49 protein-coding genes (2 of these 49 running past the window's edge) are annotated in these 56,630 nt (G+C 70.8%); 25 read left to right on the top strand and 24 right to left on the bottom strand.

From position 1 onward, the window contains the following. The 3 genes from AB0I03_RS23005 to AB0I03_RS22995 form a co-directional block, all read left to right on the top strand. Positions 1-1,865, top strand: the 3' portion of a protein-coding gene (locus tag AB0I03_RS23005) for an endo-1,4-beta-xylanase (RefSeq protein WP_360416098.1). 487 nt of this gene lie to the left of the window's left edge; only the last 1,865 of its 2,352 coding nucleotides appear in the window; the start codon falls outside the window, past its left edge; the stop codon is at positions 1,863-1,865. Between the two features lie 89 nt (positions 1,866-1,954). After that, complete coding sequence (locus AB0I03_RS23000; RefSeq protein ID WP_360416096.1) at positions 1,955-2,227, top strand: DUF2277 domain-containing protein; 273 nt, start codon at positions 1,955-1,957, stop codon at positions 2,225-2,227. Positions 2,228-2,400: 173 nt separating this feature from the next. Further along, a complete protein-coding gene (locus AB0I03_RS22995) occupies positions 2,401-3,123 on the top strand; it encodes an SDR family NAD(P)-dependent oxidoreductase (protein WP_360416150.1) in 723 nt (240 codons plus the stop codon). Between the two features lie 52 nt (positions 3,124-3,175). On the opposite strand, the gene mfd is transcribed toward AB0I03_RS22995, so the two are convergent. Together mfd and AB0I03_RS22985 are read right to left on the bottom strand one after the other, a co-directional pair. Beyond that, complete coding sequence (gene mfd, locus AB0I03_RS22990; RefSeq protein ID WP_360416094.1) at positions 3,176-6,772, bottom strand: transcription-repair coupling factor; 3,597 nt, start codon at positions 6,770-6,772, stop codon at positions 3,176-3,178. 158 nt (positions 6,773-6,930) lie between these two features. Beyond that, positions 6,931-7,764: a metal-dependent hydrolase gene (locus AB0I03_RS22985; RefSeq protein ID WP_360416092.1), complete on the bottom strand. Its 834-nt coding sequence runs from the start codon at positions 7,762-7,764 to the stop codon at positions 6,931-6,933. A 177-nt stretch (positions 7,765-7,941) separates the two neighbouring features. Between AB0I03_RS22985 and AB0I03_RS22980 the strand changes: the two genes are divergently transcribed. Beyond that, positions 7,942-8,814 carry an arylamine N-acetyltransferase gene (locus AB0I03_RS22980; RefSeq protein ID WP_360416090.1) on the top strand — a complete coding sequence of 291 codons (873 nt, stop codon included), beginning with the start codon at positions 7,942-7,944 and terminating at the stop codon, positions 8,812-8,814. 3 nt (positions 8,815-8,817) lie between these two features. Beyond that, complete coding sequence (locus AB0I03_RS22975) at positions 8,818-9,336, top strand: hypothetical protein (protein WP_360416088.1); 519 nt, start codon at positions 8,818-8,820, stop codon at positions 9,334-9,336. Positions 9,337-9,402: 66 nt separating this feature from the next. On the opposite strand, the gene AB0I03_RS22970 is transcribed toward AB0I03_RS22975, so the two are convergent. The 4 genes from AB0I03_RS22970 to ppc form a co-directional block, all read right to left on the bottom strand. Continuing rightward, on the bottom strand, positions 9,403-10,224 hold the full coding sequence (locus tag AB0I03_RS22970; protein ID WP_360416086.1) for a TrmH family RNA methyltransferase: 822 nt from the start codon (positions 10,222-10,224) through the stop codon (positions 9,403-9,405). A gap of 76 nt (positions 10,225-10,300) precedes the next feature. Beyond that, positions 10,301-10,753: a MarR family transcriptional regulator gene (locus tag AB0I03_RS22965; protein ID WP_360416084.1), complete on the bottom strand. Its 453-nt coding sequence runs from the start codon at positions 10,751-10,753 to the stop codon at positions 10,301-10,303. Beyond that, the gene (locus tag AB0I03_RS22960; RefSeq protein ID WP_360416082.1) at positions 10,750-11,367 is read right to left on the bottom strand and encodes a type 1 glutamine amidotransferase family protein; all 618 of its coding nucleotides are present in this window, start codon (positions 11,365-11,367) and stop codon (positions 10,750-10,752) included. The genes AB0I03_RS22965 and AB0I03_RS22960 overlap by 4 nt, the downstream gene beginning before the upstream one ends. Positions 11,368-11,487: 120 nt before the next feature. Further along, the gene (gene ppc, locus AB0I03_RS22955; RefSeq protein WP_360416080.1) at positions 11,488-14,244 is read right to left on the bottom strand and encodes a phosphoenolpyruvate carboxylase; all 2,757 of its coding nucleotides are present in this window, start codon (positions 14,242-14,244) and stop codon (positions 11,488-11,490) included. 369 nt (positions 14,245-14,613) lie between these two features. On the opposite strand from ppc, the gene cysC reads away from it, so the two are divergent. Next, entirely contained in the window at positions 14,614-16,158 is a 1,545-nt protein-coding gene (gene cysC / locus AB0I03_RS22950) for an adenylyl-sulfate kinase (protein ID WP_360416078.1), read from the top strand. A gap of 61 nt (positions 16,159-16,219) precedes the next feature. On the opposite strand, the gene AB0I03_RS22945 is transcribed toward cysC, so the two are convergent. Continuing rightward, positions 16,220-16,840: a vitamin K epoxide reductase family protein gene (locus AB0I03_RS22945; protein WP_360416076.1), complete on the bottom strand. Its 621-nt coding sequence runs from the start codon at positions 16,838-16,840 to the stop codon at positions 16,220-16,222. A 119-nt stretch (positions 16,841-16,959) separates the two neighbouring features. Next, on the bottom strand, positions 16,960-17,859 hold the full coding sequence (locus AB0I03_RS22940) for an SDR family NAD(P)-dependent oxidoreductase (RefSeq protein WP_360416074.1): 900 nt from the start codon (positions 17,857-17,859) through the stop codon (positions 16,960-16,962). Between the two features lie 409 nt (positions 17,860-18,268). Here AB0I03_RS22940 and amrA point away from each other — a divergent pair, with 409 nt between their 5' ends. Further along, positions 18,269-18,898, top strand: coding sequence for an AmmeMemoRadiSam system protein A (amrA, locus tag AB0I03_RS22935; RefSeq protein ID WP_360416072.1), 630 nt, complete (start codon positions 18,269-18,271; stop codon positions 18,896-18,898). A gap of 4 nt (positions 18,899-18,902) precedes the next feature. Here amrA and AB0I03_RS22930 read toward each other — a convergent pair whose 3' ends face one another. Next, the gene (locus AB0I03_RS22930; RefSeq protein WP_360416070.1) at positions 18,903-19,742 is read right to left on the bottom strand and encodes a PhzF family phenazine biosynthesis protein; all 840 of its coding nucleotides are present in this window, start codon (positions 19,740-19,742) and stop codon (positions 18,903-18,905) included. Positions 19,743-19,842: 100 nt separating this feature from the next. On the opposite strand from AB0I03_RS22930, the gene AB0I03_RS22925 reads away from it, so the two are divergent. Then, positions 19,843-20,979, top strand: coding sequence for an Mrp/NBP35 family ATP-binding protein (locus AB0I03_RS22925; protein ID WP_360416068.1), 1,137 nt, complete (start codon positions 19,843-19,845; stop codon positions 20,977-20,979). A gap of 65 nt (positions 20,980-21,044) precedes the next feature. Here the strand turns inward: AB0I03_RS22925 and AB0I03_RS22920 are convergent, their stop codons facing one another. Both AB0I03_RS22920 and AB0I03_RS22915 read right to left on the bottom strand, forming a co-directional pair. Then, on the bottom strand, positions 21,045-21,413 hold the full coding sequence (locus AB0I03_RS22920) for a YbjQ family protein (RefSeq protein WP_360416066.1): 369 nt from the start codon (positions 21,411-21,413) through the stop codon (positions 21,045-21,047). A 353-nt stretch (positions 21,414-21,766) separates the two neighbouring features. Then, positions 21,767-22,696, bottom strand: coding sequence for a DapH/DapD/GlmU-related protein (locus AB0I03_RS22915; RefSeq protein WP_360416064.1), 930 nt, complete (start codon positions 22,694-22,696; stop codon positions 21,767-21,769). A 39-nt stretch (positions 22,697-22,735) separates the two neighbouring features. Here AB0I03_RS22915 and dapE point away from each other — a divergent pair, with 39 nt between their 5' ends. Continuing rightward, positions 22,736-23,806 carry a succinyl-diaminopimelate desuccinylase gene (gene dapE / locus AB0I03_RS22910; protein ID WP_360416062.1) on the top strand — a complete coding sequence of 357 codons (1,071 nt, stop codon included), beginning with the start codon at positions 22,736-22,738 and terminating at the stop codon, positions 23,804-23,806. Further along, a complete protein-coding gene (locus tag AB0I03_RS22905; protein ID WP_360416060.1) occupies positions 23,803-24,492 on the top strand; it encodes a TIGR00730 family Rossman fold protein in 690 nt (229 codons plus the stop codon). Before dapE ends, AB0I03_RS22905 begins: the two co-directional genes overlap by 4 nt. 201 nt (positions 24,493-24,693) lie before the next feature. On the opposite strand, the gene folP is transcribed toward AB0I03_RS22905, so the two are convergent. Continuing rightward, positions 24,694-25,557: a dihydropteroate synthase gene (gene folP, locus AB0I03_RS22900; RefSeq protein ID WP_360416058.1), complete on the bottom strand. Its 864-nt coding sequence runs from the start codon at positions 25,555-25,557 to the stop codon at positions 24,694-24,696. Positions 25,558-25,607: 50 nt separating this feature from the next. Here folP and AB0I03_RS22895 point away from each other — a divergent pair, with 50 nt between their 5' ends. The 9 genes from AB0I03_RS22895 (at position 25,608) to AB0I03_RS22855 (ending at position 34,640) form a co-directional block, all read left to right on the top strand. Continuing rightward, on the top strand, positions 25,608-26,867 hold the full coding sequence (locus AB0I03_RS22895; RefSeq protein WP_360416056.1) for a M18 family aminopeptidase: 1,260 nt from the start codon (positions 25,608-25,610) through the stop codon (positions 26,865-26,867). A gap of 415 nt (positions 26,868-27,282) precedes the next feature. Beyond that, complete coding sequence (locus tag AB0I03_RS22890; RefSeq protein WP_360416054.1) at positions 27,283-29,835, top strand: FtsK/SpoIIIE domain-containing protein; 2,553 nt, start codon at positions 27,283-27,285, stop codon at positions 29,833-29,835. After that, positions 29,832-30,500: a hypothetical protein gene (locus tag AB0I03_RS22885; protein WP_360416052.1), complete on the top strand. Its 669-nt coding sequence runs from the start codon at positions 29,832-29,834 to the stop codon at positions 30,498-30,500. Before AB0I03_RS22890 ends, AB0I03_RS22885 begins: the two co-directional genes overlap by 4 nt. A gap of 18 nt (positions 30,501-30,518) precedes the next feature. After that, positions 30,519-31,010, top strand: coding sequence for a DivIVA domain-containing protein (locus AB0I03_RS22880; protein ID WP_360416050.1), 492 nt, complete (start codon positions 30,519-30,521; stop codon positions 31,008-31,010). Positions 31,011-31,022: 12 nt separating this feature from the next. After that, positions 31,023-31,517 (top strand): hypothetical protein, encoded by a 495-nt coding sequence (locus AB0I03_RS22875; protein ID WP_360416048.1) that lies wholly within the window; start codon positions 31,023-31,025, stop codon positions 31,515-31,517. A gap of 184 nt (positions 31,518-31,701) precedes the next feature. Next, the gene (locus AB0I03_RS22870; RefSeq protein ID WP_091030400.1) at positions 31,702-31,869 is read left to right on the top strand and encodes a DUF3117 domain-containing protein; all 168 of its coding nucleotides are present in this window, start codon (positions 31,702-31,704) and stop codon (positions 31,867-31,869) included. 192 nt (positions 31,870-32,061) lie between these two features. Beyond that, a complete protein-coding gene (locus tag AB0I03_RS22865; protein ID WP_360416046.1) occupies positions 32,062-33,609 on the top strand; it encodes a trypsin-like peptidase domain-containing protein in 1,548 nt (515 codons plus the stop codon). A 66-nt stretch (positions 33,610-33,675) separates the two neighbouring features. Then, positions 33,676-34,164: a preprotein translocase subunit TatB gene (locus AB0I03_RS22860; protein ID WP_360416044.1), complete on the top strand. Its 489-nt coding sequence runs from the start codon at positions 33,676-33,678 to the stop codon at positions 34,162-34,164. Between the two features lie 119 nt (positions 34,165-34,283). Continuing rightward, a complete protein-coding gene (locus AB0I03_RS22855) occupies positions 34,284-34,640 on the top strand; it encodes a VOC family protein (RefSeq protein WP_360416042.1) in 357 nt (118 codons plus the stop codon). 57 nt (positions 34,641-34,697) lie between these two features. On the opposite strand, the gene AB0I03_RS22850 is transcribed toward AB0I03_RS22855, so the two are convergent. From AB0I03_RS22850 to AB0I03_RS22835, 4 genes are all read right to left on the bottom strand, one after another. After that, positions 34,698-35,222, bottom strand: coding sequence for a DUF4190 domain-containing protein (locus AB0I03_RS22850; protein WP_360416040.1), 525 nt, complete (start codon positions 35,220-35,222; stop codon positions 34,698-34,700). A 116-nt stretch (positions 35,223-35,338) separates the two neighbouring features. Continuing rightward, the gene (locus tag AB0I03_RS22845) at positions 35,339-36,451 is read right to left on the bottom strand and encodes an amidohydrolase family protein (protein WP_360416038.1); all 1,113 of its coding nucleotides are present in this window, start codon (positions 36,449-36,451) and stop codon (positions 35,339-35,341) included. 85 nt (positions 36,452-36,536) lie between these two features. Further along, positions 36,537-38,078 carry a signal recognition particle protein gene (gene ffh, locus AB0I03_RS22840; RefSeq protein ID WP_360416036.1) on the bottom strand — a complete coding sequence of 514 codons (1,542 nt, stop codon included), beginning with the start codon at positions 38,076-38,078 and terminating at the stop codon, positions 36,537-36,539. A 191-nt stretch (positions 38,079-38,269) separates the two neighbouring features. Next, positions 38,270-39,568, bottom strand: a complete 1,299-nt coding sequence (locus tag AB0I03_RS22835; protein ID WP_360416034.1) for an ammonium transporter — start codon at positions 39,566-39,568, stop codon at positions 38,270-38,272. Positions 39,569-40,124: 556 nt separating this feature from the next. Between AB0I03_RS22835 and AB0I03_RS22830 the strand changes: the two genes are divergently transcribed. Continuing rightward, positions 40,125-41,135 (top strand): LacI family DNA-binding transcriptional regulator, encoded by a 1,011-nt coding sequence (locus tag AB0I03_RS22830; RefSeq protein ID WP_360416032.1) that lies wholly within the window; start codon positions 40,125-40,127, stop codon positions 41,133-41,135. Between the two features lie 16 nt (positions 41,136-41,151). Then, a complete protein-coding gene (locus AB0I03_RS22825) occupies positions 41,152-43,509 on the top strand; it encodes a cellulosome protein (protein ID WP_360416030.1) in 2,358 nt (785 codons plus the stop codon). Positions 43,510-43,571: 62 nt separating this feature from the next. Here the strand turns inward: AB0I03_RS22825 and AB0I03_RS22820 are convergent, their stop codons facing one another. Continuing rightward, a complete protein-coding gene (locus AB0I03_RS22820) occupies positions 43,572-44,417 on the bottom strand; it encodes an aldo/keto reductase (RefSeq protein WP_360416028.1) in 846 nt (281 codons plus the stop codon). Between the two features lie 174 nt (positions 44,418-44,591). On the opposite strand from AB0I03_RS22820, the gene mscL reads away from it, so the two are divergent. The 3 genes from mscL to AB0I03_RS22805 all read left to right on the top strand — a co-directional run bounded on the left by mscL (position 44,592) and on the right by AB0I03_RS22805 (position 46,859). Further along, positions 44,592-44,984, top strand: coding sequence for a large conductance mechanosensitive channel protein MscL (gene mscL / locus AB0I03_RS22815; RefSeq protein WP_360416026.1), 393 nt, complete (start codon positions 44,592-44,594; stop codon positions 44,982-44,984). A gap of 163 nt (positions 44,985-45,147) precedes the next feature. Continuing rightward, on the top strand, positions 45,148-45,969 hold the full coding sequence (locus tag AB0I03_RS22810) for a VOC family protein (protein WP_360416024.1): 822 nt from the start codon (positions 45,148-45,150) through the stop codon (positions 45,967-45,969). An 86-nt stretch (positions 45,970-46,055) separates the two neighbouring features. Continuing rightward, positions 46,056-46,859 (top strand): VOC family protein, encoded by an 804-nt coding sequence (locus AB0I03_RS22805; RefSeq protein WP_360416022.1) that lies wholly within the window; start codon positions 46,056-46,058, stop codon positions 46,857-46,859. 87 nt (positions 46,860-46,946) lie between these two features. Here the strand turns inward: AB0I03_RS22805 and AB0I03_RS22800 are convergent, their stop codons facing one another. Together AB0I03_RS22800 and AB0I03_RS22795 are read right to left on the bottom strand one after the other, a co-directional pair. Continuing rightward, positions 46,947-48,662: an ABC transporter permease subunit gene (locus AB0I03_RS22800; protein WP_360416020.1), complete on the bottom strand. Its 1,716-nt coding sequence runs from the start codon at positions 48,660-48,662 to the stop codon at positions 46,947-46,949. A 3-nt stretch (positions 48,663-48,665) separates the two neighbouring features. After that, positions 48,666-50,168, bottom strand: a complete 1,503-nt coding sequence (locus AB0I03_RS22795) for an ABC transporter substrate-binding protein (protein ID WP_360416018.1) — start codon at positions 50,166-50,168, stop codon at positions 48,666-48,668. Between the two features lie 65 nt (positions 50,169-50,233). Here AB0I03_RS22795 and AB0I03_RS22790 point away from each other — a divergent pair, with 65 nt between their 5' ends. Next, positions 50,234-50,824, top strand: coding sequence for a GNAT family N-acetyltransferase (locus tag AB0I03_RS22790; protein ID WP_360416016.1), 591 nt, complete (start codon positions 50,234-50,236; stop codon positions 50,822-50,824). A gap of 145 nt (positions 50,825-50,969) precedes the next feature. Here AB0I03_RS22790 and AB0I03_RS22785 read toward each other — a convergent pair whose 3' ends face one another. The 5 genes from AB0I03_RS22785 to AB0I03_RS22765 form a co-directional block, all read right to left on the bottom strand. Beyond that, a complete protein-coding gene (locus AB0I03_RS22785; protein ID WP_360416014.1) occupies positions 50,970-51,710 on the bottom strand; it encodes a Clp protease N-terminal domain-containing protein in 741 nt (246 codons plus the stop codon). A gap of 198 nt (positions 51,711-51,908) precedes the next feature. Continuing rightward, positions 51,909-52,259: a glyoxalase superfamily protein gene (locus tag AB0I03_RS22780; RefSeq protein WP_360416012.1), complete on the bottom strand. Its 351-nt coding sequence runs from the start codon at positions 52,257-52,259 to the stop codon at positions 51,909-51,911. A gap of 225 nt (positions 52,260-52,484) precedes the next feature. Further along, positions 52,485-53,519: a glycerophosphodiester phosphodiesterase family protein gene (locus AB0I03_RS22775; protein WP_360416010.1), complete on the bottom strand. Its 1,035-nt coding sequence runs from the start codon at positions 53,517-53,519 to the stop codon at positions 52,485-52,487. A gap of 766 nt (positions 53,520-54,285) precedes the next feature. Further along, a complete protein-coding gene (locus tag AB0I03_RS22770) occupies positions 54,286-56,082 on the bottom strand; it encodes an ABC transporter ATP-binding protein (protein ID WP_360416008.1) in 1,797 nt (598 codons plus the stop codon). 159 nt (positions 56,083-56,241) lie between these two features. Beyond that, positions 56,242-56,630 carry the final stretch of a potassium transporter TrkA gene (locus AB0I03_RS22765; protein WP_360416006.1) on the bottom strand. It continues 1,480 nt past the right edge of the window, so 389 of the gene's 1,869 nt are visible here — the last part of the coding sequence; the start codon falls outside the window, past its right edge — the gene reads right to left on this strand; its stop codon occupies positions 56,242-56,244.

The following is a 56,630-nucleotide window of genomic DNA, read 5'->3' as shown; positions in this document are numbered from 1 at the left end:
CCCCGACCCCCGACGCCTCCTACGCCATCGACAACGTGCAGATCACCGAGCTCAGCCCGCCCGGCGTCGACCCGAGCATCCCGTCCCTCAAGGACGTCCTCGCCGACGACTTCCCGTTCGGCGCGGCCGTCGACCCCCGCGACCTCTCCGGCCCCAACAGCGAACTGCTGAACAAGCACTTCAACCAGATCACCGCCGAGAACCACATGAAGGTCGAGGCGATCCAGCCGACCGAGGGCACGTTCACCTTCGACGCCGCGGACGAACTCGTCGCGCACGCCGAAGCGAACGGCATGGCGGTCTACGGGCACACGTTCCTGTGGCACAGCCAGACCCCAGACTGGTGGTTCACCTACCCCGCCGGGCACCCGAGCGCCGGTGAACCCCTCGGCAGCAGCGCCGAAGACCAGCAGATCATGCTCGACCGCCTCGAAGCGCACATCGGCGCCATTGCCGAGCACTACGGCGACCGCGTCTTCGCCTGGGACGTCGTCAACGAGGTCATCAGCGACAACGCCGCCGAGGTCTACCGCAACAGCCGCTGGTTCCAGATCTTCGAAGGCCCCGAGTACATCTCGCACGCGTTCCGCATCGCCCGCGAGCAGCTCGACGCCGTCGGCGCCACCGAGGTGAAGCTCTTCATCAACGACTACGGCACCGACAACCCCGCCAAGCGCGACAACCTCTACAACCTCGTCGCCGACATGCTCGCCGACGGCGTCCCCGTCGACGGCGTGGGCCACCAGACCCACATCAGCCTCAACACCCCGCTCGAGAACATCGAGTCGAGCATCGACAAGTTCGCCGGGCTCGGCGTCCTCCAGGCCGTGACCGAGCTCGACGTCGCCATCGGCGCGCCCGTCGAGGGCGTCGAGTTCCCCGAGTACGAGGCCCGCATCGTGCAGCAGGGCCACTACTACCGCGACCTGTTCGCGATGCTCCGCGAGAAGGACCTCGTCTCCGTGACCGCCTGGGGCCTGCACGACGGCCGCTCCTGGCTGCGCGGCTTCAACGGCACCCGCCCGCTCGAATCCCCGCTGCCCTTCGACGACGACCTCCAGGCCAAGTGGGCCTACTGGGGCATCGTCGACCCCAGCCGCCTCCCCGAGATCCCCGAGGAGCCGGACCCCGAGTACGCCCGCGTCCAGGTGCCGCGCGCCAAGGACGCACCCGTGATCGACGGCGAGAAGGACAAGACCTGGAAGAAGGCGGCCACCGTCGCCACCGAGGTCAGGGTCGAAGGCAGCGAGGACGGCGCGAAGGCCGACGTCTCGCTGATGTGGGACGAGGACGCGATCTACGCCCTGTTCGAGGTCACCGACCCGAGCCTCGACGAGAGCAGCGCCAACCCCTGGGAGGAGGACTCCGTCGAGGTGTTCCTCAACCCCGGCAACACCAAGGAGGGCGGCTACGGCGAGGCAGACGGCCAGTACCGCGTGAGCTTCACCAACGTCGTCACCTTGGGCGGCAACGGACCCGAAGCCGGCGCGATCACCAGTGCCGCGGTGACCACGAGCACCGGCTACCGGGTCGAGATCGCGATCGCGCTGGCCGACGGCCAGGGCGAGGTCGGCGCCGAGCACGGCCTGGACCTCCAGGTCAACGACGCCACCGACGGCGTCCGCACCGCCGCGCACACCTGGTACGACCCGACCGGCCAGTCCTGGAGCACCAACAAGAACTGGGGCATCGCCGAACTGGTCGAGAAGGTCAAGAACGACAACGGCAACGGAGGCGGTGGCGGCGGGAAGCTGCCGGTCACCGGCACCGGCCTCACGGTCGGCGTCGTCTCGGCCGCGGCCCTCGCGATCGGCGGCGCCATGCTGATCATGCGACGCCGCCGCGCCGCCAACTGGGGCGAGTAACGGCATAGGCGCATGAGAGGGCGGGACCGTGGGGTCCCGCCCTCGTTCGTCTCCAGCGCGATGTCGTACCAGCGTGCCACCATTGGGACATGTGCCGCAGTGTGAAGACCCTGTTCAACCTCGACCCGCCCGCCACGGAGGAGGAGGTCGCCGCCGCCGCGCTCCAGTACGTGCGCAAGATCAGCGGCTCGACCCATCCATCGCAGGCCAACCAGGAGGCGTTCGACGCCGCGGTGGCCGCGATCGCCGCAGCGACTCAGGAGCTGCTCGGCAACCTGGTCACGGCCGCGCCGCCGAAAGACCGGGAGGTCGAGGCGGCGAAGGCGAAGGCCCGCGCCGCCAAGCGCTTCGGCACCGAGTAAACGGCTGCGGCGCTGACGCGGGGCGAGCCGTTCGGCGGTGGCGCTGAAGCGTTGCCCCGCCCCGCCCCGGCAGCACCCGAGCGCCGCAGCGGCGGTCCTAGGACCCGTCCGAGGATTCCCCTGCGAACGCATCGGTGAGAAGCTGAGACTTGCACACGCAAGGAGGGGCGCTCATGCGGTTCGAGGGGTATCGGGTGGTCGTGACCGGGACCGGTCGCGGCTTCGGCAGGAGCCTGGCGGTCGCGCTGGGCCGGGAAGGCGCGGAGCTGTACCTCTGCGCGCGCGACTTCAACGCGGCCGAAACGGTCGCGGAGGAAGTGCGGCACACAGGCGGCCGAGCGCACGCGTTCGAGTGCGACCTCGCCGACCCGGAATCGGTGCGGGACTTCGCCGAGACCCTCGGGGAGGTGACCGACGCTGTCGACGTGCTCGTCAACAACGGCGCGCCCTACCTGGACGCGGGCGGATTCCTGGAAGCCGACGACGAGCAGATCGCCGCGACCATCGCGGCCGGCGCCACGGGGACCGTGCTCGCCACGAAGGCGATCCTGCCGCTGCTGCAGCGCAGCCCGCGGCCGGACATCGTGACCATGGTGTCCGGGTGCGGCGAGTACGGCAACCACAGGTCCGAAGCGCACGAAGCGTTCTACGCCGCGAAGTCCGCGCAGGCCGGGTTCACCGAAGTGCTCTCGAAACGCCTGCGGCCCCAAGGGGTCCGCGTCATCTCGCTGTATCCACCGGACTTCGACAACCCCGACCCGCTCGGCCCCGAATGGGACGCCGAGCGCGCGGACGGGGACGCGCTGTCGGCGCGCTCGGTCGTCGACTGCGTCAAGTTCGCCATCGGGCAGCCGCGCGACTGCTACATAAAGTCGTTCTACTTCGAGCAGGCTTAACTCGCCGACCGGATCCAACAGGATCTGCCCCTGGACCGCGCGACCCCAGCGCCTAAGCGACCTCAGGAATGATGTCGTTGACCAGGTCGGCGCACCACTGGAGGAGCGCCAGGCCCTCGAGCGGTTTGCCGCCGATCTTCGACGTGGTCGGGCGCGGGACGCTGATCAGGCCCGCCTGGGCCTTGTAGTGCGCGTCCGGGTAGTGCCGGCCGAGGCGCAGTTGCTTCGAGTCCGGCAGCTCGACCGAGGAGAACCGGAGGTTCTTGCCCTGCAAGGCGACGTCCTGGAGGCCGTGGGCGCGGGCGAGGAGCCGGAAGCGCGCCAGGTGGAACAGCGTCTGCACCTGGTCGGGCGCGGGACCGTACCGGTCCTCCATCTCCTCGCGCACCTCGTCGAGCTCGGCCTCGCTGTGGACCTCGGAGATCTTGCGGTACATCTCCAGGCGCAGCCGCTCGACCTCCACGTAGTCGAACGGGATGTTCGCGTCCAGCGGCAGCTCCACCTTCACCGGCGCGGGTGGCTCCTCGGCGCCGCCCTTGAAGGACGCCACCGCCTCGCCGACCATGCGCAGGTACAGGTCGAAGCCCACGTCCGCGATGTGGCCGGACTGCTCGGCCCCCAGGAGGTTGCCCGCGCCGCGGATCTCCAGGTCCTTCATCGCCACGTACATGCCCGCGCCGAGCTCGGAGTGCTGCGCGATCGTCGCCAGCCGCTCGTGCGCGGTCTCCGAGAGCGTCTGCTCCGGCGGGTACAGGAAGTACGCGTACGCGCGGTCGCGGCTGCGGCCCACGCGGCCGCGGATCTGGTGCAGCTGCGAGAGGCCGAGCAGGTCGGCCCGCTCCACGATGAGGGTGTTCGCGTTCGGGATGTCGATGCCGGACTCGATGATCGTGGTCGAGACGAGCACGTCGTACTCGCTCTCCCAGAACCCCTGCATGATCTTCTCGAGCTGGCCCTCGCCCATCTTGCCGTGGGCCACGGCGATCCGGGCCTCGGGAATGAGCTCGCGCAGCTTCGTCGCGGCCCGGTCGATGGACTCGACCCGGTTGTGCAGATAGAACACCTGGCCGTCGCGCAGCAGCTCGCGGTGGATCGCGGCGGCGACCTGCTTGGCCTCCCAAGCGCCAACATAGGTCAGTACGGGGTGGCGCTCCTCGGGCGGGGTCGCGATCGTGGACATCTCGCGGATGCCGGTCACCGCCATCTCGAGCGTGCGCGGGATCGGGGTCGCGGACATGGTGAGCACGTCGACGGCGGTGCGCAGGGCCTTCAGCTTCTCCTTGTGCTCCACGCCGAACCGCTGCTCTTCGTCCACAATGATCAGACCCAGGTCCTTGAAGCGGGTCTCGGCCTGGAGGAGCCGGTGCGTGCCCACGAGGATGTCGATCTCCCCCGCGGCGATGCCCTTCTGGATCTCGGCGGCCTCGCGCGCGGACTGGAAGCGCGAGAGCTGCTTGACCTTGACCGGGAACTGGCCCATGCGTTCCACGAACGTGCCGTAGTGCTGGCTGGCCAGGAGCGTGGTCGGCACCAGCACCGCCACCTGCTTGCCGTCCTGCACCGCCTTGAACGCGGCGCGCACGGCGACCTCGGTCTTGCCGTAGCCCACGTCGCCCATGACGAGGCGGTCCATCGGGACGCGCGCCTCCATGTCCGCCTTGGTGTCCATGATGGCCGACATCTGGTCGGGGGTCTCGATGTACGGGAACGCGTCCTCGAGCTCGCGCTGCCACGGCGTGTCCGGGCTGAACGCGTGCCCTTGGGCCGCCTGCCGGGCCGCGTAGAGCTGGATCAGCTCGGCCGCGATCTCGCGCACGGCCTTGCGGGCGCGGCGCTTCGTCTTCTGCCAGTCCGCGCCGCCCAGCTTGTGCACGGTCGGCTGCTCGCCGCCGACGTACCGGGTGAGCTGGTCGAGCGAGTCGGTGGGCACGAACAGGCGGTCGCCGGGCTGGCCGCGCTTCGACGCGGCGTACTCGATGACCAGGTACTCGCGCTCGGCCCCGCCGATCGCGCGCCGCACCATCTCCACGTACTTGCCGACGCCGTGCGCGTCGTGCACCACGAAGTCCCCGGGGGACAGTTCGAGCGGGTTGACGACGCCGCGGCGCTTGGCGGCCTTGCCCTTGCGCGGCTTCTGCGCCGCGAGCGCCTTGCCGCCCGCGATGTCGGCGGCCGTGACGACCACCAGACCCGAAGCGGCGTCGGCGAACCCGAGCGTGAGCGTGCCGGTGCAGGCGACGACCTCGCCCGCGCGGAACTCGCGCGGCGCGGATTCCAGGTGCGCGCCGATGCCTTCGGCCTTCAGCTGCTCGGCGGCCCGCTCGGCCCCGCCGAGGGCCGGGTAGACGACGGCGACGGCGCGGCCCTCGCGGGTCCAGGCCTGCATGTCGGCCACGAGCTGCGGCGTGTTCCCGTGGTAGCGCGGGGTCTCGGTGATGCCGAGGTCGATGGTGATCGCGTCGTCGGGCGAGACGTCTCCATAGTGGAGCGGTTCGCCGGTGATGGCCGCCAGCTCCTCCGCGATCGCGTCCTCTTCAGGGGCGACGGCGAACGGCGAGATCGTCCACCAGCGCTGGCCCTTGGCGAGCGCGGCGGTCCGGGCCTCGGCGAGGTCGTGGAACGTGCCCGCGCCGAGGTCGACGGGGGCTGCGGCACCGGCCGCCGCCGCGGCCCACGAGGCGTCCAGGAACTCGTTCGAGGTGGCGACGAGGTCGAGCGCCCGCGAGCGGATGCGTTCGGGCTCGATCGCGACGACGAGGGCGTCCCGGGGCAGCACTTCCTGGAAGAGCTGCAGCTCCTCGGGGCCGGCGAGCGCGGGCAGCAGGGACTCCATGCCCTCGACCGGGATGCCCTGGGCGAGTTTGGCGCACATCTCGGCGAGGCCGGGGTAGGCGTCGCCGAGGGCGGCGGCCTTCTCGCGGACATCGTCGGTGAGGAGCAGTTCGCGGCAGGCGACGGCGCGCAGTTCGGGGGCTTCGTCGAGAGAGCGCTGGTCGGCGACGGAGAACTCGCGGATGGAGTCGACCTCGTCGCCGAAGAACTCGAGGCGCAGCGGGTGCTGGGCGGTGGGCGGGAACACGTCGAGGATGCCGCCGCGCACGGCGAACTCGCCGCGCTTCTCGACCAGGTCGACGCGTTCGTAGGCGAGGTCGACGAGGTGCGCGGCGAGGTCGAGGAGGTCGGTCTCGTCGCCGCGCCGCAGCTGCACGGGCTCGCGTTCGCCGAGGTGCTTGAGCTGGGGTTGGAGGGCGCCGCGGACGGGGGTGACGATGACGCGCGGCACGTCGCCGGCGTGGATGCGGTGGAGGAGCTCGAGGCGGGCGCCGACCGTGTCGGAGCGCGGCGAGAGGCGCTCGTGCGGCAGCGTCTCCCAGGCGGGGTAGAGCGCGATGTCCTCCTCGTTGATGAAGGAGGCCAGGGACTCGGCCAGCTCCTCGGCTTCGCGGGAGGTCGCGGTGATCGCGAGCACGGGGCCCGGAGAGCTGGCGGCGGCCTGGGCGAGGGCGAGGGGGCGCGCGCCGGGCACGGCGACGAGGTCGACCGGGCGGTCGGACGAGGACGCGAGCTCGGCGATGCGCGCGAGCTTCGGCGCTTTCGCGGCCGCCTTGATCAGGCTCGCGAGTTTCGGAACGGATCGTTCTGCGGCCATGCGGACTCCTGCGAGGTTCCGGGTTTCACTGTGCTCGAGGCACGACGATTGGCCGGAATCAGGCAGCCCTTGGCGCTGCTTGCGAGCCATGAATTCGGCACTGCTGGTTCCGGCAACCGGTCGAGTCTACCTCGCGCCGTCCGCGGTCCGGAGCGAGATTATTCCGTCGCGCCCTGGCCGGTGCCGGCCTGGTCGAAGAGGAGCTGCTGCACTTCGGGCACGTTGTAGATCATGCCGATCACGACGAGAACCGTGAGCACGGGCAGGAGGATGCGGTTCTCCTCCTTGCCGCCCGCGCGCAGGGCGACCTTGTTGGGCAGGCCGATGTCGTGCCAGCGGCGGCCCTTGATCGGGAGCGGGAAGAACAGGGGCGAGCCCATCTTCGTGATCATGTCGCCCAGGACGTGGATGAAGCAGCCGATGCCCATCGCGAGCCCGAGCACCCAGTAGTCGCGGCCCTCGGGCAGGAACCGGTACATGCCGTACGAGGCGACGAGCGCGACGCCGGTGGTGACGAGCCAGCCCTTCTTCGCGACGGTCTCGGCGAGCAGGCCGCGCACCGCCAGACCGGTGAGCACGAACAGGATCGCGATGACCGCCGGCTTCCCGAACTGGTAGGCGAGGAACCCGGTGCCGGCGCCCACGAGGGCGGCGTGGACGGCGGTGTGGGTGAAGGTGCGGTGGCCGTTCTTCCGCTTCTTGTCCTTCTTCGACTTCGTGAGCAGGTAGAACCAGTAGCAGAGGCGTTCGACCACCTCGGCGACGAAGAGGGACACGACGCCGAACGACCGCGCCACAGTGGAGCCGCCCTTGTTCTCGGTCACCTTGCCGGCGCAGTCGATGTCCGGGTAGAGGGCGGCGCCGGAGGCGACGATCGTGCCGACGACGAGCTCGGCGGAGGACTGGTCGATGCCGAACGCGATGTCGGCGATCGCCGAGCCCGCGAGCCACAGGGCGGCACCGGACATGGCGTGGGTCGGGCCCATGACCATAGTGGGGACTCCTTCAAGGGCAGTATTGGGAGGAGAGTCGAAAGCTGTGGAGACTATCCCACACGCGCACGACAACCGCGGTTCCAGGCGAGACGTTCCTCCAGTCCCGCAACATCATTCCCGTATCAGTACGATCACAGGCCAGTCTGCGGCGCCGCCTCGCGCTATGGTCGAGGGGTGTTCGACTCCTCGCAGCTCACCGCTTATCTCAAGCGCGTCGGGATCTGGGCCCCGAGGCGCCCGACGCTGCACGCGCTGCGCCGGATCCACCGCGCCCACATCGACGCGATCCCGTACGAGAACCTCGACATCCAGCTGGGCAGGCCGATCCGCCTCGACACTGAGTCGCTGTTCACGAAACTCGTCGAGGGCGGCCGGGGCGGCTACTGCTACGAGCACAACGGGACCCTCGCGCACGCTTTGGAGGCCATGGGCTTCGACGTGCGCCGCGTCCTCGGCGGCGTCGCCCGCGAGACCGAGGGCGAGGGCAACTGGTGGAACCACATGCCGCTGGTGGTGCGGTTCCCCGGCGGCGACGAGTACCTGGCCGACGCGGGCATCGGCACCGGCTTCCGCGACCCCCTGCCGATCCGCAGCGGCAGCTACCGGGTGGGGCCGTTCAACTTCGGCATCTGGAGCCTCGGCGAGGGCGAATGGCGCTGCTCGATCGACCCGCGCGTCACCAACCTGACGTTCGACTTCACCCTCGACCGGCGCGAAGTGGCCGAGTTCGAGTCGAAGTGCACGGAGCTCTCGACCTCCCCGGAATCGCCGTTCGTGAAGACCCTGACCGTGCAGAACCCCGGTGAGACCGACATCTGGGTCCTGCGAGCGCGGACGCTCACCGTGTACGACCCGAAACTGCCGGAAGGGAAGGCGGTCCGGATCGTCGCCGACGCGGACGACTTCGCCGCGCTCCTGCGCGGCCGTTTCAATCTCACCCTCGACGAGACCGAGATCGGGACACTGTGGACTCTGGCCGAGGAGCAGCACGAACGCAAGCTCGCCGAGGACGCGGCGGCCGACCAGGCCAGCAAGACCTCAGCCTGACCGGTGGCACGCCCCCTTATCAAGGACTACGTGCGCGCCGTCCTCATCGGCGCGGGCCACGAGGCGCACGCGCTCAAGCGGGAGCACCCGCGCTGGAACCCGGGCGACGACTTCGGCCTGGTGGCGACCGTCTTCGAACTCGCGGCGCTCGCCCGTTTCGGCGAGCGGCTCGACCCAACGGCATTGCGGGCGTTCCTCAACGAGACCTTGGACGACGCGGCCCGCGCCCGCCCGCCGGTGCGACCGCTCATCGTGCAGCGAGTGATCGAAGACGTCTACGAACCGCCCGATGACCGGGACGATCGGGACCGGGACGAGCGCCAGGCCGCCATCTGGTTCGCACTGCCGCGGCTGGTCCCCGCCGACACCCCGCAGGACGCGGTGGACCGACTCATGGCGAACGCCGCCGAACTCCTCGACATGCACGCCGAGTTCGGTGCGTTCGTCGACGACCCGTGCCGCTCATGGCCCGACTACGTGTGCCGCTCCGGCCTGGCCGACTGGCCGACCGAGACGCACTGACCTGTCGAAGTACTGCTCAGTGGCAGGCGGCGCCGCGCCGCGAGCGTGCGGTGATCGAGGGGGCGCTCAGGCGGCGCGCTGGCGGGCGGCTTCGTAGAGGGCGACCGATCCGGCGTTGGCCGCGTTCAGCGAGGACGCGGCCTTGGGCGACATGGGGATGCGGGCCGTGGCGTCGGCGAGTTCGAACCAGGACTTCGACATGCCGGTGGTCTCGTTGCCGACCACGAGCAGGGTCGGACCGCCGAGGTCGTGTTCGGAGAGGGTCTGCTCGCCGCGTTCGTCGGTGCCGATGATCATGGGCGCGTGCGGCTGCTTGCGGGCCCATTCGGCGACCTCGTGCGCCGAGGCGGCGCTCACCACGGGCAGCGCGAACAGGCTGCCGGTCGAGGCGCGAACCGCCTTGGGGTCGTAGGGGTCCGCAGCGTTGCGGCCGGTGATGACCACGGCGTCGGCGCCGAACGCGTCGGCCGAGCGGATGAGCGAGCCCACGTTGCCCGGGCTGGTCGGCCGGTCGATGACGATGCCGAGCCAGTCGGGGCGGGTGGCGAGGTCGGCGAGCCGGCGCTCCGGGATCTTGACCTGGGCGAGGAGTTCGGGCGGGTTGTCCTCGTCCTTCTCCCCCAGCTCGGCGAGGAGCTCCCCGGAGACGGCCGCCTGCTCGGTGTGCGGCCGCTCGAGCAGGCCGCGGGCCCAGTCGGAGAGGCGCGGGCGGTCGGCGTCGTAGAGCAGGGCCTCGACGGTCCAACCGTGCTCGACCGCGAGGGAGATCGGCCGTACGCCCTGCACGAGGAAGGACCCGGCCCGGTGGCGCTTGTTGCGGTTGCGCAGCAAGGTCTCCCACTGCTGGAACTTCGCGTTCCGGACGCTGACCTGCAGGGTTCTCGCCATGGTCTCCGCAATTTCTCGAGTGGTGGTCGGACAGCGCAGAAACTACCACGGCGGCGGGCGGCGAGCCTTCGGCAAATCAACCGCGGTCCTCCGCCGTCACCGCCTCCAAGGTCGCCGAGAGCTCCCCGAGCAGGCGGTGCATCTCGGCGGCGCGGTCGTCGCCCAAGGCCTCGCACAGCCGGTCGGCGAATGCGGCGTGCGCGGGTCCGATGCGCCGCACGGCTTCCACGCCCTCCTCGGTCGGTGCGACCAGCTTGGCCCGCCGGTGGGCCGGGTTGGGCAGGTACTCGACCATGCCGTTCGCGGCCAGGATGTCCGCGATGCGCTGCACGGCCTGGCGGGTGATGCCCATCTCGCGCGCGATGCCCGCCACCGGCAGCGGCTCCTTCAGGACCGCGCCGAGCACCTGCCAGTGGGCGGCGGTCAGCCCCACCGGCCGGGCCAGTCCCTCGGCGACGTCGAGGAACTGGCCGTTCAGTCGGAACACCGTCACGGCCATGCCCGACAGGAGTACTTGGCGGTCGGTCATGCGGCCTCGCCCATCAGTTCGTAATACCCGGCCGGGTCGCCGAGTCCGTACAGCTTGTACCACGCTGCCAGTACCTCGGGCGTGTACAGGTCGAGGGCCGCGAACACCTCGCGGGCGAAGTCCACGGGCTTCGTGCCCGAGGCGGTGATGAGCCCGCGGTCGGTCACGGCCGGTACGTCGCAGTACAGGTCGGTGCCCTTGGACCCGAAGGCCTGCACGAACTCCGGCGCGTTGCTCGTGTGCCGCCGGTCGTCGAGGAGCCCTTCGGCGGCGAGTCCGCCGGTGGCCCCGCAGATGGCCGCGACCGGGACGCCCGCGTCCAGGAACCGCCTGGCGGCCTTCGCGAAGCCGGTGTTGCCGCCGGTGAGCCAGGTGTCTGCGCCGGGAAGGATCAGCATGGCGCTGTCGTCGGCGCTGAGCTCGTCGAGCGTGAGGTCGGGCGTGATCGTCATGCCGCCCTTGGTCCGCACGGGCTCGGGGCCGGCGCCGACGGTGCGGACCTCGTAGCGGCCCGGTTCGCGCTGCCAGTCGCCGCCGTTGATGTGGGCGGTCGCGTAGCCGACCTCCCAGTCGGCCAGGGTGTCGTAGACGGCCATGTGCACGTGCTTCGCCATTGTCGTTCTCCTCGTTCCAGGTATGACAATATTCTGTCATATTGACAACGTGTTGTCAAGTTTCGAGGCATGAAAAAGGCCGCGGCGGTCATTCCCGCCGCGGCCCTCGTCAAGCCTGGATCAGCCGGTGTTGCGCAGGCCCGCCGCGATGCCGTTCACCGTGATCAGCAGGGCGCGCTTGAGCTGCGGGTCCACGTCGCCGTCCGCGCCGCCCTCCGAGCGGTAGCGCTTGAGCAGCGAGATCTGGAGGTGGTGCAGCGGCGCGAGGTAGCGGTCGCGGACCTCGAGGGTCCGAGCCAGCTGCGGGTTCGCATCGAGCAGCTGCTCCCCGCCGGTGAGGGCGAGGACCTCGGCCACCGTGCGCTCGTGCTCGGCGGTGATCGTGTCGAAGATCGGCCGCAGCCCGGCCGGGACCAGCGTGGAGACGTACTGCTGCGCGATCGAGAGGTCCGTCTTCGCCAGCGTCATCTCCACATTGGAGACGAAGTTGCGGAAGAAGTGCCACTTCTCGTACATCTCGGCGATGTCGTCGCCCAGGCCCGCCTCGCGGGCGGCCGCGAGGCCCGAACCCACGCCGTACCAGCCCGGCACGATCTGGCGCGACTGCGTCCAGCCGAAGACCCACGGGATCGCGCGCAGGCCGCCCAGGCCCGCGTCGGTGTTGGGGCGCTTGGACGGGCGCGAGCCGATATTCAACGCGCCCAGCAGCTCCGTGGGGCTCACGGCCCAGAAGTACTCGGCGAGGCCCGGCTTCCCGGTCAGCTCCCGATAGGTGGCCTTCGAGGCCTCCGAGGTCTGGTCCATGACGCTGAACCAGCGACCCAGCACGTCGGGCTGGTGGCGCGGCTCGGTGTGCAGCAGCGTCGCCTTCAGCGAAGCGGCCACGGTCAGCTCGAGGTTCTCGCGGGCCAGCGCCGGCAGCGTGTACTTGTCCGACAGGACCTCGCCCTGCTCGGTGATCTTGATGGCGCCGTCGAGCGTGCCCGAGGGCTGGGCCAGGATCGCCTCGTGGGTGGGGCCGCCGCCGCGGCCGATGGTGCCGCCGCGGCCGTGGAAGAGGCGCAGGCGGACCCCGTGCTTGTGCGCGACGTCGCGCAGCTGCCGCTGAGCGCTCTGGATGTTCCACTGGCTGGCGGTGATGCCGGCGTCCTTGTTGGAGTCGGAGTAGCCGAGCATCACTTCCTGCACGTCGCCGCGGGCGGCGACGATCGCGCGGTACGCGGGGAGGCTGAGCAGCCGGTCGAGGAGGGCGTCGGCGCCGGCGAGGTCCTCGACCTCTTCCATGAGCGGCACGAAGCCGATGTCGGCGCGGCCGCGCGCGACGTCGATGAGGCCGGCGTCGCGGGCGAGGATCGCGGGGGCGAGCACGTCGGCCGGGTCGTGCGTCATGGAGATGATGTACGACTCCACGATCGACTGTCCGAACTGGACCTGGGCGTCGCGGATCGCATGGAAGACGTCGAAGGTCTTCCGGTTGCCTTCGGCGAGTTCGACATTGGCGGGCGCGAGGGGGCGCTGGCCAGAGAGCTCCCGCTCCAGGAGCGCGTCGCGCTCTTCCGCGGTGAGGTCGGCGTAGGGCTCGTCGAGTTCGCCGGTGGCGTCGTAGAGCTCGCCGAGGACGGCGTGGTGGGCCTCGGAGTGCTCGCGCACGTCCATGGTGGCGAGCTGGAGGCCGAAGGCGGCGACGGTGCGGATGACGCGGTCGAGGATGCCCTTGGCCGGGAGCTGGCCGCGCTGGCGGGCGAGGGAGTCGCGCATGATCTGGAGGTCGGTGAGGAGCTCGCGGCCGTCGGCGTAGTCGAAGCCGGCGCGGTGCGGGAGGCCCTCGGCGTGGCGGGCGCGGGTGTTGGCGAGCTTGGCCTCGATGGCGCGGGCCTTGAGCCGGTAGGGCTCTTCGCCGTAGATGCGCTTGTACCGCTCGGGGATGTTGTCGAGGACCTTGAAGTCGGCGGCGACGGAGTCGAGGAGTTCCTGGGCGGCCGGGCGCACGGTCTGGGAGACGGAGAGCTCGTTGATGAGCGCGGCGACGGCGCCTTCGGCAGCGGCGATGCCGTGCTCGTGCTGCATGAGGAGCACCTGCTTGGTCACTTCGGGGGTGACGAAGGGGTTGCCGTCGCGGTCGCCGCCGATCCAGGTGCCGAACTTGAGGGGCGCGGAGCCGGGGCGGGGGGAGCCGCCGAGGTCGGTGAGGGTGGCGTTGAGGTCGGTGAGGACCCGCGCGGCCGCGTCCCGGTAGAGGTCGGTGAGGTAGTAGATGGCGTTGCGGGCCTCGTCGGTGGGCTCGGGCTTCTCGACGCGGAGTTCGTCGGTCTGCCAGAGGAGGTCGATGATCTCGGCGAGGCGGGAGTTGACGGCGTCGACGTCGGCGGAGCCGAGGACGGCGCGTTCGGCGGTCTCGGCGTCGAGGAGGTCGGCGATGCCGCGGAGCTTCATGAGGATGGAGCGGCGGGCGGCCTCGGTGGGGTGGGCGGTGAAGACGGGGCGCACTTCGAGGCGTTCGGCGGCGGCGGCGATCTGGTCGGCCGGGATGTCCTCGGCGGTGATCTCGGCGCGGGCCTGGGAGAGCCAGCCGCCGTTCTCGGCGCGGGAGCGGCGCATGTCGCGGGCGCGGTGGACCTGCTCGGTGATGTTCGCGAGGTGGAAGTAGGTGGCGAACGCGCGGGCGAGGTCGACCTCTTCGTTCACGTCGAGCTTCGCGAGTCGGGAGGCGACGGCTTCGGGCTGGTGGCGCACCAGGCCGCGGACCTCTTCGACGAGTTCGAGCAGCTGCGGGCCCTCCTGGCGGACGAGCGCCTGGCCGAGGAGGTTGCCGAGGCGGCGGATGTCGCGGCGGAGCTGCTTGTCGTCGGTGCCGCTGGAGGAGTCGTAGTAGTCCATGGAGGTCTCCACTGGTGGTCTGGGCGGTACCAACTTACGGCTCCGCAAGCTGCGCCATGAGGCCCTGGGGCCGGCCGCGCCGACGTCCTTGTCCGCGGTCACTCTGCACTGGTGCTCCCGGGCCTGCTCGGCGACCGCTTGCAGAGCCGTGGACCGGCTCTTCGGCGCCCGCTCGCGCAGCCGTGAATGAGCTTCGTCAGCGTAACTTACCGGTAATGGGTGCGCCACTTTCTCAGTCCGCCATGCGGGACGATCCGGTTCATAAGCGCGCGGCTCGGGTGAGCAGAGTGACGGTCCCGTGGCATACGCTGGTGCGACCGAATCCGATGCCGCCCCTGCCCGAAGCACTGCGAAGGGATCCCACCGCCGATGTCTGACTGGGTACTGCCCGATGAGATCCTCGCCGAGGCGCCGAGCCACACCCCTCTGCCGCACGAACTCGCGGACCTGGAGCTGCTGCTGTACGGCGCGTACGCGCCGCTGCGCGGGTTCATGGGCGAGGCGGAGGCGCGGTCGGTGACACGGACCGGGATGCTCCCGGACGGGACGGCATGGCCGGTCCCGGTGACGCTCGACGTGCCGATAGCGACCGCTCAGCTGCTCGACAACCCCGACCCGAAGCGGCGTGTGCTTCGCATCACCGACCCGGAGGGGGCGCCGGTCGCGGCGGTGGAGTGCCACAGCCTCGACGCGCTCGGGCCGGACATGGTCCGCGTCGGCGGCCCGGTGCGGCGCATCGCCGACGCCGCGCACGGCGTGTTCACGGGCCTGCGCGCGACCCCGGAGCAGGCGCGCACGACCTACACGAAGCCGCGGGTGCTCGCGCTCGTCGCGGACCGGCCGCTGCACCGCCCGCAGCTGGCGCAGCTGGCCCGCGCCGCGCACAACCTGGCCGCGCACGTGCTCGTCATGATCCCCACCGGCGACGAGACGAACGGCGACCGCGAGCTGCGGCTGCCGACGGCGGCGCTCGTGCGCTCCGTGCTCGCCGCGAAGGACCGGCTGCCGACGGCCACGGTGCTGACGGTGCCGCTGTCGAAGCGCGGCGACAAGCTCCGCGACGGCCTCCTCACCGCGAAGGTCGCGGCGGCCTACGGCGCGACCCACATCATGACCGGCCGCGACGGCCTCGGCGGCGGCGACGGCGTGCGCTCGATGGTGCCGCGCGAGCTGGCGTACGACACGCGGGACGGCCAGTGGCGGCCCGTCGAGGACATCGAACCGCCGTTCCGGCGCGTCGCTTTGACCGACGCCGAGGTCGCCGACATGCTCGACCGCGGCTTCGGGCTCCCCGAATGGCACACGCCGCCGAGCGTGGCCTCCGAGCTGCGGAAGGCGCGGCCGCCGCGCCGCCAGCGGGGCCTCGTGCTGTTCTTCACGGGCCTGTCGGGTTCGGGCAAGTCCACGATCTCCCGCGGCGTCTACGAGGCGCTGCTGGAGGAGGGCACCCGCACGGTGTCGCTGTTCGACGGCGACGTGGTGCGCCGGCTGCTCTCGAGCGGGCTCGGGTTCTCGCGCGCGGACCGGTCGGTGAACATCCGCCGGATCGGGTTCGTGGCGGCCGAGGTGGCGCGGCACGGGGGCATCGGCATGGCCGCCCCGATCGCGCCGTACGAGGCGGACCGGGCTGAGGCGCGGCGCATGGCCGAGGCGGCGGGCGCGGACTTCGTACTCGTGCACGTGGCCACCCCGCTCGAGGTGTGCGAGGCGCGGGACCGCAAGGGGCTGTACGCGAAAGCGCGCGCGGGCCAGATCCCGGAGTTCACCGGGATCTCGGACCCGTACGAGGAGCCGCCGGCCGCGGAGCTGACCATCGACACGAGCGAGATCACCGTCGGCGAAGGCGTCGAGCAAGTGCTCGAATACCTCTCCGAGGGTGGCTGGCTGGAGCCGACCGGACTGCGGCTGGGCTGAGACATGAGGCAAGGCCCCGGGTTCGCGCCCGGGGCCTTGCCCTTTGCCTTGACCTTTGTTCTTAGAAGAGCGTGGACCAGTAGTCCCAGAAGCCGGTGCCCACGATCATGACGACCGCCGCGTACAGCAGGACCAGGCCGATCCAGTGGAAGCGCAGCAGGTCGTCGACGGCGTCGCGCCAGTCGTCCCCGACCGGGATCGCGCCGGTGCGCAGGCTGCGGACGGTGGAGAACCAGAAGATCGGCAGGACCACGGCCCACACCGCCATGCACCAGGGGCAGAGCACCCCGATCCGGTACACCGACTGGTAGATCAGCCACGACACGAAGACGAGCCCGGCGAGCGTGCCCAGGTTGAAGGCCAGCGCGATCCAGCGCGGCAGGGACACCTTCGACAGGAGCAGCGCGCCCATGAAGACGACGAGCGGGAACGCGACGAGGCCGATCATCGGGTTCGGGAAGCCGAACACGGACGCCTGCCAGGTGTTCATCACGGTGCCGCAGGACAGCACCGGGTTGAAGTCGCAGGAGATCGCGTGGCCCGGGTCGATGAGCGAGGCGATGCGCTCGTAGGTGAGGTCGAACGCGGCGGCCAGGCCGACCAGTCCGCCCAGGAGCAGCACGAGGCCGGTGACGGTGCGCCCCCGGGTCTCGAGCGAGCTCTCGCCGAAAGCCTCGTCCATCCGCGCTTCCCCCGTCTCGGTCCGCTCAGTCGGTACTGTCGTCGCCGCAATCGTGTTCACGCAAGGGTAACGACCGCGGCCCGTGCGAAGTTGCGGACGGCTGGTCGTTATGTGACGGTTCAGGCCCGCAGGGACTTGCCGCCGTCGACCACGAGCGTCTGCCCGGTGATGTACGAAGCGGAAGGGGCGCAGAAGAACACAGCGGCGGCCGCGACCTCTTCGGGGCTGCCGGGGCGGCCCATCGGGCCGTCGAGGCCCTTCTGCAGTTCAGGGACCGTGGAGGAGCCGGTGCGGATGAGGCCGGGCGCGATCGCGTTCACCGTGACCCCGTCGGCGACGACCTCGGTCGCGAGGGCCTTGGTGAGGCCGGTGACCCCGGCTTTGGCTGCGGCGTAGGCGGCCTCGGCGGGGACGGCGGTCACGACGCCGGTGGTGGCCGCGACGTTCACGATGCGGCCCCAGCCGCGCTCGGCCATCGACTGCACGAACGCGCGAGAGACCAGGAACGCGGTGTCGAGGTTGCGGGTGATCTCGGTCTGCCAGTCCGCATAGGACAGCTGCGCGACCGGTTTCACCACGGCCGGATCGGACTTGGAGGTGAGGCCGGCGTTGTTGACAAGGATGTCGACCTCGCCGAGCGCTTCGGCGACGGCGTCCGCGAGGCCCCCGACTTCGGCCTCGTCGGCGAGGTCGGCGACGAAGCCGATCGCGCCGATCTCCTCGGCGCGTTCGTGAATCCGCTTGGTGGTGGAGACGATCGCGACCGCTGCGCCCGCGAGCCGCAGGCGGGTCGCGATGGCGAACCCGATGCCGTCCGGCGCACCCGCGCCGGTGACGAGCGCGATCTTCCCGGCGAGCGAGTCGAGTTCCTGCAACCGGCCGCGGGCGGCCTGCGTGCTCTGCGCGCCGCCGTTCGACGGGAGGTCGATCACCTCGGCGAGGCCCTGGTCGACGGAGGCGTAGGCATCGGCGTCATAGGACGAGTCGAATGCGTCGGCGCTCGTGCGCGGTTCACTCATTACCGCAGTCTCTCACGTGACTGTTATCAAACAGATCACCGGCAGGCCGAACCGCGCCAAACCGCCACCATCGGGTCACCTGAGGCGCGAGGGCTCGGCGAGGGCGAAGACGAAGCGGCGCAGGCGATCGGGAAGCAGAGCAGACGATCGGTGGCTTCACCGCGTCGCAGCGCGGGCGTTCGGCGGCTGCACTGCGTCGCAGCGCGGGCGATCGGCGGCTTCGCCGAATACCCGTCCACAAACCCCCACCCACCACTAGAGGGGAAAGAAGGGTCCGCCGCAAACATCCCGCCCGGGTCCGACAAAAACCGGGCCCCGCAGCGAAAGTGTCACCCGAAAGCGGGGCCGGGCACGAGTCGATCTCGCACTCCACCCGCCTGCGCACCCTGACACGTGGCACCATCGGAGGATGGACCCGCACCCCGAGTCCGGCCTCGGCCCGGTGCTGACCGCGCTGGCGCGCAGCGCCGTCGCGACCTCCTTCGCGCCCCGCCCGCCCGGCGCGGCCGCCCTCATCAGCACCCTCTCCGAGAGCACCGCACCGGCAGCCGCCGCGCACGCCGCCACCCTCGCCAAGCGCGAGGCGACCTTCGTGACCCTCCAACGGGACGGCCGCCTCCGCGGCTGCATCGGCACCCTGACCGCCCTGCGGCCCTTGGGAGTCGACGTGGTCCGCAACGCGCGCCTGGCCGCCCGCGACCCGCGCCTCCCGCCCGTCGAGGAGTCCGAGACGGCAGAACTGCAGGTCACCGTCACCGTGTTGTCCCCCTCCGAGCCGCTCCCGGTGCGGGCCTTCACGTCCCTGCTCGACCACCTGCGCCCCGGCCAGGACGGCCTGACCCTCAAAGACCGCGGCGGGCGCCGCGCGACGTTCCTGCCGTCGGTGTGGGCGAGCCTGCCCGAACCCGAGCGGTTCGTCGCCGCGCTCCTGCGCAAGGGCCGCTGGCCGCGCCGCCTCTGGGCCGCGGAGCTGCGGTCGGCCGCCTGGCCCGAAGGCCTTGCGGCCGAACGCTACGGCGCCCGCGAGTTCTCCGGCTGAACCCCTACTCCGGCAGCGTCACCAGAGTGCCCTCGGCGACCTTGACCGCCGCCCCCGACACCGAGACCGACACGGCCGCACCGTCCTCGACCACGACCTCGCCGTGCAGCGTCGACGGGCGGTCGATCTCGGCGCCCTGCGCGATCGTGTAAGCGTGCACGCCGTCGCCGCTGATGAGGCCCTGGTCGACCAGGTGCACGCCGAGCGCCACCGCAGCCGAACCGGTCGCCGGGTCCTCGCCGACGCCGCGGTGGAACAGGCGGGCGTGGACCGCGTGCGAGTCCTCGTCGAAGCTGAACAGGTAGACCTTCTCCAGGTGGCCCGGCACGTCGACCGCGGCGGGCACGTCCGCGTCGGCGAGGCGCACGAAGTTGTGGTCGAGGCCCGCGCTGGCGTTCTTCGGGGTCCCGATGATCTTGGCGGGGTCGAGGCCAATCGCGGCGGCGGCGTGCGCCGGGTCGAGTTCGGGGCCGACGCTGATCGCCGTGGAAGTGAGCTTCGCGGTGCCCTCGGCGACGGCCACGGTCATGAGACCGGCGCCGCATTCCTGGACGACCGTGTCGCCGTCCGGCGTCACCCGGCCGGACGCGACGGCGGCGATCGCCGCTCCGATCGTGGGGTGCCCGGCGAACGGCAGTTCCTCCGCAGGGGTGAAGATCCGCGCGAGATAGTCGGCGCCCGGCGCGGCGGCCGGCAGCACGAACACGGTCTCGGAGAAGTTGAACTCCAGGGCGATCGCCTGCATCTGCGCGGTGGTGAGTTCCTGGCCGTCGAAGACGACGGCGAGCTGGTTGCCCGCATAGGCTCGTGCGGAGAACACGTCGTAGATCGCAAAGGGAAGCATGGGCCAGTTATAGCGCGGCCGGCGCGCGCGGGACTGTGGCCCGGCTGCGGTAAGGCTACGCTCACGTTGTCGAACCGAATTGCGTGGTTACGATTGGGTCATGTCTGACAACGCTGCCGTCGTCGAGGCCGTGCACGAAGCGCTCTCGCACGTCAACGACCCCGAGATCCGCCGCCCGATCACCGAACTCGGCATGGTCGACACCGTCGAGGTCGACGGCGGTCGCCTGTCTCTGAAGATCCTCCTCACCGTCGCGGGCTGCCCCATGCGCGACACGCTGCAACGCGACATCGCCGGCGCCGTGGACGGCGTCGACGGCGTCCGGGAGCTTGCGCTCGAGTTCGGCGTGATGAGCGAGCAGCAGCGCGCCGACCTGCAGACGAAGCTGCGCGGCGGCCGCCCGGGCGCCGAACCGGTCATCCCGTTCAACCTGCCCGAATCGCGCACCCGCGTGTTCGCGATCGCCTCCGGCAAGGGCGGCGTCGGCAAGTCGTCGATGACAGTGAATCTGGCCGCGGCCATGGCGCAGAAGGGCCTGTCGGTCGGCGTCGCGGACGCCGACATCTACGGGCACTCGATCCCGCGCATGCTCGGCGTCGACGGCGCGCCCACGCAGGTCGAGGACATGATCATGCCGCCTCAGGCGCATGGGATGAAGGTCATCTCGATCGGGATGTTCACGCCGGGCAACACCGCCGTGGTGTGGCGCGGGCCGATGCTGCACCGCGCGCTCCAGCAGTTCCTCGCCGACGTGTACTGGGGCGAGCTCGACGTGCTCCTGCTCGACCTGCCCCCCGGGACCGGCGACATCGCGATCTCGGTGGCGCAGCTGCTGCCGACCGCGGAGCTCGTGGTCGTCACGACGCCGCAGCAGGCGGCGGCCGAGGTGGCCGAGCGGGCCGGGGCGATCGTCACGCAGACGCACCAGAAGCTCGCCGGCGTGGTCGAGAACATGTCGTGGATGGCGCTGCCCGACGGGTCGCACATCGAGCCGTTCGGCTCCGGCGGCGGCAAGAAGGTCGCGGAGGCGCTGACGCGGGACATCGGTGCTGATGTGCCGCTGCTCGGCCAGATCCCGCTCGACCCGAAGCTGCGCGAAGGCGGCGACGCGGGGGTGCCGCTGGTGCTCTCGGACCCCGACTGCGAGGCGTCGCGGGCGATCCGCGCGATCGCGGACCAGCTGGCGGTGCGGAAGGTGTCGCTGGCGGGCAAGCAGCTGGGCCTGAGCCCGGTCTAGAGGTTTTTTGAGCGGCGGCCCTCTTGTGCCCTTGAGGGCCGCCGCTCCTTTCCCCAGTTTCCCGATTAAAGCTTGCGGACGGTGACGGCGGTGCCGTAGGCGCACACCTCGGTGCCCATGTCGCGGGCGTCGGAGACGTCGAAACGCATCATCACGACCCCGTTGGCGCCCAAGGTCTTCGCCTGCTCGACCATGCGGGTGAGCGCCTCCTCGCGGGAGGCGGCGAGGGCCTTCGTGAGGCCCTTCAGCTCGCCGCCGAGCAGCGACTTGAAGCCGGCGCCGAGGTCGGAGACGAAGTTCCGCGACCGCACTGTGAGGCCGAAGACCTCACCGTGGGTGTCGAGGACCTCGTAGCCCGGGACGTTCTCGGTCGTGACGACCACGAAGCCCGATGCCGTCGAGTTCGCGGCCCCGAATTCCCCAACGTTGTCCATGTCGACCAGGCTATGCAGCATTCCGGGCCCGCACCTCGATCTTGGGGATGAACTGCTGGAACGCGAGTAGCACCCGGGTACTACTCCGAACGTCGACGGGGATTCGGGCGGGTCTCGGCGCGCCTGGGGCAAATCGGGCGCCGGGAGCCGCCCCCGAATCAAGGGTGCCGCGAGGGTCCGACAAACGCGAACGCCCTCACCCACGATCGCCCGCACGACCACCGCGTCCGGCGCGATCCGCTCTGCCCGGTTCGGCGACGCCGAAGGCGAACGCGAAGGCCCCGGCCTGCGCCGGGGCCCCTGGGTCAAAATCCTATAGGATATATCCTATGCGGTTGCGTGCGCTCAGGCCCTTACTGGGCGCTGTGCAGGGCGGTGTTCAGCTCGCCCCAAGTGCCCAGGCGGGGGCGCACTTCGAGGACGCCGGTCTGCGTGTTCGTCCAGAACTGCAGGTTGTCCTTGCCCGAGAGCGTGGCGGCCTTGACGACCGTGCCGTCCGGGGTGGTGACCTTCGAGCCGGCGGTCACGTAGCAGCCCGCGGCCACAACGCAGTTGTCGCCCAAGGAGATCCCGATGCCGGCGTTCGCGCCGAGGAGGCAGCGCTCGCCGATCGAGATGACATCCTTGCCGCCGCCCGAGAGCGTCCCCATGATCGAGGAGCCGCCGCCGATGTCCGAGCCGTCGCCGACCAGCACGCCGGCGGAGATGCGGCCCTCGACCATCGAGTTGCCGAGCGTCCCGGCGTTGAAGTTCACGAAGCCCTCGTGCATGACCGTCGTGCCCTCGGCGAGGTGCGCGCCCAGGCGCACCCGCGACGCGTCCGCGATGCGCACGCCCGTGGGCGTCACGTAGTCGGCCATCGGCGGGAACTTGTCGAGGGACTTCACCGCGAGCTGGCGGCCCTCGCCGCGGAGCTTGAGGCGGGCCGCGTTCACGGCGTCGGCCGGGACCGGGCCGTGGTCGGTCCAGGCGTTGTTCGGCAGCAGGCCGAAGATCCCGGAGAGGTTGATGGAGTGCGGGATGACGAACCGGTGCGAGAGCAGGTGCAGCCGCAGGTACACGTCCGCAGTGTCCGCGGGCTCCTCCGCGAGGGACTTGACGAGAACCGACACGCCCTTCGAGGTCGTGCCCGTCGGGTTCACCCGGTCGAGCTCCGGCGCGACCACGCCCGTGGGCGCCTCGCCCAGGCCCAGGCGGGTGAACCACACGTCGAGGACCGTGCCGTCGGCGGCGACCGTGGCCACGCCGACACCCCATGCTCCGTCAGTCAGGAAATCACTCATGCGAAAAGCCTATCCACGCGGCGAGTATCGTCTGCGGATGTGACAGTTTTGAGTGAGGCAGTCCTCGCCGACCCGGTCGCGCTGACCAGAGCTCTGTGCGACATCCCGTCCGTGTCCTGGAACGAGGCCGAGATCTGCGACGCGGTCGAGGCGGCCCTCAAACCCCTGGGGCACTTGACGACCGAGCGGGTCGGGAACACGCTCGTCGCCCGCACCGACCTGGGCCGGGGGCGGCGCGTCATGCTCGCCGGGCACCTCGACACGGTGCCCGTGAACGACAACTTCCCCACCCGCCTCGACGGCGACGTCCTCTGGGGCCTGGGCACCTCCGACATGAAGTCCGGCACCGCGCTGGCGCTCTGGATCGCCGCCACAGTCCCCGAACCGAAGTTCGACCTGAGCTTCGCGTTCTACGACCGCGAGGAGATCGAGGCCGAGCACAACGGGCTCAACAAGCTCTCCAAGACCCGCCCCGAACTGCTCGCCGCCGACTTCGCGATCCTCCTCGAGCCCACGTACGGCCTCGTGGAGGCCGGCTGCCAGGGCACCATGCGGGTGCGCATCACCACCAGCGGGAAGCGGGCGCACTCAGCGCGGTCCTGGAAGGGCGAGAACGCGATCCACAAGATCGCCCCCGTCCTCGAGCGGCTCAACGCGTACGAGGCGCGGGAGGTCGAGGTCGACGGCTGCACCTACCGGGAGGGCCTGAACGCAGTCTTCATCGGCGGCGGCGTGGCCGGGAACGTCATCCCCGACGAGGCCTGGGTCGACGTGAACTTCCGCTTCGCGCCCGACCTCGACGAGGCCGCGGCCGAAGCCCACGTGCGCGAGGTCTTCGCCGGCTTCGACGTCCACGTCTCCGACACCGCACCTTCATGCCGCCCCGGACTGGACCGGCCCGAAGCGGCCGAGTTCGTCGCCGCCGCCGGAGGCGAGTTCCGTGCGAAACTCGGCTGGACCGATGTGGCGCGCTTCGCGACCCTGGGTATCCCGGCAGTGAACTTCGGGCCGGGCGACCCTAACCTCGCCCACAAGCAGGACGAACGCGTCGAGATCCCGCGCATCCGCGCCTGCGCGGACGCGCTGCGAGCCTATGTGGAGGAATCATGACCCTGAAGCGCCGCGTCACCGCAGACGAGCACCTGCTCGACACCGCGCACAGCGAGGAGTGGAAGCAGAAGGCCGCGTGGCGGGTCATGAAGATCCAGGCCGAGTTCGTCGAGGGCTTCGACACGCTCGAGGCCGCCGAACTCGGCGACGCCATCGGCGTCTACGGCTCCGCGCGTACCAACGTCGACGGCGACGAGTACAAGCTCGGCATCGAGCTCGGCCGCAAGCTCGGCGAGGCGGGGTTCTCGGTCATCACCGGCGGCGGGCCCGGCGCGATGGAGGCCGCCAACCGGGGCGCGGCCGACGCGGGCGTCAAGTCCGTGGGCCTGGGCATCGAGCTGCCGTTCGAGCAGGGCATCAACCCGTACGTCGACATCCAGCTGGACTTCCACTACTTCTTCGTCCGCAAGGTCATGTTCCTCAAGTACTCGTGCGGGTTCTGCGCCCTCCCCGGCGGCTACGGGACCATGGACGAGCTCTTCGAGTCCCTGACGCTCGTGCAGACCGAGAAGGTCGGCAAGTTCCCGATCGCGCTCATCGGCACCGACTACTGGGGCGGCCTGGTCGACTGGCTGCGCAACGCGATGGTCCGCGAAGGCAAGATCAGCCCTGACGACGTGAACCTGCTCCTCGTCACCGACGACCTCGACGAGGCCGTCGAGCACATGAAGAGCGGACGCGGCTAGCAGACAAGCCGGTTCCGGCAGAGCGTATGCCGTACAGCGAACACTGTACGACGTACGTTATACGCCGCACAACGTACATAGTACAGCGTACGGCAGACAACAGACAGCGGACGGCGTACGCTGTACGGCGATTGCAGATCGAGCGATGTCGTACGCCGTACTTCGTACCTTGTACGGCGTACGGCGGCGACCGTCGCGTATTCAGAGGCTGCGTTGCGGGGCCTTCGGGGGTTTGTCGCCTTTGATGGCCGCGACCATGTCGAGCACCTCGCGGGTCGCGGCGACGTCGTGGGCGCGGAAGACGCGCGCGCCGTTCCAGGCCGAGACCGCGGTCGCGGCGAGCGTGCCGTTGAGGCGGCGGTCCACGGGCAGGTCGAGCGTCTCCCCCACGAAGTCCTTGCGGGACAGGGCAACCAGCACCGGCCAGCCGGTCTCGGCCAGCTCGTCGAGGCGGCGGGTGAGGTCAAGGGAGTGGTATGTGGTCTTGCCGAAGTCGTGCGTCGGGTCGATGAGGATCCCGTCGGCGCGCACGCCCGCCGCGACCGCCGCCTCCGCGCGCTCCACGAGTTCGGCGCGGACCTCCGCGACCACGTCCCCGTAGACCGCCTTCGCCGCCACCGTGCGCGGCTCCAGGCCGCCCGTGTGGGAGACGACGAATCCCGCGCCGGTGTCGGCGGCGACCTCGATCACCTGGGGGTCCCAGCCCGCCCACGTGTCGTTGATGAGCTCGGCCCCGGCCGCGACCGCCTCGCGTGCCACCTCGCCGCGCCACGTGTCCACCGAGATCACCAGGTCAGGGTGCTTGTCGTGCACTGCGGCGATGAACGGCACCACGCGGTCGATCTCCTCGGCCACCGAGACCTCCGGGCCGTCGCCCGCCTTGACGCCGCCGATGTCGACGATGTCGGCGCCGTGCGCCACCGCATTGTCGACGGCGGCCACCGCCGCCTCGAACGCGAAAGTCGCCCCCGAGTCGTAGAAGGAGTCGGGCGTGCGGTTGACGATCGCCATCACCGCGTAGTCGCCCGCATCGAACACCCGTCGGCCAAGTTTCAACGCTCGCATCCGTCTATGCTGACAGCCGCCACGGCCACCCGCCACTAGAAGGAGCATCGATGCCTCGCTTCGACCGGTCGCACACCGACGACCTCGCCGCGTACATCAAAGCCGGCCCGACCCCGTACCACGCGTGCGCCGAGGCAGGCCGCAGGCTCGAGGCCGCCGGGTTCCGGCGGCTCACCGAGGCCGACGAGTGGCCGGTCGAGGTCGGCGGCTACTACACCGTGCGGGACGGCTCGATCATCGCCTGGCGCATCAACGACCAGGCGTACGACGCGTTCCGGATCTTCGGCGCCCACACCGACACCCCCACGTTCAAGGTGAAGCCCCGCCCCGACACCGGCTCGGCCGGCTGGAAGCAGATCGCCGTCGAGGTCTACGGCGGCGTGCCGCACCAGACCTGGCTCGACCGCGACCTCTCCGTCGCCGGGCGGCTCGTCATGCGCGACGGCACCGAAGTGCTCGTGCACGTCGACCGGCCCCTGCTGCGCGTGCCGCGCCTCGCCATCCATCTCGACCGCGGCGTCAACGAGGGCCAGAAGCTCAACGCCCAGTCGCAGCTCACCCCGATCTGGGGGCTCGGCCAGCCCCGCGACGGCGAGTTCATCGAGTTCATCGCCGCCGAGGCCGGCGTGGACGCCGCCGACGTGTTCGGCCACGACCTCTTCACCGTCGCCCTCGACGAACCCGCGTACCTCGGCAAGGACCAGGAGCTGTTCGCCGCCTGGCGGCTCGACAACCTCACCAGCACCCACGCCGGCCTCGCCGCGCTCATCGCCGCCGAGGACACCGGCACCCGCGTCCCCGTGCTCGCCTCGTTCAACTACGAGGAGATCGGCTCGATGACCTACTCGGGCGCGCAGAGCCCCTTCCTCGAATCGGTGCTCCACCGGCTCATGGGCGACGATTTCGAGACGTACGCGCGGGCGATCGCCGCCAGCGCCATGATGTCCTCCGACACTGGCAACGCGGTCCACCCGAACTTCCCCGAGAAGCACGAGCCGGGCCACCGCCCGGTCCCGGGCAAGGGCCCGATGATCAAGGTCAGCGCGAACCAGCGGTACGCGAGCGGCGCGGAGGAGCAGGCGCTGTTCCGGCGGTCGGCCGAGGTCGCGGGGATTCCGTGGCAGACGTACGTGAACCGCAACGACATCCCGGGCGGGACGACGATCGGCCCGATCTCGGGGACGCAGCTGGGGATGCTCACTGTGGACGTCGGCCTGCCGATCCTCTCGATGCACTCGGCGCGCGAACTGTGCGGTGCCGAGGACCCGGGCCTGCTCGCGGACCTGGCGCTGGGGCTGTTCACGCACTAAGGCGGCGGGGACGCTGCTGCGGCTCGATGCCTCGGCGGCCACGGCGGGTTCGACGTCGCGGTCGCTGACGGCGGCGTTCGCTGCCTCGCCGGGCACGCGCGGGCTTGACGCCCGCGGGCCTTCGGGTAGCCGCCGAGCAGGTCGTCGGAGGCGGTGAGCGTGAACTCCTCCGCGACCCCGACCTGGCCGAGGTCCACCGAAGTTCGGAAGGACCGCGAGCGCGAATCGCGACTGGCCGGACGCCTGTGGTCCTCGCGGGTTCGTGGGGCGATTGCACGTTGGGGTGCAGGGCTTTCGCGTCGTGCTCGAGGGCCCGGTCCCGGTATGGTGGTGTCGTCGACACACGCGGCCCCGCGCCATGGGATCGGCACCCTCGGCGACGCTTGCGAGCCGTACATGTAGCAAGGAGGCGGCTTTGACCTGGCGGACCGAATTGGAGCGGGCGGCCGCGCGCGTGCGCGAGGCCGCGGGTGCCGCCGATCAGGCCGAGGAACTGCTGCGGGGCGATGCTTCGCGTTTGGCCGCAACGGGAGTCGAGCAGCGGCGGGCGGAACTCGCCGAGCGGCTGCGCGCGGTCGCGGCGCAGACGGCGACCGGCTGGGTGGGCGAGGACCTGGCCGCGATCGACCCGAAAACGCCGGTGTGGACGGACGCGCCGTCCACTGAGGCCGTCAGGATCGGCGTCGCCGAGATCGACGACGCCCCCGCGTTCCCCGCGCTCGCCGGACTGCTCGGCAAGGGCCACTTGGTGTGCGACGGCGACGCGGCCGACCCGCGCGTCGCCGGGATGCTCCAGTCGCTGCTGCTGCGGATCTGCGCGGCGCACCCGAACCTCGAACTGAGCCTGGTCGACGGCGTGACCCTCGGGCAGGTCTTCGCGCCCGCCACAGCGCTCGTGGACGCCGGGATCGCCGGTCCGGTGGCCACGGACCACCTCGCCCTCAGTCGTGTCCTCACGGCCGCGGAGAAGCGGCTCACGGAGCTGCGCGACATCGCCGCGAGAGGCCAGTCGATCGCCGACCGGCCGTACCACCTCATCGTGATCGCCGGGCTGCCGCCGGAAGTGGGCAATTCCACGCGCGAGCGGCTGGCCGCGCTGGCGCACGCCGGGCCGTCGGCCCGCTGCCACCTCGTGGTGTGCGGCTGGAGGCAGCTCGCGCACCGCGAGTCGCTGCCGGCGATCGAGCATGCGACGTACCTGTACTGCAACGAGAAGGACGTGCGGCTGGGGAACCTGCCGCTGCCGGTGCGGCTGGACGCCGCGCCGCCGCCGAGCCTCGCCCGCGCCGTCTACGGCTCGCGGGCGCAGCAGCGCAAGGAGGCCGGGGAGTTGAGCGTCGGCGACCTCGTGCCGGAGGTGCTGTGGTCGGCTTCGAGCCGGGACGGCCTGTCGACGGTGATCGGTCGCGACCAGGCCGGAAGCTCCCAGGGCGGGGATGTGGAGGTCGCGTTCGACGACGCGACCCCGCACTGGCTGATCGGCGGGCGCACCGGCGGCGGCAAGACCGTGTTCCTCCTCGACGTCCTGTACGGGCTCGCGACCCGCTACTCCCCCACCGAGCTGGAGCTGTACCTGCTCGACTTCAAGGAGGGCGTCTCTTTCACGGAGTTCACGCCCTCGCCGCTCGACCCGTCGTGGATTCCGCACGTGCGGGCCGTCGGCGTCGAGTCCGACCGCGAGTACGGCGTCGCGGTGCTCGGCGCGCTCCGGGCCGAGCTCTCCAGGCGCGCCGGGCTCATGAAGCGGGCCGGTGCGACCAGGCTCGCGCGGCTGCGCGAGCTGCGGCCGGAGATGGCGCTGCCGCGGATCGTGGCCGTGGTCGACGAGTTCCATGTGCTGTTCGCCGGGAACGACCGCCTCGCGGGCGAGGCGGTCGCGCACTTGGAGGAGTTGGCGCGCAAGGGCCGCTCGTACGGCGTGCACCTGGTGCTCGCGAGCCAGACGATCTCCGGCATCGAGGCCCTGTACTCCAAGAAGGACTCGATCTTCGGGCAGTTCCCGCTGCGCGTGGCCCTGCCGGGCGCGAAGCACCTCCTCGACGAGGGCAACGACGCGGCCGACGGCATCAGCGTCGGCCAGGCCGTCATCAACGACGCGGGGGGCATCAAGGGCCGCAACCGGACCTGCCGCTTCCCCGACGCGTCCAGTGCCGAGGACCTGCTCACCGGCCTGCGGCGGCAGCTGTGGGAGCGGCGGGAGTCGGACGTGGAGCCGATCGTGTTCCGCGGCTTCGACGAGCAGCATCTCGAGGACGATCCGCGGTTCCCGGACCTCGCGCCGACCCACGCGCCCGTCGCGCTCCTGGGCCGGGCCGTCGACGTGCACATGTCCTCGGTGGGCTACCAGTTCGACCGCAGCCCCGGACGGCACTTGGCGGTGCTCGGCACCTCGGCGGTCGCCGCGGATGTGCTCGCCGCCGCCGCGATCTCCCTGGGCCGCCAGCACGAGCCGGGCAGCGTCGCGTTCGAGGTCGCGGCCACCGCCGTGGGCGTGGAGGACACCGCCCGGCAGGTGGTGGGCGAACTCCAAGCGGGCGGGCACGAATGCCGCCAGCTCGCGCCCGGCTCGATCCTCAGCGAGCGGCGCGACAAGCCGACGTACCTCGTGTGGTTCGGCGCCGACGGCGCGGACGGGCAGGGCGTGGCACTGCGCGACCTGCTGCTGCACGGCCCGGCCGCCGGAGTGCACCTGCTCGGCTGGTGGCGGGGCGCGCGCCGGTTCCTCGACGACATCGGGGGCTCGTCCGGCCGCGAGCACTGCGCGGGGGTCGTGGCGCTCAACATCGCCGGGAACGACCTCGCCGCGATCACCGGCGGCTTTGAACGCACCTGGGAGGCCCGCACCAATCGGTGTCTGGTGATCGACCGGCACGCGGGCACCGAGACCCTCGCCGTGCCGTACGTGCGGCCCGGCCGCCTCGACGGCCTGCCGGTCCAGGACACCCCCGGGAAGGTGGAGTCGCGATGAGCCTCAACGCATACGAGGACCTGGTGCACGAGTTGACGCGCTTGGACGCGGACACGAACGCGAGCACCGCGCAGGCGGCCCGGCGGCTCGAGCGCCGCCGTGAGGCGCTGCGCGAGGTCAGATCCGAACTGGACGACCAGATGATGGCGCTGGCGGAGCTGTGCGCGCGCTTGCGGCACACTGCGCCCGACTTGACGCCGGCGCAAGTCGCCGACAGTGCGGACGGCTTGCCGCCGCGGCAAGGCGAGGACGATCCGGACCGGATCCTGGAGCGGGCGAAGACGGCCCTGCGGGAGGCCGAGCTCGCCCGGATCGCGACCACGCGGGCCGCGCAGCGGCCGACGCTGCTGCCGAAGGCGCACCACGTGCTGCGCGAACTCCTGGTGTACGGCGCGTGCATGGTGGCGTGCCTGGCGATCCAGTTCGGCTACTTCGCGGCGACCGGGGGCGATGGCGAGTCCACGTTCTGGGTGACGTTCCTGCTGCCGGTGATGGCCACGATCGTGGGATATGTGCTGGTGGGGATGGCCAACCGGCCGCGGCTGCCGCTCCTGGACCGCAGCGGCAAGCCCATCAAGGCGGTCGTCCCCCACAACCCGCGTCTGGGAGTGACCCTCGCAGTCTGCACAATGGCGCTGTTCGCCTATTTCGCGTTCTTCGCTTAGAACTCCCTGGAGGAACCGGTGCTGAAGCTCGTCCTCGAATTCGCACTGCCGGTGATCGTCGCGGTCATCGGCGTGTGGATCGCCTTCTCGATCGTCGTGTGGGCCACCGGCCGCGACACGCTCCTGGACACCGTGGGTGCGAGCCAGCCGCTCGGCCTTGGCGAGGGCGAGGCGGTCGACGAGGCCGCCGTCGCCTCCGTCAGGTTCGACACCGGCCTGCGCGGCTACCGCACGGACCAGGTCGACGCGGCGCTGAACCGGCTCGCGTGGGAGATCGGCCGCCGCGACGAACTGCTCGCCGAGATGCAGTCGCGGCTCGACGGCACCGCCGACACCGCGGAGATCCCCTCCCCCGAGTCCGGTGTGGACGATGCGATCGACCTCGCGAACGAGGACGGCGCCGCCGCACCGCTGGACCCCGCGACGGGCCCCGGCACCGACCGCGACGCCTCCGGGAGTGAGGCAGGGCGCGAGGACGCCGGTGAGACGGCGCCGCGCGGCGAGGCGTGATGGGATATGCCCATGCGTTATTGGCTGCTGGCGTTGAACGAAGACGAGTACACCGAGCAACAGGCCTACGAGGTCGAGGACTTCGAGCCCGCATCGCGTCCCGAGCGCGTCTCGGACGGCGACGAGGTGGCCCTGGCCGGCCCGGAGGGCGTCTTCGCGCTCGGCGAGGTCGAGGGCCCGGCCATCGCGTACCGCCGCCGCCTCGAGGAGCCCGCCAAGACCGTCGAGAGCGCGGAAGCGCCGGACGGCTGGACCGAGCTCAACCCGGACGCGTGGGAGGACCTGGTCCGGACCCTGCCGACCCCCGAGCGCCGCAGCGACTGGCTGGTGACGCTCTCGATGCCCATCGAGGCGGTCGACAAGGCCGAGGCCGTGCGCCAGTTCTGGTCGTACATCCGCTCGCTCGGACCGAAGGAACTGCCGACGTTCGTGGCGCCGTACGGAAGGGAACTTGAGGGCACTTCGTTCCTTTTGGGCGTCGAGCACGAGCAGGACCCTGAAGAGTGAGTGACGGGGGTCATAGCCCGTTAAGAAAAATCACGCAAGTCGCAAAAGCCACTTTTCGGTAGATTCCTACGCAACCTTGTCACATACCCGGAGGGGCGAGTTGGCCCCTGCGCCCTTCATCAGGGAAACTTGATCTAGCAACGTCGAGTCGCAACCTGCGGCATTGGATCGAGGGGAGACCAAAATGGCGGCCATGAAACCGCGGACTGGCGACGGCCCACTGGAAGTTACTCAGGAGGGCCGCGGCATCATCATGCGGGTTCCGCTCGAAGGCGGTGGGCGGCTGGTCGTGGAGATGACCCCGGAAGAGGCTGCGACCTTGAACAAGGAGCTTCAGGGCGCCCTGGAGTAGTCCCTTCTCCACTACGCCCCCCACCACGGCGGTCACCCCGCTGCCGATCGGACCTGAGGGCCCGCTCCCATCCGGAGCGGGTCCTTCATCCTCTGCTGCCCGCGTTCGGCCACGGGACGAGTGGACCGTCCGGCACCGGGCGGAATGGCGGGGCAGATGAACGAGCGGCAATTCCGGCATAGACTTTCAGTCATGACTTCCGGCACCCAGCCGCCCCAGGCAGATCCGGGCAATCCGCAGCACCCAGAAGCGGCCTCGAACGCGCCGCAGGCGGACGGACCGAACGAGGCCGCGTCGCAGCGGCCCGAGATGCAGTCGCCCGCGCCCTACGAGCCGGCCGGCTCCGGGACGCAGCAGCCGGGGCACTACGAGTCGGCCGCGTACCAGCGGGCCGCCCCGCAGCCGGGGTATCAGCCCGCGGCACCGCAGTCAGGCTACGAGCACGCGGGGCCAGGGACGCAGGGCGCCTACCAGCCCCCGCAGGACCCGGCTGCGCCTCCCGGCGCGCCCGCGATGTCCGCACCCGCACAGCACCGGCAGGCCGCCCCGCAGGCGGGCCAGTCAGCCTGGTGGCACCCCGCCGCCGCCTCCGACCCGTGGCGCGACCCTGGGAGCCGGGCCGTCATCGAGACCCGGCCGGTCCCCCATGCGCCCGCGCCCGAACCGCTCCCTGCCCGCGCGCCGCGCGCGAAGCCCGCGCTGGGCATCGTCATCGCCGTCTCCGCCGTCACCGCGCTCATCGCAGGGACCCTCGGCGCGGCCATCGGCATCTGGGCCACCCGCTCCGGCTCGGGCACCGGCAGCCTCCTCGGCGCCGAACCGCAGACCGAACGCGACGTCACCTCCGTGGCCGGGGTCGTCGAGCAGATCATGCCCTCCGTGGTCACCGTCCTCACCGCCGACGGCGGCAACGGCTCGGGCTTCATCGTCTCCGACGACGGCTACGTCATGACCAACCACCACGTGGTCGTCGGCGGCGGCACCGAGCCCGCCGCGAGCCTCCAGGTGCTCTTCAGCGACGGCAACGTGACCACCGCCGAGGTCATCGGCTCCGACCCCGACTCCGACGTCGCCGTGCTGCGCATCGAAGGCGACCAGCACCCGGCGATGGTCCTCGCCGACTCCGACCAGGTGGCCGTCGGCGACCCGGTGCTCGCGGTCGGCGCGCCGCTCGGGCTCTCCTCCACGGTCACCGAGGGCATCGTCTCGGCCATCGACCGGCCCGTGCTCACCCAGAACAACAACGGCGAGGTCGAATCGGTGATGGCCGCGATCCAGACCGACGCGGCCATCAACCCCGGCAACTCCGGCGGGCCGCTCACCGACATCGCCGGGCAGGTCATCGGCATCAACACCGCCATCGCCTCCACCGCCGCCGAAGGCGAGGCGGGCAACATCGGCATCGGCTTCGCCATCCCGATCAACCAGGCCAAGCGCATCGCCGACGAGATCATCGCGACCGGCTCGGCCAGCCACACCGTGCTCGGCGCGGAGCTCGGAGAATCCGAATTGGGGGTCGGCGTGACCCTCAGCAAGGTCGTGGCCGGCTCCCCCGCCGCCGACGCCGGACTCCAGGACGGCGACGTTGTGACCAGCTTCAACGGCAACATGGTCGCCGAGAACACCGAGCTGATCGCGCTCATCCGCAAGCTCGCCCCGGGCACCGTGGTGACCGTCGTCTACGAACGCGATGGCGAGGAACACAGTGCCCAGGTCACGCTGGAGGCGGCCACCGACTGAGTGGGAGTAGGCTAGGCGGAGGTTTTTCAGGTATCAGCAGGCACAGGCAGTCATGAGGAGATCAGCGTGTTCGGAGGCTTTGGCGGAACCGAGTTCCTGGTCATCATCCTCATCGCCATCTTCCTGTGGGGTCCGGACAAGCTGCCCAAGGCGCTCGCCAACCTGCGCCGGTTCATCTCCAAGGCCCGCAACATGGCGTCCAACGCCGCCGCGGACCTCAGCCGGGAGATCGGCACCGACATCAGGCCCGAGGACCTCAACCCCAAGACCTTCGTCCGCAAGCACATCCTGACCGAAGAGGACCAGGAGATGCTGACGAGCCCCCTCAAGTCCACGATGCGCGACCTCCAGGACGGCACCAAGCCGCTCAAGGAGGGCCTGACGGACACCACGCGCGACATCGAGAGCACCCGCCGCAGCGTCAACCGCGGCAGCCTCACCCGGAAGGCCAACGGCACCAACGGTGCCAACGGCTCCGGCGACGCCGCTGCCGAACCCGCCGCCGCCGAGCAGACGACGCGCGACCGCGCCGCCACCTTCGACGACGTCACCTGAGGCCGCAGCGGCCTGCAGCGCACACAGTCTGCACCGCGCGGCCCGAACGGCCTCGGGTTCTGCGGGCGCTGTCGGCGGACCCGCTGGAAATTGTCAGTCCCGTCTGCGACCCTGGGTTGATGATCGGAACCTGGCACGGACTCATCATCGACTGCCCCGACCCGCAGGCGCTCTCGGCGTTCTACCGCGAGATCCTGGGCATGATCGAAGTACAGGATGACGGCGACTGGGTCGTCATCGGCGACGCCCCCGACCGCCCGGGGATCGCGTTCCAGCAGGCCGAGGTGTACACGCCCTCGACCTGGCCCGAACCCGCCGTCCCGCAGCAGATGCACCTCGACATCAAGGTCGACGACTTCGACACCGCCGAGGCGGCGGTGCTGAAGCTGGGCGCGCGGCGGCTCGAAGGCGGCGGCGAGACCTTCCGGGTCTACGCCGACCCCGCCGGACACCCGTTCTGCCTCGTCACGATGTAGCCCGGACACACGGAAACGGCGCGGGCCGGAGCCCGCGCCGCCTCAGCAACTGCTGTCTTAGTACGTCGAGGTGGTCGCGGCGGTGCCGAACATCGCGAGGAGGGCGCCGGCCGCAACGATGCCGATGATCGCGAGTGCGCAGACGATGATGCCGAGCACGAGCCCGGTGATCGCCTGGCCCTTGCCCGCGGCCTCGCCGCGGTTGATCTTCTTCAGGGCCACGCCGCCGAGGATCGCCGCGGTCACGCCGCAGACGAGGCTGATGATGCCGCTCACATAGGGGATCGGCAGGCAGAGGATGCCGACGCCGATGATGCCGAGGACCATGGCCGCGATCGCCTGGCCCTTGGGCAGCTGCGGGCCGTACCCGGGCGCGCCGTACGCCGGCGGGTAGCCGGGCGCCTGCGGCGGGAGCTGCGGCGCGGGACCGTAACCGGGCTGCTGCGGCTGCGAGGGGCCGTAGCCGGGCTGCTGGGGCTGCGAGGGGTTCTGGGGCTGGGAACCGGGCTGGCTGTTGTACGGGTCGTACTGGAAGCCGCCCTGACCGGACTGGTCCGAAGGAGGCGGCGGAGGATACGTCATCGCTAAAACTCTCTGCTCGGGCGGAACGGCGCGGGGACGTTCACGATAGCCGACCGCCGCCACCCGCGGGGACCAGGCCGATCAGGAATGCCACAAAACGTGCAGGTCACCGCGTTTTACTTGGCGGCCTTGAGGAGTCGGCCGCGCAGGACGATGAGCGCGGGCTCCCGGACGGCCGCGAGATCGGCGCGCGGGTCGTCCTCGTAGACCACGAGGTCGCCCAGATCGGCCGGGATGCCGAGCCATTCGCGGGCGCGCCAGGACGCGGCGGCGAGGACGTCGGCGGCCGGGATGCCCGCCCGCTCGTGGAGCAGGTGCATCTCCTCGGCGGCCAGGCCGTGGTCGATCCCGCCGCCGGCGTCTGTGCCCAGGTAGACCGGCACGCCCGCTTCCCATGCGGTGCGCACGACCTCGGGGAAGCCCTGCTTGAGGCGTCGCATGTGGTCGGCGTAGCGGGGGAACTTGGCGTCGGCCCCGGCGGCGATGTCGTCGAACGTCTCGATGTTGATCATGGTGGGCACCAAGGCGATGCCGCGCGCGGCCATGCGGTCGAGGAGGTCGGGCGCGAGGCCGGTGCCGTGCTCGATGGAGTCGGCGCCCGCCTCGACGACGCACGCGACGGCCTCTTCGGAGAAGGTGTGCACCGCGACCTTCGCGCCTTCGGCCTGGGCGGCGCGGATCGCGGCGGTGAGGATCTCCGGCTCGAAGGACGGCGCGAGGTCGCCCTTGTCGCGGTCGATCCAGTCGCCCACGAGCTTGACCCAGCCGTCCCCTTCCTTCGCCTGGCGGGCAAGGGCCGCGACGGCCTCGTGCGGCTCGCATTCGAGGCCGATGCCGCGCAGGTAGCGGCGGGAGGCGGCGATGTGGTGCCCGGCGCGGATGAGGCGCGGCATGCCGTCCTCCCCCACGAGTTCGGGGTAGGGGTAGGGCGATCCGGCGTCGCGGATGGCGAGGACGCCGGCGTCGCGGTCGGTGCGGGCGAGCGCGCGGGCCTCGTCGACGCTCTCGATCGCCTTGGGGCCGCGGCGGATGCCGATGTGGCAGTGGGCGTCCACGAGCCCCGGGAGGGCGAATCCGGAGGTGGCTACGGTGCGCGCGCCGGGCACGGGCGCGAAGGTGATCCGGTCGCCGTCCACGTACACGTCCCGGACGGTGTCGTCCGGGAGCCAGACGACCCGGAGGTGGAGCGGCTCGAGGTCGCGGGGTGCAAGCGGTGCGAGTGCGTTCATCGCCTCGCAGTATCGCAGAAGGCGCGAGGCCGGGCCGCTCGACGCGGCCCGGCCTGCGGTTCCCGGTCGCCGACCGGGGCGGTGCCTACTTGTCCTTCTTGTTCTGGTCCTTGAGGAACTGCTCGAAGTCGATGTCGGGCAGGTCGGCCGCGTTGAGCTGCGAGAGGTCCGGCATGCCCGGGGGCAGCTGCATCCCGGCGGGGAGCTGCGGGGCCGCGTTCTGCGCCTGGCCGCCGCGGCGCACCACGGGCTTCTTCTTGGCCTTCTTGCCCTTGCGCTTGTTGTACGGCGACTTGGTGGCCTTGGTGCCGCCGCCCAGGCCCATCGCGCCGGTCATGCCGCGCATCATCTTCTGCGCGTCCTTGAACCGCGACAGGAGCTGGTTGACCTCGGAGACCGTGACGCCGGAGCCGTTCGCGATGCGCAGGCGGCGCGAGCCGTTGATGAGCGAGGAGTCGCGGCGCTCGGCCGGGGTCATGGAGCGGATGATCGCGGAGGTGCGGTCGATCTGCTTGTCGTCGATCGAGTCGATCTGCTGGCGCATCTGGCCCATGCCCGGCATCATCTTGAGCACGTTGCCGATCGGGCCCATCTTGCGGATGGCCTGCATCTGCTCCAGGAAATCCTCGAGCGTGAAGTCCTCGCCCTTGAGGAGCTTCTGGGTCATCTCCTCTTTCTGGTCCTCCTCGAACACGGCCTCGGCCTGCTCGATGAGGGTCAGCATGTCGCCCATGCCGAGGATGCGCGAGGCCATCCGGTCGGGGTGGAAGACGTCGAAGTCCTCGAGCTTCTCGCCGGTGGAGGCGAACATGATCGGCTGGCCGGTCACGTGCCGCACGGAGAGCGCGGCACCGCCGCGGGCGTCGCCGTCGAGCTTGGAGAGGACCACACCGGTGATGCCGACGCCGTCGCGGAAGGCCTCGGCGGTGTTGACCGCGTCCTGGCCGATCATGGCGTCGATGACGAAGAGGACCTCGTCAGGGTTGACGGCGTCCCGGATCTCACGGGCCTGCTGCATCATCTCCTCGTCGATGCCGAGGCGGCCGGCGGTGTCGACGATGACGACGTCGTGGCCCTTGCGGCGGGCCTCTTCGATCGAGTCGGTGGCGACCTTGACGGGGTCGCCGACGCCGGAGCCGGGCTCGGGGGCGTAGACGGCCACGCCGGCGCGTCCGGCGAGCACCTGGAGCTGCCCGACCGCGTTGGGGCGCTGGAGGTCGGCGGCGACCAGGAGCGGGGAGTGCTCGTCGCTCTTGAGCCACTTGGCGAGCTTCCCGGCGAGCGTGGTCTTGCCCGCGCCCTGGAGGCCCGCGAGCATGATGACGGTGGGGGCCTGCTTCGCGTAGTTGAGGCGCCGCGTCTCGCCGCCGAGGATCGCGACGAGCTCCTCGTTGACGACCTTGATGATCTGCTGGGCGGGGTTGAGGGCCTTGGAGACCTCCGCGCCCTTGCACCGCTCCTTGACCTGGTTGATGAAGGTCTTCACCACGGGGAGGGCGACGTCGGCCTCGAGCAGGGCGAGGCGGATCTCGCGGGCGGTGGCGTCGATGTCGGCATCGGTCAGGCGGCCTTTGCCGCGGATCGACTCGAAGATCCCGGACAGTCGATCTGACAGAGCGTCGAACACGGGCGAACCTCTCGGTGGTGCAGCGAAATTGTACGGAAGCGGGCGCCGTGCGGCACGGCGGACTCCTACGAGCTTAACGGGGGTGGCGGCACGGCCGCCGCCCGCGCCCGGCGTGACCTTCCCCGGGAAAGCGGAACGGCCGCCCCGGGGGAGGGCGGCCGTTCCTTTTCAACTGTGGCAGGAAGCCGGTGTTACGCGTTGATCTTCTCGGCGGTGTCGGCGTTGGTCTCGGGCAGGCCGGTGCCGGTGTTGCCGTTGACGGGGAGGTCGTAGCCGGCCTCGCCGTGCTGAGCGGCGTCGATGCCGGCCAGTTCCTCTTCCTCGCTGATCCGGACCCCGATGGTGACCTTGAGGATCAGGCCGATGATGAGGGCCACGACGAACGAGTAGGCGACCACGGCCAGGACCGCGAGGGTCTGGTAGCCGAGGAAGGAGAACTCGCCGCCGTAGAAGACGCCGTTCGTGCCGCCGGTGACGTCGCCGAAGGCGAAGAGGCCTACCGCGATGGAGCCCCAGATGCCGGCGACCATGTGCAGGCCGACCACGTCGAGCGAGTCGTCGTAGCCGAGCTTGTGCTTGAGGCCGATGGCGAAGGGGCAGAGGATGCCGGCGACGGCACCGATGGCGATGGCCCCCAGCGGGGTCACGTAGCCGGCGGCGGGCGTGATGGCGACCAGGCCGGCGATGACGCCGGAGCAGGCGCCGAGCACCGAGGGCTTGATGCCGCGGATGCGGTCGATGAGCAGCCAGGCGAGAATCGCGGCGGCGGTGGCGACCTGGGTGTTGAGGAGGGCCAGACCGGCGATCGCGTCGGAGACGAAGGCGGAGCCGGCGTTGAAGCCGAACCAGCCGAACCACAGCAGTCCGGTGCCGATCACGACGAGCGGCAGGTTGTGCGGGGCGAAGTTGCCGTCCTTCCAGCCGATGCGACGGCCGACGACGAGCGCCAGGCCGAGTGCCGCGGCACCGGCGTTGGCGTGGACCGCGGTCCCGCCGGCGAAGTCGAGGACGCCGAGCTCTTCGATCCAGCCGCCGCCCCACACCCAGTAGGCGACGGGGGCGTAGACGAGGACGACCCAGGCGGTGGAGAACACGACCCAAGCGGTGAACTTCATGCGGTCGGCGACGGCACCGGCGATGAGGGCCACGGTGATGATCGCGAACATCATGCCGAAGGCCGACATCGCGCCGGCGGAGACGCCGCCGTCGACCATGCCGAGTTCGGTGACGTAGCGCAGGCCGAACGCCGAGCTGACGTCCATGCTGAAGAACGGGTTGCCGCCGCCGTCGCCGATGGCGATGGACTCGCCGACCAGCACCCAGACGACTGAGACCAGACCGATGGCGACCAGGCACTTCATCATCATGTTGATGACACTCGAGGCTCGGCTGAGGCCGCCGTAGAACAGGGCGAGACCGGGGGTCATGAGCAGAACAAGGGCGGCTGAGATCAGGATCCACGCGTTGTTGCCTGTATCGAGCTCGGGCATGGCCGCCTCCTCTCTCCAGAGATAGGTAGTACTTCGGGCTTAGAAAGCTTTTGTCCGGCGTTGAGGGGAGCGACGGTGCTCGGGATAGGTGTCACGCGCCGACCGCTGCCCGGCTGCGGCCCGAAGGCTTCACCGAGTGTTGGCCGGCGCGTGATGCTCCTACCTACCGGAGTGAAGCCAGCTTCACGAAGGCGTGTTACGCGACCCGGGCCTGCGTGTTAAGAAGTTGTCGCCAAAGATTTCGAGTGTGTGAACTCCGCCTCACAAGTCCCTCTGCAAGCGCTACCGGAGGAGCGGGAGCGTCGGTTGTGCCGTTTGGGGTGTTTGCGGGGTCCTCCAAAACCGTTACCTCGGCATGACTCCTCCGTTACGGAACTGTGCTCTACTATTCTTGATGCATCACCGAGGTGAGCGTTAACATCACTCGGCGTATCGTCGTATGGGACTGCGGCCACACTGGGACCGGGACGGCCCGGTCCTCTGGGACGGCCTGCGACGAATGAGAAAGAGACCAACTGCGATGGCGCAACCGAAGAAGGCAGCCAGTATCTGGGATGTGGCGAGACTGGCCGGGGTCTCCCATCAGACCGTCTCCCGCGTCGTCAACGGCTCACCGCGGGTCGCCGCGGCCACGCGGGACAAGGTCCTGGAGGCCATCACCGAGCTGGGCTACCGGCCCAACCGGCTGGCCCGGAGCCTCGCGGGCGGCGCGGTCGAGTCCGTCACCGTCCTCACTGCCGACACCTCTCTCTACGGGCCCGAAGCGGCCCTGCGCGGCATCGAGAAGGCCGCCCGGTCGCTCGACTGGAGCGTCCAGATCTCCGTGCTCGACCCCGCCGACACCCACTCGGACGCCGACATCGTCGCGCGCCTGCCCCGCGCGGGCGAGCCGACGATCATCATGGCCCACGACGAACCCGGCATGCGCGCCAAGCAGGTCCTGCTCGACACCCAGCCGCAGGCGATGGTCGCGATCGGCCCCTACACCGCCGAAGAGCTCGCCGCCTCGCCCTGGCTGGTGGGCATGGACGACGGCAAGGCCGCGGCCGAGGCCACCAGGTACCTCCTCGACCTGGGCCACGACACCGTGCACCACTTGGCGATCCCGACCTCCACGGGCACCTTCGGCGGCGGCAAGGCCCACCGCGCCGACGGCTGGGCGCGCGTCCTGCGCGAGGCCGGACGCGAAGTGCCGGACCCGGTGCCGTCAGGATGGACCTTCGCCGAGGCGTTCAAGGCCGTGCAGCCGCTCGTCGCCGACCCCGCGGTCACCGCGATCCTCTGCGGCAACGACCACCTCGCCCTCGCGACCATGCGCGCCGCGCACCTCGTCGGGCGCTCGGTCCCCGGCGACCTCTCGATCGTGGGCTTCGACAACACCCCGTTCTCGGCGTACACGACTCCTGCGCTGACCACCGTGAACCAGGACTTCGAGAGCGTGGGCCGCGGCGCCTTCGAGCTGCTGCGCCACCGCGTGGACGGATCGCAGCCGCGGCCGAAGCCGAGCTGGCCCGAACCCGAGCTCATCGTCCGCGAGACCTCGGGCCCGCCCCGCCCCCGATCCTGACCCGAAAGGCCCGGCAATGGCCCTCACCCCCCTCCCCCAGGGGGCGGCCCGCCTCACCGCGGACTTCACCGCCCCGACCGGTCCGGTGCTGCACGGCGCGGCCGGATCGCTGTACGGCGTCTCGGAGGACGGCGTGCCCGGCGACGAGCTGCTCGACGCGCTCGACATCACCACCCTCGCGGTGAAGCCGGACGGCGGCGCGCAGCACCCCGGCGGCGACGCCTCCAGCGTCGTCAACGCGCTGCGCCGCAACGGCGACGGGCTCGCGTTCGTGTACCTGCAGGACCTGTTCGCCAAGTGGCCCTACGAGGACGTGGGCATCGACCTGTACCACGAGCGGCTGTGCGCGGTCGTGCCGCCGATGCTCACGCCCGAGAACGCCGGGCGGCTCGTATGGGTGCCGTTCAACGAGCCCGACTGGATCTGGTACTCGCTCAAGGAGAACGCCCCCGCGAAGTTCGACCGGTTCCTCGCCGACTGGATCACCACGGTGCAGCTCCTGCGGGGCCTCGCGCCGGGCGTGCCCATCGCCGGGCCCAACGAGTCGTACTACCACCCCGAGTTCCTGCCGCACTTCCTCAGGCGCGCCCGCGACACCGGGACGCTCCCCGAATGGACGGCCTGGCACGAGCTCTCGCCGCGCTCGCTCGCGGAGTTCCGCGGCAACTACGCCGCCTACCGGGGCCTGGAGCGCGCGCTCGGCATCGCGCCGCGGCGCGTGAACATCGACGAGTACGGGAACAACCGCGACCTCTCCGTGCCCGGCCAGCTCGTGCAGTGGGCGGCGATGTTCGAGGAGGCGAAAGTCCACGCGGACATGGCGTACTGGACCGCCGCCGGCGGCTACTCGGGCGCGGCCCCTCAGCCGAACCTGCCGAACGGCGCGTGGTGGTTCCTCAAGGCGTACTCGGGGATGACCGGTCAGACCGTGCGCGTCGAACCGCCCCATCCGAACACTGTGGACACCCTGCAGGGGATCGCGAGCATCGACGCCGAGCGGCGCACCGCGCAGATCCTCGCGGGCGGCACCGTCGAGGACTTCCTCGTCGTCACAACGGGACTCGACCCCGAGTTCTGGGGCGAGCGCGTCACCGCCACCGTGCACCGCATCGACTGGACCGGCTACGAAGGCGCAGCCGGCCCGCCCATGCCGGTCGCGCAGGTCGTGAGCCACCCTGCGGGCCTGGAGATCCCGATCTACGGGCCCGACCGCATGGCCGCGTACTGGATCACCATCACCTCCGGCGAGGCCGCGGTGCCCGGGCCGCCGCCGTGGAAGGGCCAGTGGGACGCCGAGGCCGCCGACATCACCTCCGGCGAGATCACCCGGCACGGCCACACGGACGACGGCAACGCCTTCGCCGCGTCCGGCGAGCACGACGTGTGCGGCCTGAGCTTCCCCGACTCGGCGGTGGTCTTCCAGGTCGAGGTGCCCGACGCCGGCGAGTACGACCTCGCGGTGTTCTACTCCCACATGTACGGTCGCGGCGCCGAGGCCACCGAACCCCAACCGGCGCAGCAGGTCCTCACCGTGAACGGCGCGGAGCGGTTCCTCGACTACCCGAGCACCATGAACTGGGGGCACCGCTCGATCGTGCGCGTGCCGCTCACCCTGCGGGCCGGGGCGAACACCGTCGAGCTCGCCAAATCCGGCGCGATCGGCACCGCGCGCGGCGAAGTGGCCCTCGACAAGATCGAGCTCACCGAGCGGCGCGGCTGCCCGACCTGCTACGACGCCGCCTTCGCGCGCCGGGACGGCGACGGGCTCGTGTTCGACCTGTACGCGGCCGAGGCGGGCTACCACCGCATCGAGGGCGCCGACACCGCGATCCTGGCCGGGCCGCAGAACCAGGACGCACCTGTAGACCTCGCCCGGCCCGTGTTCCTCCACGCCGGCGTCAACCGCCTGCGCACGGAGATGATCGCCGGGCCGATCGTCGTCACCGGGGCCGCGGGCCCCGAACCGGTCGAAGTGGACGCCGCGGAGGTGGCCCGCGCGGGCGGCTCCTGCCTCGTCGTCAACGACTTCGCGAGCCGCGGGCATGTGGTCGGCTGGAACGGACGCGGCGCCACCGCGGCCATCGAGGTCGACGCCGCCGCGGGCGCGCACGTGCTCCTCATCAGCTACGCGAACGACGAGCGCACCGCCGGACACGAGTACAATGTGGACATCGTGACGCGGCACTGCGACATCACCGTCAACGGCAAGGAAGCGGGCCGGTACCCCATGCGGGGCACCTGGACCTGGAACGACTTCTGGACCTACCCGGTCATCCTCGACCTGGACGACGGGCCGAACACGATCGTCTTCGCCAACCCCGACGGCCCGACCGCGGAGTTCGAGCGCTTCCGCATCGCCCCGCTCAACCCCTGAGCCGCAAGCCCTGAGCCGCAAGCGAAAGGCCCGCGCCGGTCGGCGCGGGCCCTTCAGGTCGGCTATGCCGAGGCGAGACCGTTCAAGGCCTCGTACTGGTCGTCGGTGAGCACCAGGTCGCGCGCGCCCACGTTCTCCTCCAGGTGCGCGATCGAGCTCGTCCCCGGAATCGGCACGATGTTGTCCGAGCGGCGCAGCAGCCACGCCAGCGCGGTCTGGGCGGGGGTCGCGCCGATCTCGGCGGCGATCTTGCCCACGGGCCCGTCGGGGCCGGCGTGCTCGCCCGCGGCGATCGGGAACCACGGGATGAAGGCGATGCCCTGCTCGGCGGTGTAGTCGAGCACGTCCTCGCTCTGGCGGTTGATGAGGTTGTAGAGGTTCTGGACGCTCGCGATCGGCGCGACCGTCTGGGCCTCTTTGAGCTGGTCCACGGTGACCTCGGAGAGGCCGATGTGGCGGATCTTGCCCTGGCGCTGGAGTTCGGCGAGCGTCTCGATCTGGTCGGCGATCGGCAGGCCCAGGTCGAGGCGGTGGATCTGGTAGAGGTCGATGGTCTCGACGCCGAGGCGGCGGAGGCTGAGTTCGACCTGCTGGCGGATGTAGCCGGGGTTGCCGACCGCGATCCACTCGCCGGGGGCGGGGCGGGTGTTGCCGCCCTTGGTGGCGATCACCACGCCGTCCGCGTAGGGGCGGAGGGCTTCGGCGATGAGCTTCTCGTTGTCGCCGAGGGCGTAGGCGTCGGCGGTGTCGATGAAGTTGACGCCGAGTTCGACGGCGCGGCGCAGCACGGCGATGGCGCTCGCGCGGTCCTTCGGCGGGGTGAAGATGCCCGGGTCGCCGGTCAGGCGCATCGCGCCGTAGCCGAGCCGGTCGACGCGGAGGTCGCCACCGATCACGATGTCGCTCATGGGGAATGCCTTTCAAGCAGTGCTTCAGGTGCGCGGCGGCCGATCGGCCGGCCACGTTCGGGTGCAACCGCTGGGGGGCCCGGATTGTTCCCGTCCGGGTGATGTCTCGTGCGCCACTGCGACACGGGGTTTCGCGACTGCGGTTCCCATGCGCGGGGATGCGAGACTTTGGGCATGATCAAAGGGTTCAAAGATTTTCTGATGCGCGGCAATGTGGTGGAGCTGGCCGTCGCGGTGGTCATGGGTGCGGCGATGACGGCGCTCGTGGCCTCGTTCGGTGCGGCGTTCCTCAATCCGCTCATCACGCTGGTCACGGGCGGGGCCGAGGTCGGCGGCGCGTTCACGGTGAACGGGGTCGTGTTCCCGTACGGCGTGTTCTTGAACGGCATCCTGGTGTTCTTCCTGACGGCGCTCGCGGTGTACTTCGTGATCGTGCTGCCGATGAACAAGCTGCGCGAGCGGTTCACGCCGGCGGCCGAGGAGGTCGACGAGGTGCACGCGGAGGCGGAGCTCCAAGTGCTGCAGGAGATCCGGGAACTGCTGCGGGAGCAGCGCCGAAGCCAGTAGTGATCCGTTCCGAGGCCCGCCGTCGCGCAGCGCCGGCGGGCCTCGGCGTTTCCGGGCGCGAGGGGCCGGGTAACCGGCGGGTCTGCGCGCACCCGAGGCTTGCCTGCGTCGTACCCCCGTGGGACGGTGGGGTGAGCCGACCCGACCTGTGAAGGATTGCCGCATGCCTACCAAGATTCCGCCGGGGGCCCCGATCTGGGCCGACGCGAACACTCCTGACCTGGCTCGCGACCTGGACTTCTACACGCGTCTGTTCAAGTGGTCGAGTTTCGGCACCGGGGAGGAGTTCGGGCATTACACGGAGCTGTGCCTGGGGTCGACGGTGTCGGTGGCGCGCGCGGTGGGGGGCCTCGCGCCGAACCCGCCGGGTGACCCGAACGCGTTGTCCGCGTGGGGGGTCGCGTTCCATGTGGAGGACTGCTTCAGGGCGGTGGCCGATGCGGAGAAGCTGGACGCCCAGATCATCAGCCATCCGGTGCGGGTGGGCGACGACCTGGTGTACGCGGCGCTGAAGGACCCTGACGGCGCGGCGTTCGGCCTGTTCGAGCCGATGAACGAGCATGTGGGGTTCACGGCGTACGGCGAGCCGGGCGCGGCGGTGTGGTTCGAGTACGTGTACGACGGGGCGCCGGTGGAGGCGATGCAGTTCTACTCGGAGCTGCTGAACTGGACGCTGAAGGTGCCGGGCGACGGCGAGGTGTCGGTCGACGCGCCGTACGTCGGGCTGTGGACGCACGGGCACCTGACCGGCAAGGCGGTGGAGTTCGGCGGGGCGCGGATGGCGCTGGGCCCGGAGGTGCGGATGGATCCGCACTGGCTGGTGTGCTTCGGTACCGCTTCGGTGGACCTGACGGCCGCGAAGGCGGTCGATCTGGGCGGGCGGGTGGCGGTGGCGCCCGTGGACGACCCGGGTGGGCGCATGGCGGTGCTGGTGTCGCCGACGGGCGCGCACTTCACGATCATGGAGGGCGAGCAGGCGGACTGACGCTGCGGGGAAATTCCTGCGGGTGTCGGTGGGTCGTGGGACCGTGAACGGGTCAATCGACTTCGCTCGTGAAGGAGCAGTGCGCCATGGCCTCGATCCCGGTGGGTGCCCCGGTCTGGTCCGATTCCCTGACCTCGGATCTGGCGGCGGATGTCGCCTTCTATCAGGCGTTGTTCGGTTGGACTGCCGTCGACGCCGGGGAGGACTTCGGGCATTACACGACGTTCGGCGTCCCGGACGGCTCCGAAGGGGGCCGGGAGGTCATGGGGGTCATGCCGTGCCCTCCGGGGGCGGAGCCGAGCCGGGTGTGGAATCTGCATTTCAAGGTCGAGGACTGCGATGCGGCGACGGCGCGCGCCCGTGAGCTGGGCGCGGCGGTCACGAACGAGCCCGAGGACATGGGCGGGATGCTGCGGTTCTCCATGCTGAACGACCCGAACGGCGCCGCGTTCGGGCTGGTGCAGATGCACGAGCCCGGGAGCGGCTTCGGCGTGTGGGGCGAGCCGAACAGCGTCTCCTGGGCCGAGTACCGGATCGACGGCGTGCCTGCGGAGGCGATGCGGTTCTACGCGGACCTGCTCGGCTGGAACGTGGCGACGCCGCCGTGGGAGGTCGCGTCGAACCCGAAGCCGTACGCGGCCCTGAGCGCCGCGGGCGATGCGCGCGAGTTCGGCGGCTGCCACGCCGCCGAAGGCTGGGAGCTGGAGCTCCCGCCGCAGTGGAACGTGATGGTCGCGGTGGACGACGCCGCCCGCGCGTGCGAGCAGGCGGTGGCCCTCGGCGGTTCGGTCGCGGCCGAGCCGATGGAAGTGCCGGGCCTGCAGATCGCGGGCATCGCGACGCCGAGCGGCACGATCGTGGGCGTCCAGTCGCCAAGGGCCTGGGAGTAATAGGACTGGTGAAGCCCGGGCCGCCCGCAATACGGGCGGTCCGGGCTTCGCCGTCGGTGCTCGAAGCGACGCGGACGGCGTGTCGCCTCAGCGCGCCCGGCGTTTCGGGATCGAGACGGCGGCCATGACGGCGAGGGTCAGGGCGATCATCGCGGCGGCCGGGGCCAGGGCCGCGAGGGGTGCGCGTTCGAGGTAGGGCAGGGAGCGGGCGAGGCTCGCGCCCCATTCGGGCGCGTCCGGTTCGGCGCCGAGGCCGAGGAAGCCGAGCGAGGCGATGCCGAGGGCCATGCCCGGCAGGCGCAGACCGGCATGGGCCGCAAGGGGTCCGGTGACGAGCGGGAGGGTGTGCTTGCGCAACGTCCACCACGGCCCCGCACCGAGGGCGAGGCGCGCTTCGAGATGCCCGGCCGCGCGTGCCTGGGCGACGAGTTCGGCGGCGTGGGCGGCGAGCGGCGGCCAGGAGACGGCGACGACCGCGAGCACCGCCCCGAACTGGCCGCGCCCGAGGACCACGACGACGATCATCCCGGCGATCGCGACCGGGAACGAGTTGAACGCCTCGGCGAGCGGATGCGCTAGGCGCGGAACGAAACCGAGGGCCAGCGCGAGCAAGTATGCGAGGGCGCACGCGAGGAACGCGGCTCCGGCCGTCCAGAGCGCGCCCTGGCCGAGGCGGGCGAGCACGTCGCGGCCGAGTTCGTCGGTGCCGAGCCAGGCGGCGGCGGTGGGGGCGTCGAGGCGGGAGCCGGTGGCGATGTCGCCGGAGCGGATGCGGCCGTAGGCGACGGCGAGGAGGAGCGGCGCGGCGGTCGCGGTGATCCAGGCCGCGTGGCGGCGGCGTCCGCCGGTCGCGGGTGGGGCGGCGGGGATCGCGGCGGCGTCGGCGGCGGGGCCGGCGAGGTGTCGGGCGCCGGTTCGGGCGAGGAGTCCGGCGGTGAAGCCGAAGGCGATGAGGAGTGCCATGCAGGCTTGGAGGACGGGGAGGTCTTGGGCGTCGGCGGCGGCGAGCGCGGCGCGGCCGAGGCCGGGTACGGCGAAGATCGTCTCGACGGCGACGGCGGCACCGGTGATCGAGACGCTGATGATCGCGAGCTGCGGCAGGACGGGCGGGAGGGCGCGGCGGAGGAGGCCGCGTGCGATGCGGGCCCTGGGGTATCCGGCGGTGCGCCATTGGCGGACCCAGTCTTCGGCGGCGACGCGGCCGATGGCGTCGCGTCCGAGCCGGGCGAGGACGCCGCCGCCGGGCAGGCCCATGGCGAGCGCGGGCAGCACGAGGTTGGCGGGGCCGTTGAAGCCGTAGGCGGGCAGGAGGCCGGTCCAGGTGGCGAAGACGGCGACGCCGAGGGTGGCGATGAGGAAGTCGGGCAGTGCGGCGAAGGAGGCGACGGCGACGCCGCCGGTGCCGACGGGTCGGCCTTGGGCGGCGCGGTGCAGCGCCGGGGCGCATGCGGCGGCGGTGACGGCGAAGGTGACGGTGAGGGCGGCGGCCATCACGGTGAGGGAGGTGCCGAGGGCGGGGAGCACCGTGTCGGCGACGGGTGCGCCGCTGGTCCAGGAGGTCCCGAAGTCGCCTTGCGGCAGGCCGAGGAGCCAGTCGCGGAGGATCGCGAGGGGTCCGGCGTCGAGGCCGAGTTCGCCGCGGATCGCGTCGAGTGCGCCGTCGGTGGCTTCGCGGCCGGGGTAGCGGGCGCGGAGCACGGTGAGGGCCGGGTCGCGGTCGGCGAGCCAGGGCAGCAGGCCGATGGCGGCGAGTACGGCCAGGAGGACGCCGGCCCTGGTGAGGATGGCCCGCAGGAGCGCCACCGGCTACTCCATGGTGGTGGCGGTGGTGATGATCTCGCGTTCGCGCGGGTCGCTGGTGACGTTCGCGGCGCCGCCCGCCACGCCGGTGACGAGGCGTTCGTGGGCGATGGGGATGACGGCGACGGTGGCGAGCACGACGGCTTCGGCGTCGAGGACGGCGTGCTGGCGGGCCGCTGCGGCGGTGTCGGGGTCCATGTCCGGCCCGGCGGCGGTGGCGATGGCGGCGACCGCTTGGTCGACGGCGGGGTCGGCGAGGAGGGAGGCGTTGAAGCCGCCGTCGCTGGTGAAGTCGGAGTCGAGGTAGGTGTAGGCGTCCCCGGAGTCCTGCACGACGGAGCGGGACATGAGGAACGCGTCGAAGTCCCCGGCGAGCATGTCGGGTTCGATGTCGTTGTATTCGCGCACTTCGGTCTCGACGGCGAATCCGGCGGTCGTGAGCTGGTCGGCGAGGACCGTGAGCGTTTCGGGGAGTTCGGCGCGGTTGGAGTAGGTGGCGATGCGCAGAGTCTCGCCGGCGGGGGTCGCGGCGTCCGGGAGGGTGTGGTCGCGGTGGTCGGCGGCCCAGGCGAGGGCGGGGCCGAAGAGGCCTTCGGGGGCGTCGGCGCGGCCTTCGTAGATGTCGTCGACGATCGGGGCGGTGTCGATGGCGGCGGCCACTGCGGCGCGGAGCGCGGGGTCGGCGAGGGGGCCGGTCGCGGTGTTGAGGTAGAGGCTGACGGTGCGGCCGGTGGGTGCGTCCTGCAGTTGGGACGCTTCGAGGTTCGCGATCTGGGCGTAGGGGACGGCTTCGATGACGTGGGCTTCGCCGGAGCGCAGGGCCGCGACGCGGGTGGCGGCGTCGGGCACGTAGTCGGCGCGGTAGCCGGCCATGGCGGCCGGTTCGCCCCAGTAGTCGTCGTTGCGTTCGAGGGTGGCTCCGGTGGAGGTGGAGGCGGTGATGTGGAAGGGGCCGGTCGCGAAGCCGGCCGGGTCGACGGTGCCGTCCCGGTAGGCGCCGGGGGCGAGGATCGCGAGGTAGGGGCTGGAGAGTCGTTGCGGGAGTACGGGGTCGGCGGCTGCGGTGGTGACGCGGAGGGTGCGGTCGCCGGTGGCTGCGGCGGTGAGGCCGATGCCGTCGATGACGCGGGGCACGGATGCCGCGGTGGCGGCGGCGTTGAGCGCGGCGGCTGCTGCGGCCGCGTCGAGGGCGGTGCCGTCGTGGAAGCGGACGCCGTCGCGAAGGGTGAGGTCCCAGGCGGTGGGTTCGGCCTGGGTCCAGTCGAGGGCGAGTTTCGGGACGGGCAGGCCGTTGTCGTCGAGGCCGAGGAGGGTCTCGGCGACCGCCCAGCGGGCGAGGAGGAACGCGTCCTCGGAGTGGGGCGAGAGCCCTGCGGCGGGGGTGAGGGCGGTGGCGAAGACGAGGCCGCCCTGGTCGTCGTCGGCGGCGAAGCAGCCGGTGGTGGCGAGGACGCCGCCGAGGCCGAGGGGGGCGGCGGCGGTGATCAGGGTGCGCCGGGAGAGCGGCATGACGTGAGCCTCGTCTCTTATCGCGAAGTCTTGCCTATTGCAAATCGGATGCAATAATGGCACACATGTCAGATATCGCGGTGGCACGAGGGGCCAGAGGTGTAGACGGTTACGTTCTCCGGCGGGCCGAGCCCGAGGACCTCCCGGGCGCGCGATCGGTCATGCTCGACACCGTCTACCGCGACTTCGGGCACGGGTACCTGCCGCAATGGCACTCCGACATCATCGATCTCGACTCGTACTACCTTGCCCCCGAGGACAACACGCTGTTCGTCGCGGTGCGGGACGGCGTGGTCGCCGCCACGGCGGGCGTGCGCGGCCAGACGCCCACCTCGCCGCCGCACCCGCTCGAGGTGACGAGCCGCTTCGAAGAGGGTCGCACCGCGACGCTCTACCGCGTCTACGTGCGACCCGAGCACCGGCGGCGGGGCCTCGCGGGCGCGCTGGTCGACGCCTGCCTGGAGTTCATCGCGAGCCGCGAACGCTACAGCGGCGTGTACCTCCACACGGACGCCCGCACCCCGGGCGCGGTCGAGTTCTGGTCCAGGCGCGGCACCGTCCTGTTCGACGAGCGGGTCGCGGTCAACGAGATGCGCTCTGAGCCGTTCGACGAACCGTTCCAGAACGTCCACTTCGAACTGTTGATTCCGGCTTGACGGCTGCGGCCAAGAGCAGGTCGCGGCCCCTCAGAGGACGCCGGTCAGGATCAAGGTGAGCAGGGCCGTCATCACCGCGGACGCCACTGCCGCCGCGAGGCGGCCGCGGCGCACGGGGGCGCCGCGGCCGCTGCCTGCGCGGTGGTCAGCGGTCCGAAGTGAGGCCGACATGAGCTTCGAGGCGTTCGAGGCGCTCGACGATGGGCTGCATCGCCTGGCGCAGCACTGCCGCCGCGTCGACGGGCGCTTCCGAGCCGGCGTTCGCAGTTGTGGCCCGCAGGTGACCGTACCCGGCGAGGGCCGCGACGACCGCGCCGCGAGCCGAGCGCGCTTCGACGCCCTTCGCCCGCAGCGCCTGCCCCCCGCCGCCGTCGGGTTCGGTGACGAGGCCGAGCAGCAGGTGCTCGCAGCCGACATAGTTGTGCCCCAGGGTGATCGCCTCGGTGATGGCGAGTTCGAGGGCGTTGGCGGCCGTGGCGTCGAACCGGTCCGCCGTCGACGGTGCAGCGTCGGCCGGGGTGGTCGCTGAGAGCTCCCGCGCGATCTGCTCGGGCTCGACCTCCATCACGCGGAGCACTTGGAGGGCGAGGTTGCCGCCTTCCGCGAGCAGGCCGTACAGCAGGTGCTCGCTCCCGACCGCCGGTGCCCCGGAGGCCCGCGCCCGTTCCACACCGAGCGTGATCGCGTGGCGGGCGCGCTCGGTGAAGTGCGTCAGGCCCGCGGCGGGGTGCTCGGCGTCGAGCTCCCCCGTGACGGCGGCACGGATCGCGGTCAGCCGTTTCACCGACTGCTCAAGGGCCCGTTGGCAGATCGCGGACACCGGAAGGCCCGCCTCCTTGACCGCCTCGGCGAGCTCGTCGGGCAGGTACACGTTGATCTTCGGCATGGTCGTCATCCTCGCTTCGACTCGGATTGAATCTATGACCCCAATAATAACCCCTATTAGGGTTAGTTGTCAATCACGAGGAACGGGACCCCGGGTCGCGCGAAGACGCGGAGGAAAAAAGTCCGATCGCAATGCGATCGGACTCAACGAAAACAGACGAATCGGCCGGTCAGCGGCCGGCGAGGTTCGCAGACACCCTTAGCCTCGCGGGGTGCCGATCCGCAGGCGGTTGCCGTCAGGGTCGCGCAGTTCGATCTCCCTGGCGCCCCACTCCCGCTGCTCGGCCGCGACGCCGAACGCCGCCGCGACCGCGTCGACGTCCTTGACCCGCAGGTAGATCACGCCGTCCGGGTGCGCATCGCCTTGATGCTCCGAGAGGAAGAGCCGCACCTGCCCCCGCGCGACCTCCACGAACAGCGGGAAGCCCGGCTCGAACCGGTGCTCCCACTGCTTCACGAACCCGAGCCGCTCGTACCAGGGCAGCGCGGCCGCCGCGTCCTCGACGCGGAGGATCGGAATCGCCTGCTCGATCGTTTCGTTCTCAGCCATGCACCGATCGTCGCATCCGCCACCGACATTCCCGCCCACTTCGCCGACCGGGCGCGCACGAGGGGCCGGTGCCCACCGGGATTGAGCGGGGAGATCGTCGCCCGCCGGGCGCGCATGCCGGACGCGCACAGTGCCAATCTACGGCTCGCAAGCTTCGCCGAGGAGGGACCGCCCCGGCGGCAGGGCGGCCCCTCGCTTCTTGCGAATCCTGGGTTGCTCCCGGATCTAGCAGTCGCGGGCTGCGACGGCCAGGTCCGGGAAGTCGCTGAAGACGGCGTCGACGCCGAGGTCGTAGAACAGCTCCAACTCGGCCTCGATGTCACCCCATGCGGCCGGGTCGGAGCCCTCCCGCAGGTTCGTGGGCAGGAACGCGTTCTCGGCGCGGAAGGTCCACACGTGCACGTCCAGGCCGCGGCGGTGCGCGCGCTGCACGATGTCGGTCGGCTCCGAGATGGAGCCGTCGGCCGCGCGCGGGAAGATGCGGTTCTTGTTGAGGCTGATCGTGTCCAGCGTCCTCGCGTACTCGTTGAGGGTCGAGTTCGGGATCGTGCCCTGGCCGTCGATGTTCAACCCGATGCGGTTGTCCACGCGCTCGGCGATGTTGAGCAGGCTCTCGTACTCGAACGACTGGATCCACACCGGCGACCGCTTGCGGTCGAGCTTGCGCTCCTCCAGCAGGTCGGCCAGCGCGTCCTCGATGCTCATGCCCTTGTCCTCGTAGTAGGACGGGTGCTTCATCTCGGGGTAGGTGATCACCTTGCGGTCCAACGTGTCCACGTAGTCGAGGACCTCGTCGTACGTGACCAGCGCGAACTCACCGTCGTGCTCGGCGCTGTCGGGGCGCAGGTCGGGCAGGCGCTCCTCGGCGCGGAGGGTCTTGAGCTCGGCGAGGGTGAAGTCGTCGGCGAAGAAGCCGGTGACGGCCTTGCCGTCGATGAGCTTGGTGGTCTTGCGGTCCGCGAACTCGGGGTGCGCGGCGACGTCGGTGGTCTCGTCGAGGACCGGCTCGTGGCGGGCGAGAAGTTCGCCGTCCTTGGTGAGCACGAGGTCGGGCTCGATGACGTCGGCGCCCATGTCGACGGCGAGCGCGTAGGCCTCGAGGGTGTGCTCGGGCAGGTAGCCGCTGGCGCCGCGGTGCGCGATGACGACGGGTTCGTCGTGGTGGGGCTTGGCGGCGGCCGGGGCGGCGGCGAGGCCGGCGAGGGCTCCGGCGGCGGTCAGCACGGCCGCGCCGCGCATGAGCACGCTCTTGGGGGACATGAAGGTCCTTTCGTGGGATGGCACGGCCTTGCGGCACTGGACTCCATCGGGGATGGGCCTTCAGTCAAGCCGCCGCGGTCGTCACCCGCTCGGCGCGTACGTGAACGGGGCCTGAACGATGCCAGAAATCGGGCGGACGGCGGCGTCGGCGCGCCGTCGAGCACGGCCCTCGCTAGAGGCGCGAGTGCGCGTTGACGAAGCGAAGGGAGGCCGTCGCCTCGGCGGTGGTGGCCACCCCGGCATGCACCACCGCGACCATCGGTACGGTCACCGTGGCGACGGCCTCCCAGTCGGTCCCCTCCCGCCCGATCCCATCGCGGCAGGGGTGTCACGATCCGGCACCCGGGGCTTTGAGCCCGCAGGTATCGGTTTCTCGATCAGGTCATTGGTCGGAAAGCAGGGGAGGCTGGACCTCCCCGAATCGATGCACATATTGATAGGAACCGGTTTCTAAGCCATCTTGGCGCACGCGGCGGCGAACGTCAAGTATCGAAATCCACCGATGCGTTGCGTGGCCGGTCGGTCACCGGGTTGCGCGCAGATCGACTGCGGCGCAACATCGTTCCCGGACCGGGTGCGCAAGGCGATCGCCGACGCGCCCTCCGGTAGCCGACGCCCGAGACGAAGCGCCGGGCGGTGGTGCCGACCCGGCGGGCCCCTCCACGCAGCAGGCCGACGAACAGCGCCCCGCGGCATCGCCGCGGGGCGCTCGTCATTGCAGTGCGGCCTCGCGAAGGGCCGCGCGTTCCGCTACTCCCCCAACCCCCTAGGCGGCCGTGAGGAGCTGGGAAGCGGCCAGGTCGCGGTACAGGTCGTCGTTCTCCACCAGCTCCGCGTGCGTGCCCACCGCCCGCACGAGGCCGGCGTCGAAGACCACGATCTGGTCGGCGCTGGTCACCGTCGAAAGCCGGTGCGCCACAACGAGGACGTTCGTGCGCTCGGCGGCGTCGAGCATCACCTGCTTGAGCGCGGCCTCGTTCGCGGCGTCGAGCTGCGAGGTGGCCTCGTCGAGCAGCAGCAGGCGCGGCTTGCGCAGCAGCGCCCGCGCGATCGCGACGCGCTGGCGCTCGCCGCCCGAGAGGGTCGTGCCCCGGTAGCCGATCCGCGAGTCGAGCCCGTCGGGCAGCTTGCCGACCAGTTCGGTGAGCCGCGCGACCCGCACGACCTCGTCCAGCTCGGCATCGGTCGCCTTGGGCGCGGCCATGATCAGGTTCTCGCGGAGCGTGCCGTCAAGGACCGGCGCGTCCTGCTCGACGTAGCCGATCAGGCCGCGCAGCTCCTCGAGCGGCCAGTCCACGACATCGACACCGTCCACTTTCACCGAACCGGTGGTGGCCGGGTAGAACCGCTCGATGAGCGAGAACACCGTCGTCTTGCCGGCGCCGGAAGGGCCGACCAGCGCGGTGAGGCCGCGCCCGCTCGACTCGAACGAGACGCCGTGGTGGACGTACGGGAGGTCGTCGGCGTAGCGGAAGGTGACGTTCTCGAACACGACCTTCGCGGGGCCGGTGCCGGCCGGGACGCGCGCGTCCGCGGGCAGGTCGCCCTCGGACGCGGCGTGCTCGGCGGCGAGGTTGGCGACCTCCTCGACCCGGTGGATCGCGGCGAGGCCGGTCTGGAGCTGCGAGAGCGACGCGACGAGGCCGCTGATCGGGCCCATCAGGTAGAACAGCAGCAGCAGGAAGCCGATGAGGGTGCCGACCTCCATGGCCCCGGAGGCGACGCGCGCGCCGCCGACGCCGAGCACCAGGAGGAACGCGATGTTCACCGGCAGGAACGCGACGACGCCCGCGAGCGCCTCCCAGAAGGAGGCCTTGACGCCCGTGTCGCGGGCGGCGGTGGCCGCGGTGTTGAGGCGGCCGATCTCGTGGTCTTCGGCGCTGGAGGCCTTGACGGTGCGGAAGGCGCTGAAGATGCGCTCCAGGAGCGACCCCATGTCGCCCAGGGCCTTCTGCGAGGCGACGGTGGCGTTCTGGATGCGCGGCATGATGAAGAGCATGGTGACGGTGACGAACACGACCATGGCCATGGTGGTGCCGAACAGGGCGATGTCGAGCCAGGCCATGAGGCCGATGCCGCCGAGGATCATGAAGGCGTCAGTGACGCCGCCGATGACGGTGGTGCTGGCGACGGTGCGCAGGAGGTTCGTGTCGGAGCTGAGCCGGGAGACGAGGTCGCCGGGCTTGAGGCGGTCGACTTCGGCGACTTCGAGGCGCACGAGCCGGTCGATGAGCTGCTTGCGCACGGTGAGGACGACGTCCTGCCCGGCGATCTGCATGAGGTAGGGGCCGAGGGCGCCGAGCGCGCCGCCGATGATGACGACCGCGCCCAGGTAGAGCAGCGGCCTTGTGAGGGACTCGTTCGAGGAGAGGGTGTCGATCACGTCCATCGCGATGAGCGGCTGGACGAGGCCGACGAGGCCTCCGGCGAAGGAGAGGGCGCCGCCGATGAGGAGCAGGCGCAGGTGCTGGCGGGCGTACGCCCACAATCGGGTGATGGGGGCGCGAGGGGTCCCGGGCGCTGCGGCCTCGGGCGTGTCCTCGGCGTTGAGGTCGTCGGTCATTGTTCCTGTTTCCTCCGCTGGGTGCTGCGGTCCTTATTGAAGCTACCTGCGGTGGCCGACACCGGCATCGGCCGAAGGTCGTAAAGGTCCCATGACCAAAGTCGTACGCCGGTCGGGTGACGGTGACGGACCGTGAGGCCCGACCGGCGCGCGGACCCGTCAGTCCTCGGCGAGGACGATGATCTTGTCGCCCGGTTGCAGCATGAACTGCAGGCCTTTGTCCGGATTGAGGTGCACGCCGTAGTTCGGGGCCTGCTTGGCGAGGGCGGCCACGCGGTAGCCGAAGGCGGTCTCGCCGCGCCGCCTCGCCGACTCGGCGACGGTGTAGAAGTTGACCGGCACGCCCGGGCGCACGTAGTGCTCGGCGGGCTTGAGGTAGATCTCGGAGCCGTCCGGGCTGAACAGCTGCCCGAAGACCTGCGAGAGGTGCGGGTTCTCGGCGGTCTGGGTGAGCAGGAGGCTGATGAGCTTGTCGCTGACGATGAAGTCGTCGGCCTGCGTGACCTGCGCGAGCGTGCGGTTGCGGTCGTCGGCCATCTCCGAGACGA

Source organism: Glycomyces sp. NPDC021274, from assembly GCF_040641195.1.
Classification (GTDB): Bacteria; Actinomycetota; Actinomycetes; order Mycobacteriales; family Micromonosporaceae; genus Glycomyces.
Note: the sequence above shows the minus strand (reverse complement) of the source record. Positions and strands in the feature narration are given on the sequence as shown.

Excerpts from the sequence above, each read along its gene's own strand:
- AB0I03_RS23000 (WP_360416096.1), top strand. The coding sequence starts at position 1,955 with ATGTGCCGCAGTGTGAAGACCCTGTTCAACCTCGACCCGCCCGCCACG.
- AB0I03_RS22995 (WP_360416150.1), top strand. The coding sequence starts at position 2,401 with ATGCGGTTCGAGGGGTATCGGGTGGTCGTGACCGGGACCGGTCGCGGC.
- mfd (WP_360416094.1), bottom strand. The coding sequence starts at position 6,772 with ATGGCCGCAGAACGATCCGTTCCGAAACTCGCGAGCCTGATCAAGGCG.
- AB0I03_RS22985 (WP_360416092.1), bottom strand. The coding sequence starts at position 7,764 with ATGGTCATGGGCCCGACCCACGCCATGTCCGGTGCCGCCCTGTGGCTC.
- AB0I03_RS22970 (WP_360416086.1), bottom strand. The coding sequence starts at position 10,224 with ATGGCGAGAACCCTGCAGGTCAGCGTCCGGAACGCGAAGTTCCAGCAG.
- AB0I03_RS22965 (WP_360416084.1), bottom strand. The coding sequence starts at position 10,753 with ATGACCGACCGCCAAGTACTCCTGTCGGGCATGGCCGTGACGGTGTTC.
- AB0I03_RS22960 (WP_360416082.1), bottom strand. The coding sequence starts at position 11,367 with ATGGCGAAGCACGTGCACATGGCCGTCTACGACACCCTGGCCGACTGG.
- ppc (WP_360416080.1), bottom strand. The coding sequence starts at position 14,244 with ATGGACTACTACGACTCCTCCAGCGGCACCGACGACAAGCAGCTCCGC.
- cysC (WP_360416078.1), top strand. The coding sequence starts at position 14,614 with ATGTCTGACTGGGTACTGCCCGATGAGATCCTCGCCGAGGCGCCGAGC.
- AB0I03_RS22945 (WP_360416076.1), bottom strand. The coding sequence starts at position 16,840 with ATGGACGAGGCTTTCGGCGAGAGCTCGCTCGAGACCCGGGGGCGCACC.
- AB0I03_RS22940 (WP_360416074.1), bottom strand. The coding sequence starts at position 17,859 with ATGAGTGAACCGCGCACGAGCGCCGACGCATTCGACTCGTCCTATGAC.
- amrA (WP_360416072.1), top strand. The coding sequence starts at position 18,269 with ATGGACCCGCACCCCGAGTCCGGCCTCGGCCCGGTGCTGACCGCGCTG.
- AB0I03_RS22930 (WP_360416070.1), bottom strand. The coding sequence starts at position 19,742 with ATGCTTCCCTTTGCGATCTACGACGTGTTCTCCGCACGAGCCTATGCG.
- AB0I03_RS22925 (WP_360416068.1), top strand. The coding sequence starts at position 19,843 with ATGTCTGACAACGCTGCCGTCGTCGAGGCCGTGCACGAAGCGCTCTCG.
- AB0I03_RS22920 (WP_360416066.1), bottom strand. The coding sequence starts at position 21,413 with ATGGACAACGTTGGGGAATTCGGGGCCGCGAACTCGACGGCATCGGGC.
- AB0I03_RS22915 (WP_360416064.1), bottom strand. The coding sequence starts at position 22,696 with ATGAGTGATTTCCTGACTGACGGAGCATGGGGTGTCGGCGTGGCCACG.
- AB0I03_RS22905 (WP_360416060.1), top strand. The coding sequence starts at position 23,803 with ATGACCCTGAAGCGCCGCGTCACCGCAGACGAGCACCTGCTCGACACC.
- folP (WP_360416058.1), bottom strand. The coding sequence starts at position 25,557 with ATGCGAGCGTTGAAACTTGGCCGACGGGTGTTCGATGCGGGCGACTAC.
- AB0I03_RS22895 (WP_360416056.1), top strand. The coding sequence starts at position 25,608 with ATGCCTCGCTTCGACCGGTCGCACACCGACGACCTCGCCGCGTACATC.
- AB0I03_RS22885 (WP_360416052.1), top strand. The coding sequence starts at position 29,832 with ATGAGCCTCAACGCATACGAGGACCTGGTGCACGAGTTGACGCGCTTG.
- AB0I03_RS22875 (WP_360416048.1), top strand. The coding sequence starts at position 31,023 with ATGCGTTATTGGCTGCTGGCGTTGAACGAAGACGAGTACACCGAGCAA.
- AB0I03_RS22870 (WP_091030400.1), top strand. The coding sequence starts at position 31,702 with ATGGCGGCCATGAAACCGCGGACTGGCGACGGCCCACTGGAAGTTACT.
- AB0I03_RS22865 (WP_360416046.1), top strand. The coding sequence starts at position 32,062 with ATGACTTCCGGCACCCAGCCGCCCCAGGCAGATCCGGGCAATCCGCAG.
- AB0I03_RS22855 (WP_360416042.1), top strand. The coding sequence starts at position 34,284 with ATGATCGGAACCTGGCACGGACTCATCATCGACTGCCCCGACCCGCAG.
- AB0I03_RS22850 (WP_360416040.1), bottom strand. The coding sequence starts at position 35,222 with ATGACGTATCCTCCGCCGCCTCCTTCGGACCAGTCCGGTCAGGGCGGC.
- AB0I03_RS22845 (WP_360416038.1), bottom strand. The coding sequence starts at position 36,451 with ATGAACGCACTCGCACCGCTTGCACCCCGCGACCTCGAGCCGCTCCAC.
- AB0I03_RS22835 (WP_360416034.1), bottom strand. The coding sequence starts at position 39,568 with ATGCCCGAGCTCGATACAGGCAACAACGCGTGGATCCTGATCTCAGCC.
- AB0I03_RS22825 (WP_360416030.1), top strand. The coding sequence starts at position 41,152 with ATGGCCCTCACCCCCCTCCCCCAGGGGGCGGCCCGCCTCACCGCGGAC.
- AB0I03_RS22820 (WP_360416028.1), bottom strand. The coding sequence starts at position 44,417 with ATGAGCGACATCGTGATCGGTGGCGACCTCCGCGTCGACCGGCTCGGC.
- mscL (WP_360416026.1), top strand. The coding sequence starts at position 44,592 with ATGATCAAAGGGTTCAAAGATTTTCTGATGCGCGGCAATGTGGTGGAG.
- AB0I03_RS22810 (WP_360416024.1), top strand. The coding sequence starts at position 45,148 with ATGCCTACCAAGATTCCGCCGGGGGCCCCGATCTGGGCCGACGCGAAC.
- AB0I03_RS22805 (WP_360416022.1), top strand. The coding sequence starts at position 46,056 with ATGGCCTCGATCCCGGTGGGTGCCCCGGTCTGGTCCGATTCCCTGACC.
- AB0I03_RS22795 (WP_360416018.1), bottom strand. The coding sequence starts at position 50,168 with ATGCCGCTCTCCCGGCGCACCCTGATCACCGCCGCCGCCCCCCTCGGC.
- AB0I03_RS22790 (WP_360416016.1), top strand. The coding sequence starts at position 50,234 with ATGTCAGATATCGCGGTGGCACGAGGGGCCAGAGGTGTAGACGGTTAC.
- AB0I03_RS22785 (WP_360416014.1), bottom strand. The coding sequence starts at position 51,710 with ATGCCGAAGATCAACGTGTACCTGCCCGACGAGCTCGCCGAGGCGGTC.
- AB0I03_RS22780 (WP_360416012.1), bottom strand. The coding sequence starts at position 52,259 with ATGGCTGAGAACGAAACGATCGAGCAGGCGATTCCGATCCTCCGCGTC.
- AB0I03_RS22775 (WP_360416010.1), bottom strand. The coding sequence starts at position 53,519 with ATGTCCCCCAAGAGCGTGCTCATGCGCGGCGCGGCCGTGCTGACCGCC.
- AB0I03_RS22770 (WP_360416008.1), bottom strand. The coding sequence starts at position 56,082 with ATGACCGACGACCTCAACGCCGAGGACACGCCCGAGGCCGCAGCGCCC.